Source organism: Tumidithrix helvetica PCC 7403, from assembly GCF_965232925.1.
Classification (GTDB): domain Bacteria; phylum Cyanobacteriota; class Cyanobacteriia; order Pseudanabaenales; family Pseudanabaenaceae; genus Tumidithrix; species Tumidithrix helvetica.
Map to the genome: position 1 here is coordinate 173,014 of NZ_CBDDRA010000006.1, position 47,553 is coordinate 220,566.

Below are 47,553 nucleotides of genomic sequence, written 5' to 3' on the forward strand. Positions count from 1 at the left end.
GTCCACAGATTTTCCTGTAACACAAACATCTCTGCCAAAATTCCAACAAACGATTGTGTAAACCGTCTGAGGCTGGTGGCGAGAATCATGGGTTGTAAGGTATACAAGGAAAACATGGCTTTTGGGCGCAGTTAGCGTTTAACGAAATGAATGAAGTGTTGAAAGCTGAAAACCTAAAATTACAAGTTGACGTGCTACAACCGTAGTATAAGCATAATCGCCTTATTTTGTAAACCATCGTTTTTGGTCAATTTAAAAGCGATCGCTTTTTCTTTGAGGGGCGATCGCATCTCACGCTTTCTATCAAAAAGTAGCGGATATTAAATTTGACCGCGAGTTTTAATGTTTTCTAGCAGTGTTGGCAGTGTGTCAGTGTCACATTCGGTGCAGTCTCTTTGTCCTAAAAGTGAAAGGAGTCTCAATTACTGCTTAGGCAGCTTATAGCGAGAGATAATGCGCTTGGCAAACTCGGGTACATGCGCTTCTAGTTTTTTGGGATAGTTACGCTTGACATAGAGATAATTGCGTACAAAGTGAGAGTCAATTGAAAAGCGACCGTATTCTAGTCCTTTGGGCCCAATTTTATTTACAAAGAAATTAATTAGGTAAGCCAACCACATCGGAATCGTTGTGGCATTGTCATAGGCGGCAATGCCCTGTTGGACTGCAGCGGTGCGATCGCCATTGGACATCACGGCTTGGGTTTCTAGCTGATCTTTGACCATCTCCAGCATTTCCTTACCCGTGTCATTGCGAACGACAATCCATTGCCAGCCAAAGGGGGCACCCATATAACCCACCACCAGATCGGCAAGCGCATTGACATAGTCAAAGCAAGTCATACAGGAAGGTGCGAATACATCCTTCAGTTCCTTCGTATTCAGTCCAAAAAATGGAACCTTCTCAATCGAACCATCGGAATGCTTGAAATGGACGTTAAAGTCCTGCATAAATTCGTAATGTACGACGGTTTCAGGCGATCGGCTCGTGGTTTCGAGAAATTTCTGCAAGCCAGCGCGGTTGACATTATCGACACAGGGCGTACCGAGGACATAGAGCTTTTCTAGACCCAACTGTTTTTCGACAGTTCGCAAGGCTTGAATTTGGCAACCAACGCCAATTACGAGCAAGCGCTTCATGCCAGACTGTTCAATTTGCTCTAGCACTGATAGGTTGGGCGAGAGCGTGGGTTTATTTACCCTTGCTGCCAGAATCTCGGCAGGGGTGCGGGCAATCACGGGTTGGGGTTTAAAGCGATCGCTTTCACTAGACTGGACGCAAACCACACCCTCTACCATACCTTTGGTCAGCATTTCAATGGCAATGCTACTGACAATGCCCGTCCACTGTGCGCCTTCGATTGGCTCAGTTTTACGCGCGGCGATCATGTCTTGATGCACGCCAAAATATAGCTCGCGATCGCTGTCAAGGTTGCGATCTCGTCCGTGAGACTGGGTTTCTAGTTCGCCAATATGCTGCGTGATGAAAGCACAGGCTTCTTTAACGTAGTGAATATAGTAGGTATCACACAAACCACATTCACTGCAGAGTTCTTTGGCAGGGCGACGCTTGACACTAGGCAAAGCCTTGGCTTTGTGATGAGCAGGTGTGATAGGCATGAAAAGTTTAGATCTAAAAAGTTGGACTGAATTTGATTTTGCTAACTTTAACTACCTTAAGATATTTTGACCAAGTTTATGATTCCCCTACACTATTGATTCTTTGGATTCTTTGGATTCTTTGGATTCCTTGCGATCGCAGATGCATCTTATGCCACTACGAAGCAACTGGTGGGAAACGCGATCGCGGGCTCATCGGGATTGTAGTAAATCGCCATTTTGACGTAAGTGTAAACGGATTGCTATAGATGCCTTTACAGCAATTCTCATTAAGGAAATTTAACTACTGTTAGGCGGGAGATCTAGCTCTAAGCCTTGAATCATAAAAGTCAGTAGACGATCCCAGCTATCAAAAAAGAGTTTTTGTAAACTACCTTGCCATCAAGTCTGGTTACAATTATACCAATTTCCTAAATGTTTGCGACAGATCGGGTTTTGGATTCCGCGCAGAGCGCGGTCTTTTCAAAAAGATGCGTTGTCATTTTTTGAAAATGGTATAAGTCAATTAATAGAGGTGCCCTTTAGGGATATGCATTCTTTCTTGAGAGGAATTACATAAGGAAGTTTCTACGGTTCTTATGGAACTCAACCACTGCCAATATCTCTGAAATTGAATTCAGTCAGTTTTATAAAGGTCTTGAATAGAGAACTTGTTCGGATTTTATTTGAAACGTAGGATCTAGCCAAACCAAGGATATTTGAGTCACTTGTCCTGCAGTTAGTTGTACGAGGGAGAAATTGCGGTGACATCCGTCCAGCTTTTGCACAATGCGGGGTACGCTGGCAGCATTGAGGAATACCGTACCACGATCGTTCACCGCGATCGCTTCGCGTAGGCGCGTGTTATTGCGCAGTTTGTGGTGCATATGTCCAAAAGTTGCAAAGGGAACTGCTTTGGGTAGTTCGTAGATAGCTGCGATCGCTTCGGCAAAATCAGGATCGCCATGATCGCCACCCACAGGTTGCCAGTCCTTACCGCAGGGATTGTAGTCGCGATCGCCCAAACCAGTGGGACCGTTGTGACTGAGCAAAAGCACTGTGTTATAGGCAGTTTGCTTCGCACTCTCGATAATCCGCTGAGTAGATTCGGCAAAGCCATGGATGCCATAGCGATCGCGTAAAAAATCGCCATTTTTCCATTCTTCTCCACCCCAGCTAAATGGACGTGCGCCCACGACTGATAAATTCAAGTCAGGAAAGTCCAAGTAGCCATAGCCAACATGGGTCTCTCCCAGTAGATCGAGTTGTTTCTGCACCCGATCTTCGGTCTTATGGTCGTAAGGACTTTTACTTTTGCCCCAATCAGAGGCACTGTACCAAGCGTCATGATTTCCCAGAATTACAGCTTTGGGGATATCTATCTTGGCGATCGCTCTCACAATTTCTACAGATTCATTGCCAAAGTCGCCCACAAACAATACCAAATCAACCCCTAGATGTTTAAGGGCTTGATGGTCTTCTTCTTGCCATTGATCGTGAACATCACCAATAACAGCGATCGTGAGAGTAGGCTTTGTCATTGCGGAGAGAATATCGTTTTTTAACTATTAACTGACCTTACGTGGAAGGAGCGGAAAGTCTCTGAAGCTCAGCAAAACTGGCTCTGATAGCATTCAAATATAACTTTTCCTTAATCGCAAAGTGATTCAGGAAAGTTTTTACCCGCAAAAACTCTAATACCAATTTCTTTTAAATTTGCAACAGATCGAATTTGGGGTTCCGCGCCGAGCGCGGTCTTTTCAAAAAGATGCGTTGCATCATTTTTTGAAAATGGTATAACTTCACAAAGGCATAGTAACAAGCAAAGATATGATTGCTTTGGGTGTTGACTATTCTAGTTGGAGACTTAGCGAGGGCAAGGAGACTGTAAATTAGATTGTGTAAATTGTAAAAGGTAGACAGAGACAACAATACATTACACAAGGAAAAAAGAAAATGCCGATTCGAAAGGAAATACTGGACGAACTGCTGAAAGACTACAAAACCCCACCAGGTTTATTTGGAGAAGCGGGGATTCTCAAGCAACTGACCACAGCTTTAGTAGAACGAGCGCTGGAAGCCGAACTATCAACACACCTGGGTTACGAGAAACACGAACGCAAACCTAAATCCAGAAAGTAACACCAGAAATGGCTACAGCCAGAAAACAATCCAAGGCGAATTTGGCAAAGCAGAAATTTCTGTCCCCCGCGATCGCCTCCATATCTAGATTTCAGAGTTTACACAATTTACTTGACACTCTCAATAGATGTTTCTTGGAACACCAGTGCGATCGCTCCTCAAGGTTATAAACCACTCGATTTACGCTTGGCAAGTTCCAAATATACAAGTAAAGCATTAATATCCGCAGGACTGACCCCACCAATGCGACTGGCTTGCCCCAGCGTCAGTGGTTGAATTTTATTCAATTTTTCTCGCGATTCCATGGAGAGCGTCTCAATTTGGCTGTAGTCGAGCTGAGATGGCAACTTGCGATCGCTCTGACGGGCAGTCGCCTCGATTTGCAACTGTTGCCGTTGAATGTATCCAGAATATTTGATTGTAATTTCGGCAGATTGCTGCTCGATCGCATCTAGTTTTTGATTGCCCAAGTCATAGCGGGTTAAGTCCAGATAGCGAATTCCTGGGCGGCGGAGCAAGTCGGCAAGCGTGATCGAGCCGTGAATCACCTCCCCTGTGGAAGCAGCGATCGCTTGCCCCACTTCTTCGTGTTCTTTAATCCGCGTATTTTGCAGCCGTTCTGCCTCTGCTTCAATATTTGCCTGCTTGGTGATAAATAGCTGCCAACGGCGATCGTCGATCAAGCCAATTTCACGCCCCAAGGGGGTGAGGCGTCGATCGGCATTATCAGAACGCAGGAGTAAGCGATATTCCGAGCGACTCGTGAGCATGCGGTAGGGTTCGCGCAGATCCTTGGTGCAGAGATCGTCAATCAAAGTCCCAATGTAGCTCTGATGGCGAGGGAAAGTCAGCATCTCTGTTTCGCTGGCATACCTAGCGGCATTAATACCTGCGACCAGACCTTGGGCAGCCGCTTCTTCGTAGCCCGTCGTGCCATTGATTTGACCTGCACAGAATAGACCTTCCACTTTTTTCGTCATCAGGGTAGGAAAGCATTGGGTGGCAGGAATAAAATCATATTCCACCGCATAGGCAGCCCGCAGCATTTGGCAGTTCTCTAGTCCGGGGAGCGTGCGCAACATCTGGAGTTGAATCGGTTCGGGCAACCCCGTAGAGAAGCCCTGAATATAGAGTTCTGGAATTTCTCGGCCTTCGGGTTCGATAAAAATCTGATGGCTTTCTTTATCGGCAAATCGCACGATTTTGTCCTCAATACTGGGGCAGTAGCGAGGACCTTTGGCATCAATAAAGCCACCGTATACAGGCGAAAGATGGAGGTTCTCTCGAATGATACGATGGGTTTCAGCCGTGGTGCGAGTGAGGTAGCAATTCATCTGTTCGCGTTCCACCCAAGCGGTCGGATCGAAACTGAACCAGTTCCGATCTTCATCGGGGGGCTGAGGTTCCATTTTACTGTAGTCCACCGTGCGTTTATCGACTCTTGCAGGGGTTCCAGTTTTTAATCTATCTGTGATAAAGCCCAATTCATTCAGGGTTTCCGTTAGACCTGTGACGGCAAATTCTCCCGCTCTGCCTGCGGACATGGAACGATTTCCCACCCAGATCTGACCGTTGAGAAAGGTTCCTGTGGTGAGAATCACTGCTTTACAGCCATAGCCGACGCCAAATTGGGTTTCTACCCCTAGAACCGATTTGCGATCGCCCCCCAAATTTTTAAGTACCAAGTTAACGACCGTTCCTTCGCGTATCTGTAAATTGGCTTGATTCTCTACCACCTTCTTCATTTCAGCCGCATATTCGCGCTTATCGGTCTGCGCTCGCAATGCCCACACCGCAGGTCCCCGCGATCGGTTGAGAATGCGCCGTTGCAGATAGGTGCGATCGGTGATCTTGCCAATTTCGCCACCGAGGGCATCGATTTCATGCACCAATTGCGATTTTGCGGGTCCCCCCACCGCAGGGTTGCAGGGCTGCCAAGCAATCCGATCTAGATTGAGCGTGAGTAGTAGGGTCTTTTTCCCCAGTCTTGCTGATGACAACGCCGCCTCACAGCCTGCATGACCTGCCCCTACGACAATGACTTCATATTCATCTAAAAACTCGACGTTGTTCATGGTTTTTGGTGGCTGTGAAATGTTGCTATGAAATGTGGCGATCGCGATCGCGGCAAAAGTTTCCGTATTTACAGATACTAGTTTACCGCAGCAAAAAAACGGCGATCTTGATTTTAAGGGACTTGCGACGCTGCTTTAAACCTTTGTGGCGATCTCCACAAAGGGATAGATCGAGAAAGTTTATAGAGTTTTCATAAAGAGAACTCTATATCTTGTTTGTGCTGCTGTAATCTCTTAACAGCCTTGCTTGCAGGGTTGCTGTCTCGAATAAACCCAATCACTAGAAGCTGGCTCCACATGACGCGCGATCGCTGAGAATCCCTGTAATGTGTTGTGAAACCTTTTAATTTGGGTAATGTTTAAGCCAGTTCGTTGCGGACAATTTTTCAGGTAATTTTCAATTTGAGTCCCTACAGGAAGACTTCATGCAATTTTTAAATCGGTATGTTTTTTGTGCTTTGTTAGTGGTTTTGAGTCTAGGTTTTGCTACGCCTAGCTTCGCTCAAGCTCTTAAGGTTGCGGACAGAGGTGCAGATTGTCTTGCCTTAGGTACGGCAATTCAAAAAATCACGCAGGTTGAGCCCAAAACTTCAGAGGAAGCCTTTACGTTTCTCAACACGATCGCCCAAGGTGTGCAAGAGGTGAAGCTATCGGAAGCTACTTTAAAGGAGTTACAAACTGGCTATGCCAAAGCGATCGTTAACCTCGCCCAAGCGATCAAAGTAATTGGCGATAAGAACCCTAAAGCCGAACCGTTTAAATCAGAAGTGTTTAAACCAGCCTTTGAAGCCTTCACTACGGAAATTACGCCTCTTTCCAAGCAGGGGCGAGCAGCTTGTACGCCCTCTTAAGGTAACAGCTAGATAATTGGTCGTTTTCACCCTTAAAAAACAGAACTGCGATCGGACGATCGCAGTTCTGTTTTTTTCAAGGCTACGTTTGTTGTGAAGGAGGTCTACTCTATTTTAGAGATACCTTAACCACGCGCAAGGTTGAGTAATTCCTTAGGAGATGCCAACAAATCGATCGCGACATAGAAAATCTTACCTTGAGGATTGAGGAGAAAGCGCCAAGCGATGTTCATGCCAACGCCGCCGCCAAACCAAGGAGTTTGAACCTTACCAGTGACTTTAATTTGGGTATAGCCATCTTCAATGGATTCGACTACACCGCGCTCAGGGAGCATTTTTAATCCCTGACATTCTTCGCCCATGTAGGTCAAAATCGCTTTTGGTCCCACAATTGGCTTTTGGAATGGCGGCTGTAATGCGCCTTCTTCGGCAAACAAACCCGCTGCCAGTGTAAATTCATAGGCATTCATGTAGTCGATATAGCTGAGAACGGTGTAGTTGGTAACGCCCTCGATTTTGGTTTGAACCCGCTCTGAAAGGGATGTTGGCACGCTTTTTGGGGCTTCGCGCTTGGCATATTCTTGCCCGACAGATGGGTTGTGACCCATATTGACAACCGTGTTACGCAGAACGGTGATTTGCTGACCTGGATCGAGATTTCTGATCGATGTCAGTACTGCCGAACCCTCTGGGCTGAGCTTATAGCCCACTGGGATAGGCGCGACTTGACCAAGTTTCATCATTTGACCAAGCTCGTACCAAAAGCCTAGTTTAGTATTGACTCTAAACGAAGAGTAAGTTCTTCCAATTTCTGTGTCAGCATTACTTGCAAGATCGAACATTACCTGAGATTGGTCTGCTGCAGACATTGTTTTGATTGCATTCAGGGTAGGCTCTGCCAAGATCATGCTTGCAGATCCAGTTGCAGCAGGGGTAATTGTCACACCCATTTCAGTGTAAGCAAACCAAAGTAAAGCCAATTGGTCTTCGACACTGAGTTTATTATATGCATCGGTAGTTTGAACTACCACATCAGCAATTTTTGTGCTTGAAAAGATTGACCGAGCTGACTCTAAAGTAACTGACATAATTTAGCTCCTTATATATTGAATTGAACGTAAGGTTTATCGTAATGACGAGTCGTTTGATCGACCTTAATAACCGTAAAGAAATATTAAAATTTATGAATGTATATTAAGGAATAGAAAATTAGAATTTGCGAATTTCATACCTAATGACGTAGTCCGAGAGGTATGGGGATATCAGTATCATATCTCTATAATGGGAGGGCAGATCTCAATCAGCCTTTTTTTTCATGACACGTAACCTTCGATCTTTTTTAAATTTGTTAGAGCAACGCCATCAACTTCATCGCGTTAAAGCACTGGTCGATCCCGATTTGGAAATTGCCGAGATTAGCAATCGACTCCTGCAATCTGGTGGACCAGCTCTACTATTTGAGAATGTCAAAGGTTCAAGTACGCCAGTCGTCGTGAATTTACTAGGCACAGTCGAGCGGGTGTGCTGGGCAATGGATATGGAAGACCAAATGGAACTGGAAGCATTGGGAGAAAAACTGGGAAAACTTCAAAGCCCTAAACCTCCAAAAAAAATCTCCCAAGCGATCGACTTTGGTAAGATTCTCTTTGATGTTGTTAAGTCTCGTCCACAGAAAGTTCTCTTTGGCAATGCCCCCTGTCAAGAAGTCGTATTACAAGGCGACCAGGTCGATCTGAATATCATCCCGATGATTCGGCCTTGGTGTCATGATGCGGGGAAGGTGATCACCTTGGGTTTAGTGATTACCAAAGACCCAGAAAATGGAATTCCGAATATCAGTGTCTATCGCTTGCAGCAGCAGTCAAAGGATACGATGACCGTGCATTGGCTGTCTGTACGTGGGGGAGCCAGACATTTACGCAAAGCTGCCGAGATGGGCAAGAAGCTAGAGATTGCGATCGCTTTGGGGGTCGATCCTTTATTAATCATGGCAGCCGCAACACCCATTCCAGTGGATTTATCGGAATGGATCTTTGCTGGACTCTATGGCGGCGAGGGCGTACAGCTTACCAAGTGCAAAACCATTGACTTGGAAGTTCCCGCTCAAGCTGAGTTTATTCTAGAAGGAACGATTACCCCAGGGGAAGTTTTGCCTGATGGGCCATTTGGCGACCACATGGGCTATTACGGCGGCGTGGAAGATTCGCCCTTGGTGAGATTTCAAGCCATTACCCACCGCCAAGATCCCATCTATCTCACCACCTTTAGTGGCAGACCGCCGAAAGAGGAAGCGATGATGGCGATCTCGCTCAATCGCATCTACACCCCGATTTTGCGGCAGCAGGTTACAGAAATTACTGACTTCTTTTTGCCGATGGAAGCCCTGAGTTATAAGGCAGCCATTATTTCGATCAAAAAATCATACCCAGGTCAAGCGCGACGGGCGGCCTTGGCATTCTGGAGCGCGTTACCCCAGTTCACCTATACCAAGTTTGTGATTGTCGTAGATGAAACGATCAATATTCGCGATCCGCGTCAAGTGGTTTGGGCATTAAGTTCTAAGGTCGATCCCGTGCGGGATGTGTTTATTTTGCCCCAGACACCCTTTGATACATTAGATTTTGCCAGCGAGCAAATTGGTTTGGGCGGTCGCATGGGAATTGATGCCACCACTAAGGTTCCCCCCGAAACCGATCATGAATGGGGAGAAGCGTTAGAAAGCGATCCTGATGTCGCGGCTATGGTCGATCTCCGCTGGGCTGAGTATGGTTTAGCCGATCTCAAACTGGATGAGGTGGACGCTAATTTATTTGGGTACGATATTCGCTAACTCATTCTGCCTCGCCAATTAGCGTAAAAGCCGCCCAATTAACGGGGTCAGGAAATTTAGCCTTGGTTGCTAACATCGCTTGGCGTAGGGCTTGAGCCTTATCGGGCTTGAGCTTTAAGGTCTGATAAAACTCTGCCATTAACGTTGCTGTGGGAGCATCAGGAATTGACCACAGCGATACGATCACGCTGGGAATCCCTGAGGTAATTAGAGAACGAGACAAGCCTATGACGCCATCGCCTGTAACCCTTCCCTGTCCAGTGTTACAGGCGCTCAGTACCACCAGTTCTGCATTTAAGCGCAGCTTTAAAATGTCACCCGAGGTGAGCAGTCCCCGTTTGTTTCGATCGTTCCGATCTTTCTGGTCTGGAGCTAAGGCGATCGCCCCAGGAATGTCAGCACCCTCCTTATCCCGATCGTCCCTCTTAAACTCATCTAGCAATCCATGCGTTGCCATATGCACGATCCTTGCCGAGCCCATAAGTTTTTCCACATTTGCGATCGTGGCGTCATTACCTGTGAGTAAATCGGTATGGAAAGAGCTATCTTTTTTGAACAAGTTCGCGATCGCTTCGGCTTCGGCTTTTGCACCTGGCAGATCGGGAAGTTGACGAGGCGGGATGCCAATACTGGGCATTGTCGGGTTGCCGACAATTAGGATATCTTGCAGGTTCGCCAATTTTACCTGTTGTCTGACTTGGTGGGTGAGATCGAGAACTTGAATAGCAGGAGCCGTAAGAATCGTGTGTTTTTCGATCAGATGTTTGCCCGAAGCATCCAAGAGGGCAGGGAATGGAATTAGAAATAATTCCCCTTGAGGGATGAAAATAATTCGTGCCGAGGGGTCAGTGGGAAGTAGCTCTACGATCGGTTGAATTAGGATCCCATTGAGATCGCGCAACCAAGGATAGGCTTTAAGTACGGGGTTTTTACTAGAAATAGGTGCCACATTCCTAGAATTAATCACCCCACGTAAATCGCTGATGACATCCACAAGAGGATTTTCTAAAGGGGTGAGATCGACCTGTTTAAAGGCTACTTCACCAGTGGGTTTAACAACCCAAATAAACAGCTTGTGATAGGTTCCCTTAAGTTTCCCTTGCACGAGATAGCTATCGTCGGGCATGAGGGCATATTCCACGAGAGTGGCATTTTGGGCTTTGGCGATCGCTTTGATTTGCGCGATCGTCGGTGATTTAATCGTTGCTAGTGAATTTTGGACTGAATTTTGAGCTTGATTTTTAGTCTGATCTTTGCTAGTTAAGCGGCGCGACAAAAGTTCGGCAAAGGCGCGCGATCGCCCCCTCTCGGCAATTTCCAGCGCTTCATCATATTGATTTTGAGCGACGAGAATCTGTTGCAAGAGGTTATAGGTATGAATCTGAGTATCAAAAATGGAAACCTTATCGCTATCCCCCAAATTATCGCGTAAGGATTCGAGAATCTCTAAAACCCTGCGAAACTTCTGCTCGGCTTCTGGATATTTTTTGAGTTTCCAAAGACTATAGCCCCAATTATTTAACGTCGATGCCTCCAGTTGCCGATCGCCGATTTGATGGGCAATTTGCCAGCTTTTTTCTTGGAAATCTAATGCCTTGGCGTAGTCCTTGAGACTGACATAAGCAAGCCCAATTCCACCGTTAGCACCAGCTTCTAGACGAAGGTTTTGCTTTGTTTTCGCGATCGCCAAGGCTTTTTGATAGTACTCAATCGCTTTTTGGAAGTCGCCGTTAACATGATAGATACCGCCCAAATTATTTAGAGCGTTTCCTTCTGCTTCTATAAAACCTATTTTTTGGGCTTCGATTTGACTCTGTTCGTAATGTTTTCTTGCCTCTTTGTAGTCCTCTTGAGCGCTGGAAATCGCGCCTAGGGTTGCTCGCGCAAGCACAACGCCAATTTTATTCTTAACCTCTTCAGCAATTTGCAAACTCTGTTCCAGATATTCCGTTGCCTTATTATAGTTACCTAAATTGAAATAGATATTTCCCAAGCTAGAGAGAACGATCCCTTCACCAGCCCGATCCTTGATGGCTTGGCGCACGAGTAACCCCTGTTGGTGGGATTCGATCGCTTTGCCATAGTCACCCAAGGAACGAAAGCTGTTACCAAGATTTCCGAGGGCATTGGCTTCTGCGACGCGATCGCCAAGTTTACGAGCTATCACCAATTGCTTTTGACAATAAACGATCGCTTGCTTATGATTCCCTAGCGATCGATAGGCTAATCCGATCGCATCTAAAACCGAGAGTTCGCCTTTGGCATCGTTTTGTTGTTGGTAGAGTTGGAGTGCTTTTTGCCATGTCTGAATCGCCGCTTCAAACTGACTGGCTTTATACTGTTCTGCGCCTTGGTTGAATAGCGTTTCTGCGGGAGATTTTGGGGTAGAACTTGGTTGCAGTGGTGTTGGTGACAAGGAAGCCGCGATCGCAGGTTTCACAAACAAGGTAATGGGAGAGAGTGCGGCAATATAAATTCCAGCCAAGAGCGATCCGATTGAAATTTTTGTTTGGTTTGCGATCGCCATAGCTCTATCCTCTCAAGATTTCAATAAACCGTTCTAGGCATTCGCGCAGCCAATAGGTGTAGTGCTGGGGATTTTGTTGAATGTCTGTTTGTAAAGCTTTTAAGCCCATCCATTGCCAATCTTCCACTTCTTCAGGATTGGGCATCGGCGATCCTTCGTAGCTACCCAAAAAGACGTGATCGTACTCATGTTCGATCAGACCGCGATCGAGTTTGGCGTGATAGACAAAGCTAAATAATTCTTTAAGCTCGCAAGAGAAGCCCATTTCTTCTTGCAAACGGCGATCGCAGGCAGACTCCAGCGTTTCATTCGGTCGTGGATGACTGCAACAGGTATTTGTCCATAAACCTCCCGAATGGTACTTGGCTTTGGCGCGTTTCTGTAGAAGCAATTCACCCTTAGCATTCATCACAAAAATTGAGAAGGCTCTGTGCAATTTGCCGTCAAGATGGGCTTGTAGTTTTTCAGCAACACCCACTTGGCGATCGCTTTGATCAACCAAAATCACAAATTCTTCTGTAGCTAGTGCTTGCGTCATCAATTCAAAATTCGCTATGTTAAATGACCTCAATAGAAATATTTTTTCATGTTTACTGACAGTTTTTAGAGCGATCGGAAGTTTCACTTTTATAAGCCTTCAGGTAAATTTGCTTATCTATTGTGGATAAAGCTTGTGGAGCAAGGCTTTTGAAAAAGCTGATAGCTAATCGCCGAATGCTAATGACTATAAAAACCCCTCTTTTTGAAGTCGCTGATTTCTGGGAAGCAATGTTATTCTCCCTCAGTAACCAAGATCACACCCACTTGTTGCTCACATTGGTTACCCTAGTAGATGTTGCAAACAAATTACAAACATAAAATCTAACTTTTTGAGTAGGAGACAAACAAATGCTCGCCCAAAGAGGCAATGAGCCTCACCCTAATGCTACCTCACCTGAAGACGATAGCCGATTAATGACAAACCAGATTACGATGCGGGTTCCTAGGAACTATCACCAAGAACCGATTATCTCTCGTCTCGTCATCGATCATGGCTTATTGGTCAATATTACTGCTGCCATTCTCGGCGAAAACTCGCAGGAAGATGGTTGGTTTACCCTAGAGTTAACTGGTACGAGCCACCAACTGCAAAGTGCCATTGTCTATTTAGAAGAACTAGATTTGGAACTTTGGGAAAAAACGAGTAATGAGGAAGAGAATTGGTAGGGTTCGATCTAAAGGGGTTGCTTTGAAGCAATCCCTTTAGATCTTTTGAAAATTTTACTACCTGTAAATTTCTCGGTTACACCGAACATTCTGTAGGGGGATTGCCCCTACGCTTAGACATCTGGGCAACCACAGGGGGATTGCCCTTACAGTGTGTAATTCAGGTTTTCTGATTTTCTGGAATACAACCTACATTCCTATTACTTATTAGGTTGAGGCGTCATACGCAGGTAGGGCTTAATTGGGGTAAAGCCTTTAGGAAATTTCGTCTTTGCCTCTTCATTAGATACCGAAGGAACAATCACGCAGTCCTGTCCATCTTTCCAGTTGGCAGGTGTAGCGACACTGTAATCATCCGTCAATTGCAAGGAGTCAATCACGCGCAAAAGCTCGTCAAAGTTACGTCCCGTGCTAGCTGGGTAAGTTAAGGTTAGACGCAGTTTTTTGTTGGGGTCGATGATAAATACTGAACGCACGGTCAAGGTGTTACCAGTACTAGAGTTGGGGTGAATCATCCCATAGAGCTCAGATACCTTTTTATCCGCATCGGCAAGAATTGGGTAATTGAGCTTTGCGTTTTGAGTTTCTTCGATATCACCCACCCAACCATTATGGGAGGCAACATCATCGACGCTCAAAGCAATGGGTTTAACATTGCGCTTTTCGAATTCTGGCTTAAGTTTAGCCACTTCACCTAGTTCGGTCGTGCAAACAGGGGTAAAGTCCTTGGGGTGTGAGAACAAAATTGCCCATGAATCGCCAATCCACTCATGAAAGCTGATCGAGCCATCGGTTGAATCTTGGGTAAAATCAGGTACTGTGTCGCCTAAACGTAGTGTCATAGATCGGTATTCCTATAGTCATTGTGTAGATTATTACATTATCACTGTGAACATTTTAAAAACTTAGCTCTAATTTAAAGATTGCTCTTTTACGCTTGTCTGTAGGGATCCTAGCGTTATTGCCACCAACTCTGCTCGCGAGGAAACTTCAAGTTTGCGGAACATCCGCTTCAAAGCCTGCTTTACAGAGTTCTCCGTAATCCAAAGTTCCCTGCCGATTTCTAAATTTGTGCGACCTAAAGCCACCAATTCGGCAATTTGTAGTTCGCGTGGGGTTAAGCGATCGCTTCGACAAGGTTGCTGCTGTGGACTGGCTGCACTCGTAGAAGCGCTTTGCGATCGCAGGGTTGCGACCCAAACCGACAGGTGCAAACAGATCGCGCTTAAATCCGATAGATTTTGCGTATCAAAGGCAGGGCTTGACTTTTCACGGGTACAAGCGACTGCACCCACCAATTGACCGCGATGGACGATCGGGCCGACCATCACATGCCAATGATCGGGACGGGGACAGACGATCGCCCATGCCTTGGGCGAACTGACTAATGCTTCATGGACGGGAGCATGACGCTCGACTAAATAACGCACCACGGGATTATATTCGACCGATAGCCCCAATCTTAGGATTTTCTCAAGCTTGCGATCTAATAAAGGAAATCGTTTTCGCAGCAGATCTTCCAGCGAATCAAAGAAAAAGATCCCCCATCTTGTCGCAGCAAAATATTCACCAATTTTTGGCACGATCTGCGATCGCAAGTCTTGTTCGCTCTGGGTTTGGTTGATGGCTTCAAACAGAAGACCCAAAGAACTTGTCATAGATAATGGCGTTTAAAGTGTACCCGATCGAGGTCTAGAAGCATTGAAGCGCTTAGCCTATAGTAGCTTTAATCTTAAAAATAACTCGATATGGTCACAAATTCTGATAGCGATCGCACTCCCATCGATTGGATGCAGATGGGCTTTTATGTTGCTGCGGTAGCGTTCAACCTCTGTTTAATTACTCAACTATTCACGGTTGGGGTTGCCTATTTTCAGAATCCTGCATGGTGGGATATTCACGTTTGGTTTGTACGAGGATATAGCGGGTTGTCTCTCGTTTTATTGGGATGGGTATTCGCTATACCCTACCCACGCAAGATCCGACAGCTCACAGCAAGCCTGCCAATACTACTGGGACTGCAATTTCTCAGCATTCACCTCCAGACTTCTTTTCACCTTGAGGTACTCCATCCTCTGATTGGATTTATACTGGTCTATGTTTCTGCAAGTCTCGTCCATAGTGTGTGGCGAAATTTAGCGCCGAGCGATCGTCAGAACGGTTTAGTTTAAGAGGCAACCATGAAACAAGAAGATATTTTCAGTCCCTTCTTTGCAACCATATTTCTGACACTTGTGGTTTGGGTATATATGTACGTCCGTCGGATTGGTTTCATCACCAGTCGCAAGATCTCACCCCAAGACCTTGCCCAGCCGAGCAAATTTGCAGAGACTTCGCCGCCCAGTATATCCAATCCATCGGATAACCTCAAGAATCTGTTTGAGATGCCAGTAGTTTTCTATGCGATCGCACTATACCTCTTTGTGACGCAGCAGGTGGATGCAGTGTATGTCAACGCTGCGTGGTTATTCGTAATATTTCGGGTACTGCATAGCGCCGTCCATTGTACGTTCAATCTAGTGATACTTCGGTTCTACCTCTACCTCTTCTCAAGCCTCACGGTATGGTTTGTCGTAATTCGTGCAGCCCTGACCCACTTTGGCATATAACGCCAAGAGAATTTGGAGGTAGGGGCAATTCATGAATTGCCCCTACTTCACTAACAGTTCACCAATGGAAGTTCCTGTTTGGGCATATCCTCTATCACCTGAACCATTTCAGACTCAAAATTTACTTGGGCTCGGTTGGTCTTACCACCCATATAGAGCGTATTCCCAACCTGTAAAGCCCATACCTGTGAATGGCTGACATAGCTGGCGATTACACCCAACATCAAGAGTCCAAATCCAGTGTAAACGACGGGAATTCCAGGATCTGCCTTGATTTGCAAGCCCGTACTTCCGACGACATCCTTTATGGTTAGCGTGACACCATTCACTTCGGTGCTGCCATTTAAGCGTAGCGTGGAAAGCAGATCTCCTTTCTCATCGTAGATCAAGAACGTACCTTGCAAATCAGGCGTGAGCAGGGTTACACCTGCGCTGAGATCTGTCTTTGTCGGAATCCAAGTTCCCCATACTTGACCACCGTTCGTTTTAGATTTGAGCTTTGTTAGAGGTAGCTGTAAAACGGGACTGCGATTGAGGGTAAACCGCACGGAACTAATATCCCAGTTTGCTTGATAGAGGGTTACGCCTCGATAACGCAAGGGCTTATTCACATGAATGGTTTGGCGATCGACTTCTTGCCCAGCCAAATCTAGGACAGAGAGATCGGAATAGAATTGATCGATCGCACCGTTAGGGGTGTAATCAATCCAAAAACGATTCACTCGCACCGACCAGTCTTTTGGAAGCTGCGGCTTTGACCATGCTCCAGATTCGGTAATATTTTTGATTTGAAAGGTCTCACCGCTAGGAACCATTTCTTGCGCGGTAAAACCTGTTAATGCGCCTAAGATTGCCCCAGCCAAAACTAGCAGCATACTGGCATGCACAAAGATGGGACCGACCTTGCCGATTAATCCTTTGCGGGCATAGAGGCGATCGTCAGCTTGAAAAACTTTATAGCCTTTTTGAATGAGCGCTTGAGACAGATCGTTGAGCGATCGTCCTGTGAGTTCTGTGGCGATCGGTAATTTGGCGAAGCTTTGCGGTTTGGTGTAGTAAAACCAACGCTTTGCCACCTTGAGCATCGGTAGCTGACGATTAAACGTACAGGCAGCGAGACTGGAACCAAACAAGATCAATAGCGAGAGAAACCACCAACTGCCATAAACCCGATCTAACCCCACGGTCAGGATGACTTGATAGGTCAGAAATCCGAATAAGGCAGGATGGTCGGGATAGTTGAGTTTGTAAAATTCCTGAGATTGCCCCTGCTCGATCACCGTGCCCGTAATGCTAAAGAGGGCAATCAAAAGCAAGAGCGCGATCGCTAGCTTTAGGTTTGCCAGCATCGGTATGAGTTCGTGTCGCCACAGTCGTTCGATCGTTTGCAATGCGTTCGTCATAAATCAAGCATGGAGCTTAAAGCTCTTTATCCCTATAGATATAAAAGTTTAGGTGTCAAAGTTAAATCTTTTCATAGATTCTAACTTTTCAGCTTATGACTTTAATGGAGAGTTTTAGAGCATATTTTCGCCTTAGACCCTATGTTTATTTTTTGAGAGGGAAGGGAGTATGACCATTGGGTTTTAAACAACTGGTTTTAGTGCAAAGAAAGTTTCCCCTACCTTGTTGCTAATGTCATTAAGGCGGGTTTGGAAGTGATCGAGGCATTCATGTAGACCTGATTGAATGATTTCCTCAATCGTGATGTAGTCTAGTTCTGCTCTCAACTGTCCAAGCGATCGCTCTAGGGGATTTGTCCAAATTCCTGGAGGGGTTCCATTAATCTGATAGACCGAACGTTCTGCTTGCAAAACGCAAAACTGCACGGAACGAGGAAATTCTCGCTCTAAAAGCAAAAACTCGGCAACTTGGTGAGGTGTGATTCGATGCAATCCTCGCTTGCGATACATCTCATAGGCACTTGCCGACTTGAGCAATGCCATCCATTCAATTTCATCAATTGTTGTACCGACATGGGTAATCGAAGGTAAAAGGATAAAGTATTTAACGTCTAAAATACGCGAAGTCTTGTCTGCTCGTTCTAAAAATCTTCCCACTTGACCAAAGTGCCAACCTTCATTGTGGGTCATCGTTGCATCCATTACCCCTGCAAACAGATGACTAGATAACTTCACTTTATTAAAAAATTCATGTAGCCCCGATAAAGGCTGTCCAGGAGAAGCATCTTTTACAAACAGATAGAAGTCATTGACCTGCTCCCACATCTCCGAGGAAATGATTTCTCGCACAGACCTTGCATTTTCTCTGGCAGCTTGCAAACATGAAAGAATTGAATTAGGATATTCGCGATCGAAGCTAAGAAATTGAATTACATTCTCTGAGGTCGAGGAACCATATTTCTCTTTGAACAGGGATAAATCACCTGTAGTCATCACAAGAGGTTCCCATTGTTGCGGTACGCTGGAAGGCAAATCTAACATTAACTGTAAATTAACATCTACAAAACGTGCTACGTTTTCTGCCCGTTCGATATAGCGGTTTAACCAGTAAATTGAGTCAGCAACTCGACTAAGCATATTGCGGTTTGATGGTATTAAGACCTTGCAATAATAGTTTTAACCTAATTGTCTGCAATTCACAAATTGCGATCGCTTTTAAAGGCTCCTGTCATTGCTAAAAAACACAAGCGAGCGAGATCTAGATCACAAATCTCTAATCTTCTTTAACCTTAATATTGGCTATATAAATTAAGTCGATACATTGATTCAGTGAGGTTTTTATGGTGCGGAAATTTTGTAGTTCTCTGGCGATCGCTGCTGCTGCTGTTCTTCCTCTCGTGGTTGCTGGTGGTATGGAGGCTTATGCCCAAAGTTTTGGGGCGATCGCCCACTCTCGATCTACGGGTGACAAAGGCTATGCATGGAACTATAGTACCCGTGCAGCCGCTGAGCGCAGTGCGCTGTCTCAGTGTACGAGTATTTCTGGTGCAGGAGATTGTAGAGTGTTGATATGGGTACGCAATGCCTGTATGTCAATTTCGGAAGGTTCAAATGGCGCAGTAGGGACTGGTTGGGCGACAGATACAAGTACTGCTGAAGATCAAGCTGACAATGTATGCAGAAATTACGGTGGTAGAAATTGTGCCCCCATTCGCACGATTTGCACACCAGATTAATTGAGGCTTATATCTGTCGTCCTAACTTCAGTTCTCATACCTAGCCCACAAGCAGACGGGGTATGAGAATTGAGAAGAGGGGTACTGTTCTCAGTAGGGACATGGACGACTTTTCCCGAACGGCAAGTCAATCAGCCGCAATCGCAAGCAACAAGCCGAATGCTAGATGTAGTTTGTACTTTTGATTCTCAAAGTGTGACGGGGCAATCTAGATTTTGCGAACTTGCTGCGCGATCGCAGGCAGTACCTGCAACCGTGAGGGCAATGTGGCAAAGAGGCGATCGACCGTAACCACTGTTCCCAGTGCGATCGCTACGTTTTTAGGATCGCCCAATAGATTCCCCGCATGGTCGTAACGAACTTGCCAGCCTGCATTGTCGGTATGCTTGCGACTGCAAATTTGCAGATCGGCAAGTTGGGCAAGGCTATGTAGCGCTTCGCCTCTAAAGCCCAAACTATCGATCTGTTGTAAATCTTGTTTGTAATGAATTTTGCTGGTGGTGTGGGGAATAGCGGCTTGCTTGAGGTCGGCTAAGTCCATACCGCAGCCATTGTCGCTCACTTGAATGCTGAGCGTATCGGTCCAAATTGAAATTGCCAAACGGGTAGCTCGGGCATCGATCGCATTTTCTGCCAACTCACGTACCACCGCCGCCAAAGAGTCAATTACTTCTCCTGCCGCAATTAAATGGACGACTTCTGTGGGTAAAGTTTGAATCAATTGCATTAAGTTGTGTGTCTTGGCTGTTCGGACTTAAATTAGGGTGCGATCGTATCTTCTATTTACCTTTATACTCTTACTTAAATTTTACATCTTGCTTGATAACTTGCGCCAAAAATCGCATCTTCTTTCTCGATCGGCGATCGCTTTGCTAATTTCTGTACCGTACTTTATAGGCGATCGCAAAAAAATCTAGGTAATTGCTCAACTTAGAGGGAATAAGGCTTCGAGAGGGTTCAAAGCCGCAAGAATCGACTGAAAAGCAGATAAACCTTGTCGCTTTCCAGTATTGACAATAGAACGAACAGCCGCAAATAGATCTTTTCCCCAATCAGAACGAAAGCCATTCGTGATTTTTCTAAATATGACACTCCAACGGAGTGCTTGTTCGCTTGCGTTATTTGTGGGTGGAATCGTGGGGTCATCTAAAAACAGAAATAAGTTTTCCCGTAACTCCAGATAACGTTTCTTTAATGAGCGCCGCTAGTATCGGTAGACTTCACCTTCTTAAAAAACAAAATTGCTACACCACTCAATAACAAGGCAAAACCGACGAAATAAAAGCAATCATTAAAAGCCATTATGTAGGATTCGCGGCTAACTGTATTGGCGATCGCTTGATATGCCTGAGACTTTGCCGCGATCAAATCCGAGCCTTTACTGACAAACAACTGGGTCAGCTCATCTACGCGCTGCTGCGTTGCGAGATTATACAAAGACACCGCATCCCCCAAACGATTGGAGTGGAACTTCTCTCGCTGGGTTAACAAAGTCGCCAAAGCGGCAATTCCAAAGGAACCGCCCAAATTTCGCATCATGTTAAATAAACCACTTGCCGAACCTGCTTGAGCCTTTGAGAGCCCTGCCGTAGCTACTGCCGATAGCGGCACGATAATTAACGGCTGACCCATGGCTCTGACCAATTGCGACCAGCGCAACTGATCGATGCCACTGAGATTCGTCAGATCGGAATTCATAAAACAGCTAATCGAAAATAGACTTACGCCCACACCAATCACCAAGCGCAAATCCACAAGCTGAATCAGTTTCGGCACAAAAGGAATTAGAAATAATTGTGGTAATCCCGCCCACATTAACACCTCACCAATCTGGAGTGCGTTGTATTTCTGAATTTGCACGAGATACAAAGGTAAAAGATAAATGGAACCATATAAGCCCACTCCCAGTGAAATATTGACGATACTAGCCAGCCCAAAATTGCGATCGCGTAACAGCCGCAAATTAATAAATGGTTGTTTGCGCGTTAATTCGATCCAGAAAAATATGGATAGGAAAATTGCCGCGATCGCGCCCAGCGTCACAATCAAGGACGAACTAAACCAATCCTTGCGAGACCCTTCTTCTAACACCACCTGTAACGATGCTAGCCCAATCGCCATGGAGATGATTCCCCACCAATCGCCTTGTTTTAGCAATTCTGGTTTCGCTGGTTGCGGCTTGATGCCATACCACACGCCCGCTAGGAGTAATACCCCAGGAACGATATTGAGATAAAAGATATAGTGCCAACTCAAATTATTCGTCAACCATCCGCCCAAGGTGGGGCCAATCGAAGGGGCAAATGTGGCAGTAATTCCAAATAACGCCATGCCTATGGGTTGTTTAGATGGGGGCAAAGTGACCAACATATTGGTAAATGCCATCGGGATTAATATCCCCCCTGTTGCTCCTTGACAGGCGCGAAAGACAATCATGGAGGACAAGTCCCAAGCAGAGGCGCAGCAGATAGAAAAGAAGATAAATAGCGCCGCATTGACTAAGATGTAACGTTTAATCGAGAAGACTTGGGATAACCAACCTGTCAAGGGAATTACCACAATCTCAGCGACGAGATAGGCTGTGGAAATCCAAGAACCTTCCTCTAGGGTTGCACCTAGGGCGGCTTGGATATCTTGGAGGGAGGAATTCGTGATTTGAATATCCAGTACTGCCATAAATGCGCCCAGCATACTAGCAGCGACCCCAATCCAGATTCTTAGAGGGACATCATCGGGTGGACGAGTAGAAAGTTGGCGTTGGTTACGAATTGCTCTGGTATTCGCCACGGTTTTGACACGGTATAGTTTTTGTTTCTGGTTGCTCGATTCGTAACTAAGCCTGTTTTCTATTCTTTAATGGGTAAGGGGATAACAATTCCTTATCAGAGATACTCCCTGTTCGGCAAAAAACAGCCGATAGTTTCTCGATCGCAGCGCAGGTAGGAAGAATTTAGGCTCATTTGCTTGCATAGGGTTGGCGGAATATTACTTAATCTCAACCGTAACTTCCGCAGACATACCTGCCGTAATCCGCGATTCATATCCTTTGAGGCTTTGGGGGTCTAGGGTGATTTTGACGGAAATACGTTGGACGATTTTGGTGAAGTTACCCGTCGCATTATCGGGGGGTAAAAGTGCGAATTGAGCGCCAGAGGCTGGAGCAATGCTCTCTACCCGACCCATAAAAACTCGGTCGGGAAAGGCATCTAGCTTAACTTCTACGGACTGTCCAGCTTTAATGCGATTCAGTTGGGTTTCTTTGAAATTAGCCACGATCCAGTAATTGTTCTCTACCACTGCCATGAGTGGCGAGCCCACTTGGATGCGGTTGCCAACTTCAACGCTTTTCTTACCAATACGTCCGGCGCTGGGTGCGAAGATATCGATGTAGGCAAGCTGCAATTGTGCGTCCTTGAGAACCGCTCCTGACTTCGCGATCGCGGATTGAGCAGCTTCGTATTCACTGCGATTAACGGTTGTTTGTTGACCGCTGGCGACGGCCTGTGCCAACTCACCCCTAGATCCTGAAAGCTTGGCTTGAGCGCTGGTGATTCCTTCCTGTGCTTGGGCTAATCTTGCTTGAGCCTGTTGCACGGATTGGATTGCCGAATTTCTCTGAGCTAGCGCCACCTCGTAGGCGGTTTTAACGGTACCTAATTGTTGACTAGAAATTGCACCTTCCTTATACAGTATGTTATTACGGTTGTAGTCAGTTTGGGCATTTTCTAAGCTGGCGTTAGCCTGTTCTACCTGTGCTTGAGCAAGGGAAATTCCCGCTTGGGCTTCTTGGGCGATCGCCTGGGCATTCGCAATGGAGGCTTGCGCAATGCCGACATTTCCCTGAGCTTGGGATGTCCTACCGCTGGTGGTTTCAGAGGCTAGTTCTATATTGGCTTGCGCGGCATTCGCCGTTCTCTTTGCCGATTCTAGCGCGGCTTCTGCTTCTTGGACTTTATTCTCATAGTCCTTAGGATCGAGCTTCACTAATAGCTGCCCTGACTGCACCTGTTGATTATCGCTCACGAGAACGTAGGTGACGGTTCCCGCAATTTTGCTACTAACTTGGTGAATATGCCCGACCACGGAAGCGTTATCGGTCGATTGATGGGTGGAGGCATACTGCCAATAACGATAGCCAAACGCGATCGCCACAACTGCCCCAACGCCCAATCCTGTCAGAATATAGGCGATCGGTTTAATCCGCTTTGGTGCTGGTTTTTCTGGTTCCTCGGGTAAAGATAGTGCGATCGCTTCTTTTTCTGTATTAGCTGCTGGTACGAATAGAGGTGGCGGAGTTATTGATGGATTCTTTAGTTCTTCAAATTTATCTTTGTTGGTAATCACATCTTTCTCCTGTTAAATTAAGGACTTGATAGACTATTCCTGTGATGGTTGTTAACAAAAGAGGTAACACCATTCGAAAATATTGGATGCGATTCTTGCTGGAAGTTGTCATAGGTAATTTCCTTAAAGCACTTTATAGATACCCCAATCTTGAACGCCTTGGGTCTTCAAAATTGCTTCGGCACAATGGATCTCGTTATCTGTTCCCTCTATCACAACTAAATATTTGCCTTGAAGTAAACTGTCGGTGTAAATGCTGGACTGCTTGGGAGACATACTGTTACCAAACGCGCCTCCAAGCAAACTGCCGCCGACTGCTCCATAGAAACTGCCAACCGCCATGCCCAGAAGGGCAACTCCTCTAGCACCTGCGAATACAATCGTTCCCACACCAGGCAGGATAACACTTGCCAATCCAAGGAGTAACCCACTGGCAGCGCCTAATATTCCACCACTCAACGCGCCTATTTCCAACTGCTCAATCGTTTGATGCCGAGAGAACTCACTTTCAGATATTGCCACATCATCAGGCGCTACAGTCTGCGCGACCAATGTGATCTTGTTTAAGGGAATTCCAGCCTCTTTAAGGCGATCGAGGGTAGACTCTGCGACATATCGATCGGACAACACACCCACAGCACTTTTATGTTCTAGATCCATCTTTTTCTCACTGTATGTATTGAAGTCTCGATCTAAATGGAATCGTGGGCATCAAAAGCAAACTAGCCTTTATTCGCATAATTACTATGACAAGCGATCGTTCTATTCCATGAATGAATAGATTGAATATGATACAAAACGTAACTGGCTGTTAGTTTTTTGGTAAGCATTGCGATCGCAGATGCAGGATTTTGAATGTACGATACTGATTTGAGAATTGCTATAAGCATTGTAAAGTTTAAATGCATTTCGATGAAACTCATGCAATTCAACCACTCCCATCAACACGATTTCAAACATCTCTGGTTCACAATTAAGTAGAATTCCACACACTAAGCTAGGAAAAGAATGATGAGTGAAAAGATTGACAGCTTTACCAATATCTTTCGAGGCAAATTAAACGATATCGACGATCGCTTGTCCTCCGTCAAGGCAACCATAGAATCTGCCGCTGAGGAAACCCAAGCAACGATTGAATCTAAGCTGAATGAGGTTAAAGCCAAACTAGAGAAGAAGAAAGACGAATTCGCAACCTACAGAACCAAACTTGCTGAGCTAGCTACAGAAAAGCAAGCTGAGGTCAAATCAAAGGTTGAGGAATGGAAAACGAAACAGGAATTTGAAGAACTTAACCGTCGCGCCGATCGCGCCGAACACTATGCCGCTAGTGGAATTATCGTTGCTATGGCAACCATCGATGAGGCAGAAGAGGCAATTTTAGAAGCGATCGCTGCCCGATTAGACGCAGATAACGCCGTGAAGGTTAAGTAAGCCCATACATTCACCCGTTCTGAATTGGGCTAAACTCAACAAGTAAGCTAAATTCAACGAGAATGAGATGAGTCTAACCCTGTATTTTCTGCGCCATGGAGAGACGACTTACAGCCAGACTGGGGGCTATTGCGGGACGCTCGATCCAGACTTGACGGATGAGGGGCATCGCATGGCGCAGGCGTTTGCAGCGACCTATCAAGAGATCGCTTGGACTGCGATCTATGTCAGCCCGATGAAGCGAACCATTGCCACAGCCAAACCCCTCTGTGAGGCAGTGGGAATGGAGATGCAACTGCGCGATGGACTCAAGGAGCTTCACTATGGTGAGTGGGAAGGCAAAACCCCAGAGTACGTTAAGGCAACCCATCTCGATGACTACATCAAGTGGTTAACTGAACCAGCTTGGAATCCCCCTACGGGTGGTGAGACCGCAGTAGAAGTAGCCAGCCGAGCTACTCCTACGATTAGCAAAATTGAGTCGGAGCATTCCGAGGGAAATGTGTTGGTGGTTTCCCACAAGGGAACCATTCGGATTCTCCTATGCAGTCTGTTGGGAATCGATCTAGGACGCTATCGCGATCGCATCGATATGCCTGCTGCCTCTGTAAGTGTAGTGAAGTTTGATACCCATGGGCCCTTGCTACAACGTCTCGGCGATCGCGCTTATCTTCCTGACGACCTACGCGAGCGATCGGGAACTTAGTCTGTAAGTGTTTCAACTCTATAGCACCCAAAATCCCGCAATTCTGGGGCTTTAAGAGATTGCTCACTTCTAGAATTGGCGACTGAGGGGAGCTGAATCCTATTGGCTTCAATACAATTTATCTCGTAATCAACCAATTCATGTAGCAAATCAAACGTTGGTCGCTCAGAGTGATGGTAGTGACTCCCGCGATCGCGCTCTTCTCGCCCCCTAATTCCTATGAATAAACTGATTCAAGCCGTCTTAAGTAGCGATGAGAAAACGGCTCTACATCAGCTCATTACCGCATTGAGCCGCTCAGGTAAGCGCTATTTCCTGAGAAATGAGATACTGCAAGCGTTTACGGAACATTGCGATCGCCCTGAGCAAATCGGTCATTCCTATCACGGATCTTCTCTGAGCCAACTGATTCACTACACCCATGAAATCATCTTGGATGAGAACTATATCTGGTTGTTGCTGCGCCCTTGGATTGCCAGTCAGCAAGCTTGGCGATTAACCGTAGACCTATCTGAGGGGATAGAGATGACACCGCAAGCATTATTGAATGCCCGCGATCGCCAGGTTAATCGCAGCCAACCCCACATCTTGACCCTAGATTTCTCAGCGTTTGACCCAGCATTTCCCGCGATCGACGACCCCAGAAATATCGGTCAGGGGCTAGACTTTCTCAACCGTTATCTCTGCAACAAGCTGCTCACCGAACCTCAATACTGGGTAGAAGCACTGTTTAATGCCCTCCACGTACTCGAACATGATGGCAGGCAACTGTTAATCAACGAGCGAATTCATTCAGGAGTTGAACTCTCACAACAGGTCAAGCAAACGCTCAAATTTTTGGGTGAGTCTGCTGCTGATGCCCCCTATGCCAGCATCCATCCTGACCTGCAAGCTCAGGGCTTTGAGCCCGGTTGGGGCAATACGATCGCCCGAGTCCGCGAAACGCTGGAACTGCTGAATCGCCTGATTGATGACCCCGAACCTGCCATTTTAGAAGCGTTTGTTTCCCGCATTCCCGCCGTCTTTCGGGTGGTACTTATTTCCATTCATGGCTGGATGGGGCAAGAAAGCGTGCTAGGCAGACCAGAAACCCGAAGTCAGGTTGCCTATGTCCTAGAGCAAGCAACTAGTCTAGAACATCAACTGCGCCTAGAGGTGCAGCAAGCTGGTTTGGATCTACTGGGTATCTGTCCTCAAGTAATCGTTCTGACGCGATTGATTCCTAACTGTACGGGAACGCAATGCGGTCTTCCCTTCGAGCCCATTGAAGGCACTGAAAACGCTTGGATCCTGCGAGTGCCGTTTCGGGAATTTAACCCCAAGGTGACCCAGAACTGGATTTCTAAATTTGAGATTTGGCCCTATTTGGAAAGCTTTACGGATGATGCTGAACGGGAACTATTAGCAAAACTAGGTGGGCGACCAGATTTAATCATTGGAAACTACAGTGATGGCAATCTGGTGGCGTCACTGCTGGCACGTCGCTTTGGATCCACCCAATGCAATATTGCCCATTCTCTCGAAAAGCCCAAATACCTGTTTAGTAATCTCTATTGGCAAGATATGGAGGCGCAGTACCACTTCTCTGCCCAATTTACCGCCGATCTGATCGGCATGAATGCCGCAGACTTCATCATTACGGCATCCAATCAAGAGATTGTAGGCACACCAGAGAGTATGGGGCAGTACGAGTCTTACAAGTGCTTTACGATGCCAAATCTCTATCACGTCATCGATGGCATTAACCTGTTTAATCCCAAATTTAACCGCGTTCCACCCAGCGTGAACGAACAGATTTTCTTTCCTTACAGCCAGCGCGATCGCCGAGATGTAGAAACCTCTTCTCGGATTGAGGAATTGATTTTTAGCGGTGAAGATCCGCGAATTTTTGGGCACTTGGACAACCCGAACAAACGCCCAATTCTGGCTGTTGACCCGATCAGCCTGAGCAAAAATTTGGCAGGGTTGGCAGAATGCTTTGGACAAAGTACAGACCTGCAAGCCCAATGTAACCTCATCTTTTTGACGAATGTGATGTTTGAGGCAGAGGATGTCAACCCTGAGGAAGCCCAAGCGATCGCTCAACTCAAGGATGCGATCGATCGCTATCATCTGCATGGCAAGATTCGCTGGTTAGGACTCTTTCTGCCCAATCGCGACGTGGGAGAAATGTATCGGATTATTGCCGATCGCAGGGGCATTTTCGTACACTTCGCCTTGTTTGAAGCTTTTGGACGCACGATTCTGGAAGCTATGAGTTCTGGGTTGCCGACCTTCGCCACCCAATTTGGCGGAGCCTTAGAAATCATTGAGGAAGGCAAGCATGGGTTTCACATCAACCCCACCGACCTAGAGGGAACATCTGAGAAAATTCTGCACTTTCTCGATCGATGTGACGCGCAGCCTCAAGTCTGGCAGGATATTTCCGACCAAGCGATTCAGCGAATTCACGAGCAGTACAACTGGCAGAAGCACACCCAACGTCTGCTCCAACTGACCAAGATTTACAGCTTTTGGAATTGTACGAACAGCGATCGGCGGGAAGTCCTGCACCACTATCTGGAAGTTCTTTTCTATTTACTCTATAAACCCCGAGCCGATGGAATTTTGGCAGAGCACATGCAACGATGACCCACTGTCCTTCTCAACCCAATCCCCATGAATACCCTAGCTTCTGGCAACTTGATTTACACGGACTGGACGCTGATCGAACCTCAGTTTGATGTGCAGCAGTTGCATGCCAGAGAAACCGTATTTACGATCGGCAACGGTTATTTGGGCACGCGGGGCAGCTTTGAAGAGGGCTATCCCCATGCCATACCTGCTACCTTAATCCATGGGGTTTACGATGATGTGCCTGTCGTTTATACCGAGCTTGCCAATTGCCCAGACTGGCTGTCCTTAGCGGTGATTGTCAATGGCGAAAGGTTTCGGCTCGATCGCGGTGAAATCCTTCAGTACGAGCGCCAGTTGGATTTGCGCTACGGTATCCTCACTCGCTCGGTGCGCTGGCGAAGCCCCATTGGGCAGATTTTAGATTTACGGTTTGAGCGTTTTGCCAGCTTGGCAGATGAGCATGTGCTAGGGCTTCGCTGTCATCTCACGCCCGTCGATTTTGACGGTGCGATCGAGCTGCAGTCCAGCATCAATGGCTATCCTGAGAATGAAGGCTACAATCACTGGGAACGACTCGACCAAGGTAAAACGGAGCAGGGAATTTGGTTGCAGATGCGCACCCGTAGCTCCCGCATTGAATTGGGAATAGCGACGAGTCTATCCTTGGTTGGCGCAGATGCCGAGATCCAATTTACGAATATGCCCGGTTATCCCACCTTGGCAACCACCTACCGAGCAACGGCGGGGCAGACCGTGACGGTGGAAAAAGTGGTGACGGTGTTTACTTCCCAAGAGGTGGAACAGCCTCTGCCAGCGGCTCAAGCCAAACTGGCGACTAAACCCACCTATATCGCCTTGCTCGAAGCAAATCAGCAGGCTTGGGAAATGGTTTGGCAGCACAGCGATATTGCGATTGAGGGCGATCGCACGGCTCAATTGGCAGTACGCTACAACCTGTTTCAACTGTTGATTGGGGCTTCACTGCACAACGATCGCGTGAGCGTACCTGCCAAAACCCTATCAGGCTTTGGTTATCGGGGGCATGTTTTTTGGGATACCGAAATTTTTATCCTGCCCTTTTTTATTTTTACCCAGCCAGATCGGGCGCGTAACCTGCTCTCCTATCGCTATCACACCCTAAATGGAGCGCGGCGTAAAGCCAGCCATAGCAGCTATCGGGGAGCGATGTTTTCTTGGGAAAGCGCAGCAACTGGGGATGAGGTCACGCCTCGGTGGTCTTTGCCGAACGATCCCTATGCCGCAGATGTGAGGATTTGGTGCCGCGATCGCGAGATTCATATTAGTGCTGATATTGCCTATGCGATCTGGAACTACTGGCAGGCAACGGGTGACGATGCATGGATGCGAGATTACGGAGCTGAGATCGTCTTGGATACGGCGATTTTCTGGGAGAGTCGGGTTGAGTGGAATGCCAGCCAATCGCGATATGAACTGTGCAATGTCATTGGTACCGATGAATATCACGAACAGGTGAATAACAATGCCTTTACCAATCGGATGGTGCAGTGGCATCTGCAAAAAGCATTGTCCGTTCAAGCATGGCTGAGTCAGACCTTTCCCGATCGCGCAGCGGAGCTTGCCCAGATCCTGCAACTCACAACCGAGCAGCTATTACATTGGCGCACCATCATCGCGGGTTTGTATATTCCTAAGGATACTGCCACAGGATTAATCGAGCAATTTGAGGGTTTTTTCAAGTTGGAGGATATTACCTTGAGCGATTATGAACCTCGCGATCGCTCCATTCAAGCTGTTTTGGGCATTGATGCCACAAATAAGCGACAGGTGCTGAAACAACCCGATATCCTCATGCTGCTTTATCTGTTGCGCAGTACCCGAGAACTGCCCTACAGCTATGACGTTTTGCAAAAAAACTGGGATTACTACGCTCCCCGTACGGACATCACCTATGGTTCGTCCCTCGGTCCTGCCATTCACGCGATCTTGGCGGCAGATGTGGATCGCGCCGCAGAAGGCTACCAGTTGTTTATTCAAGCTGCCATGGTCGATCTCGAAGATACCCGCAACAATACTAAGGATGGCATTCATGCCGCTTCCGCTGGTGGTGTTTGGCAAGCGGTCGTTTTTGGCTTTGGGGGCATTCAACTCACCGATCGCGGGCCGATTGCAACCTCTCAGCTCCCACCCACTTGGACGCGGCTCCAGTTCAAGCTGCACTGGCATGGAACTTGGCATAGTTTCGATCTATCCCCCGATCGCCCGCGATTCCTTGATATTCGTGGCTTTATCTTTGACCTCGATGGCGTTTTGACCGACACCGCAGAACTACACTATCTCGCTTGGCAAAGGCTTGCGGATGAGTCGGGTCTAACCTTTAGTCGGCAGGCCAATCAAGCCTTAAGGGGGGTGTCGCGACGAGAATCGCTCTTGCTGATCGTCGGCGATCGCCAATATCCAGAAACCCAGCTACAGGAGATGATGGATCGCAAAAACCGCTACTATGTGGAATCGATCGCAACGATTTCCGCCAAGGATGTATTGCCAGGAGCGGTGGATCTATTGGCGGAACTTCGCCAAGCGGGGATAAAGATCGCGATCGGCTCTGCCAGTAAGAATGCCCGTAGCGTAATTGAAAAATTGAACTTGATCGATGCTGTGGATGCGATCGCGGACGGGAATAGCGTCCAACGGTCTAAACCCGCTCCCGATTTGTTCCTTCATGCTGCGACGTTACTAGGGCTTAAGCCTGTCCAATGTGTGGTGGTTGAAGACGCTGCGGTTGGAATTGAGTCGGCGATCGCTGCGGGGATGTGGACGGTTGGGCTTGGATCTGTCGATCTCCTGAAAACGGCTCACATTATTCTCCCCAGCCTGATGAATGTTCGCTGGAGCGATCTAAAAGCGAAATTAAACGCAATGATTCGAGCGGGATAATCGAATTCCCAAACCATTTTTCATTCAATCCATCACAAAAGCAGTAATGACGGAGCCAACATTCCCATGATGAATCATCAATCTCAAGCAACCATTTCCGTCACCCCACAAAATAAAGACCGCGTTGCCGTTTTGCTTGCAGGATATGGAGAAGTGCAATCTTACCGCGATCTGAGTCGTTACAATCAGGCGGCAAGTAAGTACATTGCAGCTCAGTTTGTGCCAATCCCAGACTGGCTATACCCCTTGGCTGGCAAGATTCTCGCCCTGCAAGATTTGTACAATTTTGGAGTCAAGCATCATCAATTCCATTCACCTGAAAATGAGATTTTTGAAAAACAGCGTCTCGGCATCGAAGCTCTGTTGCAAGAGCGTTGGGGCGATCGCGTACAGGTATTTAAGGGATTCTATTTCTGTCCGCCCTTTGTACAGCAGGTTGTGTCAGACATTATTCAGCAGGGGTTTGAGAACTTACTAATCTATCCTCTGCTGGTGGTCGCTTCTGCCTTTACTGGTGCAATTGCGATCGAACAAGTCAATGAAGTGATTGCCGCCAAAGCACCGCTAAATCACCCTCAACGGGCTCCATTTAAATCAGTTCGCTACATTCCCTCCTTTGCAACGGAGCCTACTTATATCGATCTGATGGTGCGTCAACTCAAGGAAGCCCTAACGAAGTCCTTAGCAAGTGGCTTTTTTGAGTCTCAAATTGGCATTGTCCTCACCGTTCACGGGGGACCCGACAAAGCCCAAGGCCTTTTGACGGGAACGATCGACGGGCAAGCCCTTTATGATGGCGTGCGATCGCAAGTACAACAGCAATATCCGCTAATCTCGATTGGCTGGGTCAATCATGATATCCCCTTCACCAAGTGGTCGCAACCCGATCTAAAGCAAGCTGCCAAAAGTTTGATTAATGCGGGTGCGCAAGCCATTCTATTTAAGCCCCTCGGTTGGGTGACTGAGAATTTTGAAACCCTTCTCGATGTGGAGGATGCCATTCAAGCTCTACGGCGTCAGTATCCCAAGGTAACCTATGTGCGGCTAGAGTGCGTCAACGACGATCCTGATTTTTTAAAAATCGCCGTAGCATGGGCAAATCCTCAGATTGAATCCATGTTGACCGCACAGCCAATCCTGATGGGGGCGATTGGTTCTACCCTTGATGACCGTTGAAAGGTAAAATAAAATGAACTTTATCCGAACCTGTCGATTCATGACACTGATGTTGACTTCCTTAAGTCTCAGCCTGTCCATGACACATTTGCTGGAGTTACCGCAAAGAATGCAGTTTGAACAGCAACTTTGGGTTAAAGTGACGGTTTTGGAAAATGTTTATCGGTTGTTTGGCTCCGTCGGCGCAGTTTTTGAAATCACAGCGATTCTGACGGCAATTGTGCTGGTATTTCTTATTCGTCGGCAAGGTTCAACCTTGTACTGGACTTTGGGTGGTGCAATTCTCTTGGTATTGGCGTTCGTGAGTTGGATCGTGTTTATCGCACCCATGAATGCTGAATTCGCGAGATGGTTGACCAATCCTATTCCATCGGACTGGACGCGGTATCGCGATCGATGGGAGTATGCACATGCAGCAAACGCCTTGATTAAAATCATTGGGCTTGGGTTGCTCATCATTTCTGTGCTCGTTGAAACGCCAAAAAAAAGCGCGATCTATTCTGAGCAGGAGTAAGAAAACTGCAACCAACAGGTCATAAGAAAGAGCTTCTCACTGTTGAAGATCGTCTAGCAGTTTCAATAAGATTCATCTCGTAATTCATCAATTCATGCGGTAAGTCAAATAGCGATCGCTCAAAGTAGTGATTAAGCACAATCGTGTATTCAATATCGATTGGATGACGGTCTTGTAAAGTGCCTTTGCGAATTCCCCCTATTAAATCAAGGACAAAGACTATGACTGCGATCCACACCATCAAGAGAACCGATGCAGAACTTAAAGCTGATATCCTTTCTGAACTCGAGTACGAACCCAGCGTAAAGGTCACAGATATCGGTGTCTTGGTGAATAATGGCACGGTGACACTCAATGGCTATGCAACCAGCTATGACGAAAAATGGAAAGCTGTACGTGCCGTGAAACGGATTGTTGGGGTGAAGGCGATCGCGGACGATATCGAAATCAAATTTCTGAATCCTCAGCATCACATAGATGGAGATATTGCTGCTGCCGCCGTAAATCACATCGAGTGGTGCAAGTCAATTCCAAAAGACAGTGTCAAGGTGACAGTTAGTAAAGGCTGGATCACGCTAGATGGCGAAGTGGAATGGGGCTATCAGAAAAACGATGCCGAAGACGTCGTGCAACTCTTATCGGGTGTCCAAGGAGTATCGAATCTGATCTCGATCAAGCCCAAACTAACAGCAACGGCAGTCGAAACGGCGATTAAATCGGCATTCAAGCGTAACGCTTTGGTTGATGCAACCATGATTCATGTGAAGACTGACGGTGGCAAGATTACACTCAGTGGCAACGTTCGGAACTTTACCGAGCTAGAGGAAGCCGAACGAGTTGCTTGGGCTGCGCCGGGAGTACTTCATGTGGACAATCAACTCACGATGATGGAGTTTACGGATTCGCACTAGATTCAGCCGTTCTCTAAACCCGTGGAATGGTAACGACTAAAATTGGCATAACCAGACAGTTCATGCAGACATTTATTTTTGCGTTAATCCTGTCAGCCTTACCCGTTGTCAGTAACTTCATCGGTGCCACGATCGCTGAAGCGTTACCATTATCCAAACATACCCTAGGACTGGCATTACATGCTGCGACGGGTGTGCTACTCGCGATCGCTTCCACCGAACTGCTGCCCAAAGTTATTTCAGCAAAACCAGTCTGGGCAACAACTCTGGCAATGTTTATGGGCGGAGCTTTTTACGTGTGGGTCAATCAACTTCTCAACTTGAGCAAAAATCGCCTGCGGGGGATTGATGGCAATAAGGTCGCTTGGGCGATCTTTCTCAGTATTGCGATCGATTTGTTTGGCGATGGCTTAATGATTGGCACTAGTCTCACCATCTCCACCCATTTAGGCGTGACGCTGGCATCGGCGCGAGTTGTCGCTCACATTCCAGAGGGATTTGTCACCAATGCCGAGTTTAGAAGTCAAAATATGCCACGCAAACAGCGATTTTGGATGCTTGCTGCTTTTATTATCCCCGTTTGGTTGGGGGCAACCCTAGGGTATTGGGGATTGCGCGGACAATCCGAGCTTCCTAAGTTGGTTGTGCTGGCGTTTACAACGGGTACTTTAATCACAGCGATCGTCGAAGAAATTATTCCAGAAGCGCATCAGGCTCAAGACACAAACTGGTCTACCTTGACATTTATTGGAAGCTTTGCACTTTCGATTCTATTTTCTACCTACCTTGAGTAACGTGAATTCGGGTTAAGGACTTAAGCTCAAAGCAAGCCAACTTGTTGGAACCGAGGGGTTTGATCCCCCTGCCCTATCGGGCATCCCCCTTAAAAAAGGGAAGTATATTCTCCCCCCTTTTTCAAGGGGGGGATCTTTGGGATGTATAGCGTTGCAGGTTCTCTTATCTCGAACTGACGTTGAGTAATACCCATTTCAATTAAAATTGCAACAGATCGGGATTTGAAAATGGTGTAATGCACCTTTGACTATAGACGGGATTGGATATCTTTTCGCAATGCGGCAATTTCAGCTTGGATGGTTTGCAGGGATTGCTCACGGGCAATATCAGCGTCATTGTGGTTGACATCTTGACCCACAAAAAACGTAGCAAGGATGGCAGTCGCATAGCCAAATATTGCAAAGGAATATACGGCTAACAGAAAGCAAAGCACTCGACCTTCCGATGTTTTGGGAAAGTAATCCGATCCCATCGTCGTCATGACCATGGCTGTCCACCAGATCGCATTGCCGTAGCTCGTGAGCGTACTTCCAGTTTCGTTGCGCTCAAACTCATACATGCCTGCGGCTCCCATCAAAGCCACGAACAGGGTTAGCGCCACAACATAACCAAACCCTCGACGGCTAGCATTGCCAGAGAGCGACTTCATGCCTCGATTGATCCGAGCCAGAACGCGCAACAATTGCAGCCCTTGCAACCCAGGTGCGATTCCTAACACCCGAATGATGCGTGTAACGCGAAATATCCACAATGCTGGGAGCAGAAGCGCAAATGCAGTTAACCAATTGTGCTTTAAATAGTTGAGTTTCTGGGGGGTAAGCCACAATCGCAGCATGAAATCCAAGATAAACACAATCCAGATCGTTATGCTTGCTGTGTTTAAAAGTGGAAAGAGTCCCCAAACGAATTCAACGATCAGCAAGGCTGTCCATGCAAAACTCAAGACGAGCATGGGAATTTCTAGCCATTCCTCGACCTGTTGTAAGATTTCTCGCCGTTCGCGATCGATCGATGCTCTGTTAGCTAGATTTGAATCGCTCATAACATTGACTCAAAGTTGTCCGTTCCCATTTATTGAAAATTCCAAAATTCTAAAGCAATGGATCGCCATGGGAAAGGGACAGGTATTCAAAATCACACTAGCACACTAAACCCAATCGCCCCAAGGCTTTTATCGGTTCTCAAGGTTATTATGATTTTTGATAAAAATTTATATCGTAATCAATCAATTCATTCAGTAAATCAAACAGCGAAGCCCTACTGCGATGGAGACACTTGAAAGATCGGTGCAGAACGTCCAAAATTAGCCAGTAAGAAACATAGTTCTTCTATTCTTACCTTGCAAACGTGCCGTCTCTAAACAGACAATGGAAAGCAAGAAGCCCTTTTAGCGAATCGCATTTTTCATATAGTCGCCCCAAACCTGAGCCGCTAGAAAACTGCTACCTGATGTCACACCCTCATCATTGCCGAGCCACACGGCTGCTACCACCTGACGGCTGGGCACAATGCCAATAAACCAAAGATCTCTGCCTTCGTCGGTTGTACCGGTTTTTCCCACCACTCTCGCTTGTGGAATCGCTGCAGCGCGACCTGTACCGTACTGTACCGTACCCGTCATCAGATCGATCATCGTATTGGCGAGATTCGCATCGACGGCTTGACGTGGTGGGAAGTCTTGAGCAGCATCGAAAATTACGCGACAGGTTTTTGTGTCTTTAGGATTTTTGCAATCGCGACTGTCGAGAATCCGTTTGATCGCATGGGGTTGATTGTAAACGCCTTGATTGGCGATCGCACCGTAAGCCCCCACCATTTCGAGCATGGATACTTCAAAACCACCCAAGACTAGGTTTGAGGTCGGTTCCATCTTGGACTTTACGCCCAACCTCCGCGCCATTTTGATCACATTCTCTAATCCCGCAGACTCAGCCACCCGTAAGGCTACAACATTCTCAGAAAGTGCAAAGCCACGATACATATTGATGCTACCCGATCCGCCATTGTGACAACCTGCGATTCCCTGTGTAGAACTACAGGAGAAGACTGTATTGGGTGAAATTCCTCGATCGATCGCTGCGGCATAGTCAAAGAGCTTAAAGGTGGAACCTGGCTGACGCCGTGCTTGTGCGGCTCGATTGAACTGACTGGTTTTAAAATCGACACCACCCGTCATCGCTAAGATCGAACCATCTTTGGCATCGATGGTGACGATCGCACCTTGATTGAATCCATAACCAGCACCATCGCGAGCCACACCTTCTTTCAACGCAGCATCTGAAGCTTTTTGCATCTCCACATTCAGATTAGTCTCTACGATCAGATTGCCTTCTCTGGCAAAATTCTCGCCCAAAATTTCTTGCATCTCATCAAACACATAGCCGTAAAAGTAGGGTGCGATCGTGCCCTGCACCTTGCTCTTTGCCTCTAAGTTCAGTCGCAAAATCGAACGCCTAGCCCGTTCTGCATCTTCTTCTTTGACAACGCCTAGCTCAGCCATGCGATTGAGAATGCGATCGCGATATTCAATGGCGAGTTGTTTATTCTTAAATGGATTGATTACTTCAGGCGCGGGTAAAATTCCTGCGAGGGTAGCAGCTTCTGACAGGTCGAGTTCCGAAGCAGATTTGTTGAAATATAACTTTGCCGCATCTTGAAAGCCATAGACCCCATTTCCGAGGTAAACGCGATTGAGATAAATCGTTAATAGATCGTCTTTGCTGTAGTTTAAGGTCAGCTTAATTGCCGCTGCGGCTTCGCGCCACTTGCGTCCGGCTGAGTCATCTTTTCCCACATAGGTGCGACCCAACAAATTGCGAGCTAACTGTTGTGTGATCGTACTAGCTCCTTCTCGCAGGGAACCACTACGCACATTCGTTACCAAGGCGCGTAAAACCCCAATCGGATCGACACCGATATTCCAGTAAAAGGAAGTATCCTCAGAGGCAATTACAGCTTTAGGCAGAAGTTGCCCAAATTCGTTGAGATGGGTTAGCTCTGTATGCTTAGCAATATCCTCAGGCCCAATGGATGTGGTTCCATCACCTGATAAGACCTCAACGGGGCCTTGTTGGCTGACAGGTAAGGGGCGCACATCGGGAACTTTACTGACTTCCAGCGCGATCGCTAAAACCAATAAACCCACAGCACTGGCAATGCCGATACCCGTATATTGCAAAGTGCGAATATACCAAGGCGGGGGATCGATAAAGCGCAGGGTAACGGCAGCTTCTAGCTCGGGTGGGCCTAACGTGATCGCCATATTGTGACGCAAGGGCGAAGATTTCAGGCGTTGGCGGCGACGATAAATGCCGTTGGTTGAATTTAGATCGGTAATTACAAATTGCGATTTTTTTTGCTTGCTGTCTCGCACCAACTGGGCGTGTACTTGGCTGACCAATGGGGTCTGCACCACAATGTCACATTTACTACTGCTGCGTCCCAAGGTGTAGCGATCGCCGATCAATTCGTAAACCTCAGGCTTTTGTTTTGCCGATAGCCGCACTTCTAGTTTTGGGACTCTGGCTTTAGGCTTAAGTTTCAGGGCAGCGCCAAGCTTACTAAATGCTGGATTGACTACCTTAGTAATACTGGTCAGCAACTTAGACTTGGGTTGTGTCATAGCAACAGTTGGGTGGAATAAATGATAATCGCTAAGTCTAGGATAATACGGATCGCTTTATCTGTCTTGACTAAGACTTATGCAGCCCTGTAACAAATTGCGGACTAAAAGCTTAAACCTGTTGATACAGATTGACCTCAGATCCTTCCCAGTCAGTTTTAACTGACTTTCTTCTTGAAGCCAAGAATTTTAAGTTTTAGGCAATCGTTACTAACTTTACCTAGACAGAAAAGCTTATCCCACAGTTCCCAAAAGATCTGAAACGGGTGAGGGAAGCGATCGCCGCCTTACTCTTTAAAAATGGGATAAATCGCTTTGGCTTGGTAAAAACTAAAGCTTAATCATAAATCCCCACAGCAAGACGGCTATAGACTGTGGCAAGCGCATCGGCATCGCCAACATTCCCAGGGAAGAGAACCACAGGTAAATCGGGAAAGCGAGGATGATCGGAAGGCGTGCGAACTACCGAGCAGCCTGCGAGAATTTGACCCAGCAAACGTGCAGTTGGTAGTGCTAAGCCAGTACTGAGAACATCGTTAGAGGTAATTCCGCCTTTACTAATTAAGAACCCAATATCCGCAGGCAAACCTTGCACGATCGCCATCAGTAAAGCCGAAACAGACTGGCCAAAGGCTTGGCGGGTAGTGACATCAGCAAAAGAGAGTTCCTTACGACTGGTAAAGATTGCCACCGTTTTGCCAGAGGCATGGATTTGGTCAACGCGATCGCTGACTTCTTTTAGCAAAATCTGGGATTCTTTTTCTACATCCGTTAGCAATCTCGATACATCGATTTCTACGGGAACGATATTTGCTGCTTGCAGAAGCTTCTCTAGTTGTTCCGTGGTTTTTTTGACATGGGAGCCAACGATCACAGCACCAGGCTTTGGCGATCGCATGTATTTTGACATCTCTTCGGCTGGGATTGGCTGTGGCGGCAACTGTGCCAAGGCAGTTAACAGACTAGCGGCGCTGCGAAACAGAAATCGCTTTCCTTGGGAAGCCGCGATCAGAATATCGCTAGCGAAGCGATCGAGGTCGGCTTGGGTTTCGCCATCCACGACACCGCACTGATTTCCCTTGAGCTGCATCAGCCGTTCTAGACTGCCCGCACGAATATCTGAGAGTAAAAATCTCTCCACGCGATCGCTCTTGATGCGACCGTTCGTTTTCTCTTCAACATAGTCGGGTAGATAGCTATACTTATAGGCAAATACGGAATCCTTGGCAAATTCCGTCTCATGCACGGGTGTGGGAATTCCATTCACAACGAGATAATGGATGCTATCGCGGGTAAAACGACCTCCCTCAAAGAAAGCAGGCACGAGGAAGTGGGCATCAAAACCACCTAATTCTTCCGCGATCGCATCGGTCTCAATGGGATAATGCCCCCGTAGCGTTGAATCAGAACGACTGACGACCAGAAATTCGGCGATCGCTTCGGCTTCGATTGCCAGTTTCAAATTGTGACAAACCTCACGGGTAACCGTGGCGGCATCGCTCGGTGTCAAGGCTCTAGTATTCGTTAACACAAACATAATGGGCGAGCGATCGGCTAGACCAGTTCTGAGAGTATCCACATCCCACTGCGTCAAAAGCAAACAGCTATGAACGGTTTGCGAACCTGTAGGATCGTCATCAAGGACAACTATTTTCGGTGATTTCAGTGGTGAGATTTCAGGAGAAGAACTTGGGGATGTGCTGGTCATTGAGAATTATGTCAAAAAAATAGGAAGAGAATTTAGGTAAGGACTTTGCAACCAGGAGGAAAATCATAGCTTGAAATCTATTTGTTATGATTGCAATTAAACAAGTTTTGCGAATAAACTTACATTGAAATCATTCCAAGGAGAAAAACGAATGAAGATTTACCTCACAGGTTTACCAGTAGTTGCTTCCTGTATTTTAGCCCTCTCTGCTCCCTGGGGCAATTCGCTCTCAGCCGAGGTAGTCTCATCGAAACTAAAAGACAGCGCTTTTAAGACTGAGCTTGTAACGAGTTGCGTGCGCGAGGCAACAAAACAAAGCGTGAGCGAAGAACAAGCAAAATCTTATTGTCAATGTTTTGCTGATAATCTCGAAAAACAAGATCCAGCCGTAACCCAAGAATTTTATACATCAATTCTCGCCAAGCAAAGACCCTCAGCCAAGGTAATTAATATGATTGAGGGGATTGTCAAGGCCTGTGCGCCCAAGTAAACATTTAGTAATTAGCTGTTGGCTATTAGCTTTTTTGAGTATCAGCAATTCTCATTTAGACTTTTACTAAGCTGTCAAATCCTGGACGAAGACATAGGCTTTTCAAGAGTTACCATTGTGGCTATTCTCAATAGCTGAGTGAGGTTAAGCCAAAATTGCCATAATGAGAATTGCTGTTTATGCATACTTCGCGCTCAATTCATCCTGTGTTGATGTTAAACTCGTTAAGCGCTAAAATGCAGTCCATTGGAGAGGTGGCAGAGCGGTTGAATGCGGCGGTCTCGAAAACCGTTATGGCGAAAGCCATCGGGGGTTCGAATCCCCCCCTCTCCGTAGATATCTTTGCCTCAGCAATACTAGATTTTGCTGAGGCAATTTCGGTCAAAAATCATGTTTTTTGCATCCTCATGCGATCGCTTAAAACGATATTTTGAGAGATCTGGCAGCTATTGTTCTCTCAAGAATTTTTTGAGGGGTTGAAAACCCTAAAAAACCCCAAAAACTTTCTAGCTTCCGTTTACCCATCAACTAAGCGTTGACAGACCACCAGATCGAGAAGTCCTATGCATGAAAGATTGACCCAAAAAATTCAGAATGATTTCGATCGCATTGCTCAGTTTGACCGAGAAGGTTGGAATCGCAGCAATAGATTGCAATAAATCTCACCCGTTCCTACACCATTCTTTTCATGAGATTCGCGATCGCTGCCACAAGTTCAAAAATCTCAACGGGCTCGCTTAGATGAATGCTATATCCGCTTGAGAAAGCAAGATCGCGATCGAGATCGTTTTCGGTCAACGCGATCGTCGGAATGGGATTTGCCAATTGACTAATTAGATTGCGGAGGTCACTAAAGTCATCTTTTATTTCAAAATTGACGATCGCAAGATCGGGGCGAATTCGTTCTAAATCTTGAAGAGATAACATCCTTGAGGCGGTAACTACATTTGCTCCTCGCAGTTCGCCCAACTCCCCTTCCATTCTCTGATTGAATATCTCGTTCCCGATCGCCAAAATCGTTAACCCATCCAAGAATCTGGCTTCTAACTGATATTCCTTAGAATTAGCTTTCCCCCATTCACACATTAATTCGGCAATCGGGCGTAAAGTCTCGCCATAGGCAGTTAGTGAATATTCCACTCGCGGCGGTGACTCAGCAAAAACTTGACGTGCGATGAGGGCATCTGCCTCTAGCTCCCGCAGTTGAGCCGTTAATACCTTTTGGCTAATTTCTGGCATCAATTGCATGAGTTCGCCAAATCGCTTACTTCCTCTCCTGAGCCACCAGAGAATCACACATTTCCATTTGCCGCCAATTCGATCTAGCGTGAACTCAACAGGACAGTGATATTTTTTTTCAGCCATGCTTGTAAAATCCTGACAGTAACCATTTGGTAACTTTTAATTGCCTGTGTTAAAAAGCTCGTAAGTTCTATTGCAATTCTAAAGGTATTTATACAAAACAACTCGGTAGCTTTGAATACATTTGAATATAAAGGAAAAGTTTAAGACTCACTTAGACTTTGTCTGTACGCATCATGTAAGTCCATAAATATCCATCAACCAAGATAATTTTGAAGTGAATCTGGGTAAAAAATGCATCAACCGATATGTGCGATCGCTGGATTTGGAGCAGGAGTCAGTATGGGAGTAGCCAGAGTCTTTGCCAAAGAGGGCTTCGGTTTAGCGTTGATCGCTCGCAATCTAGAAAAGCTAGAAGCAAATGCTGTAGAACTACGTCAAGCCGGATATACAGTGCATACATTTTCTGCGGATGCTGGGAACGAAGATTCCTTAATTCAAGCATTTGCTGAAATTCGCAGCCAATTAGTCGCCCCTGATGTACTAATTTACAATGCCGCAGTGATGACGATGACTAAGCCCAGCGAACTTCCAACCGAGAAATTAATCTCTGAGTTTAACGTGAACGTAGTTGGTGCTTTAGTCTCAGCACAGCAAGTTATCCCAGCGATGAAAGCTAAGGGAAAAGGCACAATCCTATTTACTGGAGGTGGACTTGCCCTATATCCCTTTTCAGATTTGGTGTCATTAGCAATCGGGAAGTCAGGAATGCGAAGTTTGGCATTTTGTCTGGCTCAAGAATTGCAGGAATTTGGAATTCATGTAGGCACTGTGACTATCTGCGGCACGGTAGAAGTTGGAACTCATTTCGATCCCGATGCGATCGCGCAATCCTATATGACTTTACACAAACAATCTTTTGCACAATTTGAGACTGAAATAATTTACAACTAACCCAAAGGAGTATCTATGTCCGCAAATAATCGAATCCACGAATTGTTGGAATTTTTCAAGACTAATCCACCACCCGAAGTAATCTACGAGAGTTATTACGACGAGAATGTTGTGGTGCAGGAAAATCTACAGCCGCCGCGTGTCGGACGCGCCATGAGCATCGAACGGCAGAAGTTGATGAATGCCAATATTAAGGAAATCCATGATTTCAAAATTGCAGCGGTACTAGTGGACGGCGATCGCACGGCAGTTGAAATGCACATAGAAGCCACCACGTTGGACGGCTATCATTTTCGTCTTGAAGAAGTCGGATTGCAAACTTGGAAAGATGGCAAAATTATCCGCGAACGCTACTTCTACGATCCCGCTAGCTTTGAAGGCAAGGCTAAAGAATACAACCAAATTCATTAATTTAAGGCGTAAAATTATGGACTTTCCCAGCGCGATCGCTTCTGCACAGACCATTACAGAATTTCCCGTTAATACTTTTCTAGAAAGTATTGTTGTTGGTGCGGATAATACTTTATTTATCACCAGTCATTATGAAGGTAAAGTTTTTCGGATCGGTTCGGATGGAGTGCCTGAAATCCATGCAACCATTCAGGGCAAGGCAACTGGATTGGCTTTAACCCCTGACGGAGAAATTTTGCTGTCGGGTTGGGACGAACAGGAAACTTCAGTAGTATGGTGCATTTCTGCTAATGGAACGGTCGAGCTTCTCGCAAAAATGCCAGAAGCCTTGTTTTTGAATGGTTTGACTAGACTGAGTGGGAATCGCTATTTAATTGCTGATTCTTATCGCGGCGCAATTTGGGAGTTAGATCTCTCTACAAAAACGGTTGGTATTTGGCTGGAACATCCATTTCTGGCTCGAAGTTCACCCGAAGAAGTCTTTCCTGCTGTGAACGGCTTAAAGATTTATGAAAATTTTCTCTACGCCTCCAATACACAAAAGCAACAAATTGTGAAAATATCAATTCTTGCAAACGATCGCCCAGGCGAACCAGAAATATTTCTAACTGGGATGAATATGGATGATTTTGCTTTTGACAAAATGGGGAATCTCTATGGGACGACTCATGTGTTTAATAGCGTGGTGAAAATCAGATGCGATTCCCAGAGGGATGCGAACCGCCCCACCGTAACTACGATCGCTCAATTAGAACAGGGAATGGCAGGCAGTACGGCGGTGGCTTTTGGGAAGACCGAAGGGAATCTGACTCATCTTTATGTCACAACAAACGGTGGTATGTCATTTCCGCCACCCACTGGGATTGAATCTGCTAAGGTTGTCTGTCTAGATGTGGGAATTGAAGGTTTACCCCTATAAAAGCCTATGAATCCTGCAAATTCTCAGCAAGATCCCCCCGTGACGGTGGATATCGTTCAAGTAGTCAAAATAGGTTCTGAAGAAGCTTTTGAGGCAGTACTTACAAAGCTTATACAAGCTTCAGAATCTTTTGAAGGACATTTAGGCTCAAATGTTTTTCGTTCGTCCAATCCAGAAAATCAATCTGAGTATCGAATTATCTTCAAATTCGATTCCCTAAGCAATTTGAGGAATTGGGAGAATTCTGAAGTTCGACATAGATTAATAGAAAGTGTCAAACCTTTCATCGTCGGAGTTGTGAACTGGCAAATTGTGACTGGTTTAGAGACTTGGTTTACGCTTTCAAGCAAAGGGGCGATCGTGCCTCCTCCTCGTTATAAAATGTTAGTCATTACTTTTCTAGCAGCTTATCCGACTAGCAATTTGATTAATTTACTATTGCAGCTTTTCACTTGGATTCCCTCAATCTTACGAACGTTAATCAGCGTGCTTGTTCTCTTATCATCAATGACATATATCATCATGCCGCGACTGACTAAACTCTTTGCAAGGTGGTTGTATCCTAAAGTCAAATCATAGTTTCAATTTCACTTATTGGTTTAGGTTGCGCGATGAATAAAGATCGATAGGTAAGATTATCTGCCCTTGTTAATGTGGCTAACGAATTGACTATCTGTCATCGGGGTGAAGGCAATTTGAGCATTTTATGTAACCATATAAGGTCGTGAATGCCGTACTTGACACCCCCTAGTTGTTTGCATGATGCCCCCCGATCGCCTGTTAGTTGTAGATGATGTCCCTGATAACCTGTTTCTGATTCGTACCATCTTAGAAGAGGAAGGGTATGAGGTACTAACAGCATCGAATGGCGAGAAGTGCTTAGCCCTAGTCCAGTCAGAGCTGCCCGATCTCGTGCTACTGGATGTGATGATGCCTGGGATCGATGGCTATGAGGTCACCCGCCGCATGCGCAGCCAAAAAGATTTACCCTTTATCCCGATTTTGCTGATTACTGCCTATGACCAGTCGAGTGCAGTCAAGGGGCTAGATTTAGGCGCAGATGAATTTATTCGCAAACCCGTTGAGGCAGATGAGTTACTCGCAAGAGTCCGATCGCTGTTGCGACTCAAACACAGCATCGAAGAACGCGATCGCATTGCCCAACAACGTCAAGATTTTGTGTCTCGACTCACCCACGATCTGCGCACTCCCCTAGTTGCCGCAGATCGGATGCTCGGTTTGTTGCAAGATGGGGCATTAGGACATATCTCCCCCGATGTTATAGAAGCGTTGGAGATTATGTCTCGCAGCAATCGCAATTTGCTGGAAATGGTCAATAAGTTGCTGGATGTATATCGTTACGAAGCAGGCAGCAAAACCCTTAACCTTCAGCCTTTAGATTTGGCGGAACTGGTTACTGAGGTCGTGCAGGAACTCGGCGCGATCGCCAAGTCCAAGGATCTAGCATTAACCATTGAGATTCAAGAGCATTTACCCACGATTAAGGGCGATCGGCTGGAATTGCTACGGGTTTTTAACAATTTAATCGGCAATGCGCTCAAATTTACCGAAGCGGGTAAAGTTCATGTTAGCCTAGAGAAAATTGGTGCAGAGATCCTGGTGACGATTACCGATTCGGGTATTGGTATTCCAGAGGCAGATCAACCTTTTCTGTTTCAAAGATTTCAACAAGGCAGTCACCAAAAACAAGGCAGTGGGCTAGGTTTATATCTGTCGAATTACATTGTTGCCGCCCATGGTGGCAGAGTTACGCTCCAGTCTGCACAAGATCGAGGCTCTAGCTTCTCTGTACATTTACCTTTATGAATACGCACCAGCACCAATACGACACCCTACTGTGTCACTACAGCAACCAATTAGAAGCGATCGCACTTTTACGGCAATATCGCCCCTATTTTGAGCTAATTCCCAGTCTCAGACGACCGACAGATAGCGTGATTAGCTTGCCCCTACCTGTAATTAAGCTTGCGATCGCCCAAGATAATCAAAATCACATTCAGTTAAATTGCGATCTTGCCTTAATCATGTGCGATCCAGATTGGAAGGTGAAAACTGGACGCGAGGTGTTTATTTTTATTCATCGTCCTGGGGAAGACTTTTCATCGCTCCTACGGCGGTGGCGACAGGTAGAAGTTGTCTTGGGCGATGAGTATTACTGGCTCATGCCTTGGAAGCATCGCAACCTCATGGGGGATAAGGGTGAGTTTCACTATCCGCTATTTGTGACCCTTGACTACACACCGCCTCGAATTAAACGGGGTCTAGAAGGGGCTTCCCTGCCATTTGTCGAAGCAGAAGTACCAGAGATCGATACACCGCCTGACATGGAAGAGGCTGAAAGCGCGATCGCCGATCAAAACTAATTCTTCCTATGCAAAACTCTGAACAGCATCCAGCCCCAATCACGTTAGTCATCTCAGAGATCGTCGAACCAGACCGCATACAGGAATACGAAGCTTGGACAAAAGGAATCAATCAATCTGCCCAGCAATTTGAAGGATTTCTCGGTGTTGAAGTCATTTGCCCGCGCGACCATGATTATCCTGAGTATGTGGTTATTGTTAAATTTGATAATTACATTCACTATAAAAACTGGCTAAACTCACCCACCTATCAAAAGTGGATGGAGCGATCGCAAGACTTTATCTCAAGGCGATCGCACCAGCAGTTACCGACAGGATTAGAGCTATGGTTCTCGCTACCAAGAGATAGAAGCTATAACCCACCCCAACCGGCATATTACAAGCAAGTAATCCTTGGTGTCGTGACTGTGTATCCATTGATTTTGCTCGCGAATGCCCTTCTGAATCCCTTCCTTCAAGGACTCCCACCCTTATTAGGTTTATTGATATCCGTGATCTTCGTATCCGCCTTACTGACCTATCCAGTCATGCCTTGGTTGACAAAATTTCTCAGTTTCTGGCTTTATCCCTCATCTCGACGCAAGCGGTCTGGAAGTTGACGCAGAAGCATTCCCAACAAAATCATCGATAGGAATCAGGGAAGCTCGTACTGTTTAAGATCGGGAATATTCGCGCCTTCTCACGGTAAGACCGTAGGTTGAGATCGCTTCCAAAGGGAGATCGGGAAGATCCTGCAATAGTTCATCCCACGTACGCTGCGTTTGTAAAGCTCGAACCACGACGGGAAGAGGTTCCGCCAGAATTTCTTGAAAATCGGCTTCTTCGGGAAATTGCAGGCGATAAGCCAATTTCTCTTGGGGCGGAGCGAACTGGGCATCCACATCTTGGCGGTTGCCCCTCGCATCTACGCGATACCAGCCAAAATCCTTTAGATACAAAGCATTGAACCCGTGCAAACTATAGGGTGCGCCGTTATCAAAAACGCTCAATCGTTGATAACAAAAACCCGTAGGAATATGATTGGCTCTAAGCAGTGCAGCCAGTAAATGACTTTTAGCAAAGCAATAACCTGTCTGATATTTGAGTACATCGGAAGCCCGACAGGTTAGAGGATTCATCTTGCAGTCAGAGCTGTGATGAATGCGATCGCGTACCCACTCAAAACTTGTCCTTGCGACTTCCAATTCAGTTGGATTTTGCGAGGCAATCTGTTTTGCCAGTTCCAAAATCGTAGGATGCTGCCAATCAACGATCTCATACCAATTTAAAGGCGTAGGATAACAGATAGACTAAACTAGAGAAAAAAGTATAAAGGCAGAAGTAAGATGGCAGGGAAAACAGCGATCGTCATCAAAGAAACAGAACAAGAACTAGCAG

Annotated in this window: 42 protein-coding genes, 1 tRNA gene and 3 pseudogenes (1 of these 46 only partly in view); 24 read left to right on the forward strand and 22 right to left on the reverse strand. The window is 46.4% G+C overall.

Annotation, left to right across the window (positions count from 1 at the left end):
* From ACP2WE_RS07980 to ACP2WE_RS07995, 4 genes and pseudogenes are all read right to left on the reverse strand, one after another.
* Positions 1-116, reverse strand: the 5' end (the start) of a protein-coding gene (locus ACP2WE_RS07980) for a hypothetical protein (protein ID WP_425215024.1). 262 nt of this gene lie to the left of the window's left edge; only the first 116 of its 378 coding nucleotides appear in the window; it begins with the start codon at positions 114-116; its stop codon lies off the left edge, out of view.
* Between the two features lie 306 nt (positions 117-422).
* The gene (locus ACP2WE_RS07985) at positions 423-1,619 is read right to left on the reverse strand and encodes a Coenzyme F420 hydrogenase/dehydrogenase, beta subunit C-terminal domain (RefSeq protein WP_425215025.1); all 1,197 of its coding nucleotides are present in this window, start codon (positions 1,617-1,619) and stop codon (positions 423-425) included.
* Positions 1,620-2,245: 626 nt separating this feature from the next.
* Positions 2,246-3,139, reverse strand: coding sequence for a TIGR04168 family protein (locus tag ACP2WE_RS07990; RefSeq protein ID WP_425215026.1), 894 nt, complete (start codon positions 3,137-3,139; stop codon positions 2,246-2,248).
* Between the two features lie 37 nt (positions 3,140-3,176).
* A pseudogene (locus tag ACP2WE_RS07995) lies at positions 3,177-3,296 on the reverse strand (IS701 family transposase); the annotation flags it as partial.
* Positions 3,297-3,554: 258 nt separating this feature from the next.
* Between ACP2WE_RS07995 and ACP2WE_RS08000 the strand changes: the two are divergent.
* Positions 3,555-3,816 (forward strand): annotated as a pseudogene (locus ACP2WE_RS08000) (transposase); the annotation flags it as partial.
* A gap of 88 nt (positions 3,817-3,904) precedes the next feature.
* Here ACP2WE_RS08000 and mnmG read toward each other — a convergent pair.
* A complete protein-coding gene (gene mnmG, locus ACP2WE_RS08005) occupies positions 3,905-5,815 on the reverse strand; it encodes a tRNA uridine-5-carboxymethylaminomethyl(34) synthesis enzyme MnmG (protein ID WP_425215027.1) in 1,911 nt (636 codons plus the stop codon).
* A 425-nt stretch (positions 5,816-6,240) separates the two neighbouring features.
* Here mnmG and ACP2WE_RS08010 point away from each other — a divergent pair, with 425 nt between their 5' ends.
* Entirely contained in the window at positions 6,241-6,666 is a 426-nt protein-coding gene (locus ACP2WE_RS08010; protein ID WP_425215028.1) for a beta/alpha barrel domain-containing protein, read from the forward strand.
* Between the two features lie 125 nt (positions 6,667-6,791).
* Here ACP2WE_RS08010 and ACP2WE_RS08015 read toward each other — a convergent pair whose 3' ends face one another.
* Complete coding sequence (locus ACP2WE_RS08015; RefSeq protein WP_425215029.1) at positions 6,792-7,754, reverse strand: orange carotenoid protein N-terminal domain-containing protein; 963 nt, start codon at positions 7,752-7,754, stop codon at positions 6,792-6,794.
* Between the two features lie 227 nt (positions 7,755-7,981).
* On the opposite strand from ACP2WE_RS08015, the gene ACP2WE_RS08020 reads away from it, so the two are divergent.
* Entirely contained in the window at positions 7,982-9,496 is a 1,515-nt protein-coding gene (locus ACP2WE_RS08020) for a UbiD family decarboxylase (RefSeq protein WP_425215030.1), read from the forward strand.
* A 1-nt stretch (position 9,497) separates the two neighbouring features.
* On the opposite strand, the gene ACP2WE_RS08025 is transcribed toward ACP2WE_RS08020, so the two are convergent.
* Positions 9,498-12,023, reverse strand: coding sequence for a CHAT domain-containing protein (locus ACP2WE_RS08025; protein ID WP_425215031.1), 2,526 nt, complete (start codon positions 12,021-12,023; stop codon positions 9,498-9,500).
* A gap of 4 nt (positions 12,024-12,027) precedes the next feature.
* On the reverse strand, positions 12,028-12,561 hold the full coding sequence (gene idi / locus ACP2WE_RS08030; protein ID WP_425215032.1) for an isopentenyl-diphosphate Delta-isomerase: 534 nt from the start codon (positions 12,559-12,561) through the stop codon (positions 12,028-12,030).
* Between the two features lie 350 nt (positions 12,562-12,911).
* On the opposite strand from idi, the gene ACP2WE_RS08035 reads away from it, so the two are divergent.
* Positions 12,912-13,229 (forward strand): NIL domain-containing protein, encoded by a 318-nt coding sequence (locus tag ACP2WE_RS08035; protein ID WP_425215033.1) that lies wholly within the window; start codon positions 12,912-12,914, stop codon positions 13,227-13,229.
* 200 nt (positions 13,230-13,429) lie between these two features.
* Here the strand turns inward: ACP2WE_RS08035 and ACP2WE_RS08040 are convergent, their stop codons facing one another.
* Together ACP2WE_RS08040 and ACP2WE_RS08045 are read right to left on the reverse strand one after the other, a co-directional pair.
* Positions 13,430-14,071, reverse strand: coding sequence for a peroxiredoxin (locus ACP2WE_RS08040; protein ID WP_425215034.1), 642 nt, complete (start codon positions 14,069-14,071; stop codon positions 13,430-13,432).
* Positions 14,072-14,140: 69 nt separating this feature from the next.
* Positions 14,141-14,887 carry a helix-turn-helix transcriptional regulator gene (locus tag ACP2WE_RS08045; protein WP_425215035.1) on the reverse strand — a complete coding sequence of 249 codons (747 nt, stop codon included), beginning with the start codon at positions 14,885-14,887 and terminating at the stop codon, positions 14,141-14,143.
* 90 nt (positions 14,888-14,977) lie between these two features.
* Between ACP2WE_RS08045 and ACP2WE_RS08050 the strand changes: the two genes are divergently transcribed.
* Together ACP2WE_RS08050 and ACP2WE_RS08055 are read left to right on the forward strand one after the other, a co-directional pair.
* The gene (locus ACP2WE_RS08050; protein ID WP_425215036.1) at positions 14,978-15,400 is read left to right on the forward strand and encodes a DUF6220 domain-containing protein; all 423 of its coding nucleotides are present in this window, start codon (positions 14,978-14,980) and stop codon (positions 15,398-15,400) included.
* A gap of 9 nt (positions 15,401-15,409) precedes the next feature.
* The gene (locus tag ACP2WE_RS08055) at positions 15,410-15,838 is read left to right on the forward strand and encodes an MAPEG family protein (RefSeq protein ID WP_425215037.1); all 429 of its coding nucleotides are present in this window, start codon (positions 15,410-15,412) and stop codon (positions 15,836-15,838) included.
* A 50-nt stretch (positions 15,839-15,888) separates the two neighbouring features.
* On the opposite strand, the gene ACP2WE_RS08060 is transcribed toward ACP2WE_RS08055, so the two are convergent.
* Together ACP2WE_RS08060 and ACP2WE_RS08065 are read right to left on the reverse strand one after the other, a co-directional pair.
* On the reverse strand, positions 15,889-17,241 hold the full coding sequence (locus ACP2WE_RS08060; protein ID WP_425215038.1) for a cytochrome c biogenesis protein: 1,353 nt from the start codon (positions 17,239-17,241) through the stop codon (positions 15,889-15,891).
* A gap of 183 nt (positions 17,242-17,424) precedes the next feature.
* Positions 17,425-18,378 carry an alpha-E domain-containing protein gene (locus ACP2WE_RS08065; RefSeq protein ID WP_425215039.1) on the reverse strand — a complete coding sequence of 318 codons (954 nt, stop codon included), beginning with the start codon at positions 18,376-18,378 and terminating at the stop codon, positions 17,425-17,427.
* Positions 18,379-18,581: 203 nt separating this feature from the next.
* Between ACP2WE_RS08065 and ACP2WE_RS08070 the strand changes: the two genes are divergently transcribed.
* Positions 18,582-18,977 (forward strand): DUF4189 domain-containing protein, encoded by a 396-nt coding sequence (locus ACP2WE_RS08070; protein ID WP_425215040.1) that lies wholly within the window; start codon positions 18,582-18,584, stop codon positions 18,975-18,977.
* Positions 18,978-19,185: 208 nt separating this feature from the next.
* Here ACP2WE_RS08070 and mutL read toward each other — a convergent pair whose 3' ends face one another.
* The 5 genes from mutL to ACP2WE_RS08095 all read right to left on the reverse strand — a co-directional run bounded on the left by mutL (position 19,186) and on the right by ACP2WE_RS08095 (position 23,981).
* The gene (gene mutL / locus ACP2WE_RS08075; protein ID WP_425215041.1) at positions 19,186-19,704 is read right to left on the reverse strand and encodes a DNA mismatch repair endonuclease MutL; all 519 of its coding nucleotides are present in this window, start codon (positions 19,702-19,704) and stop codon (positions 19,186-19,188) included.
* Positions 19,705-19,902: 198 nt separating this feature from the next.
* Positions 19,903-20,157 (reverse strand): IS66 family transposase, encoded by a 255-nt coding sequence (locus tag ACP2WE_RS08080; RefSeq protein WP_425215071.1) that lies wholly within the window; start codon positions 20,155-20,157, stop codon positions 19,903-19,905.
* 11 nt (positions 20,158-20,168) lie between these two features.
* Positions 20,169-21,764: an MDR family MFS transporter gene (locus ACP2WE_RS08085; protein WP_425215042.1), complete on the reverse strand. Its 1,596-nt coding sequence runs from the start codon at positions 21,762-21,764 to the stop codon at positions 20,169-20,171.
* 198 nt (positions 21,765-21,962) lie between these two features.
* Positions 21,963-23,321 (reverse strand): HlyD family secretion protein, encoded by a 1,359-nt coding sequence (locus ACP2WE_RS08090; protein ID WP_425215043.1) that lies wholly within the window; start codon positions 23,319-23,321, stop codon positions 21,963-21,965.
* A 123-nt stretch (positions 23,322-23,444) separates the two neighbouring features.
* Positions 23,445-23,981, reverse strand: coding sequence for a DUF1269 domain-containing protein (locus ACP2WE_RS08095; RefSeq protein WP_425215044.1), 537 nt, complete (start codon positions 23,979-23,981; stop codon positions 23,445-23,447).
* A gap of 348 nt (positions 23,982-24,329) precedes the next feature.
* Here ACP2WE_RS08095 and ACP2WE_RS08100 point away from each other — a divergent pair, with 348 nt between their 5' ends.
* The 8 genes from ACP2WE_RS08100 (at position 24,330) to ACP2WE_RS08135 (ending at position 34,385) form a co-directional block, all read left to right on the forward strand.
* Positions 24,330-24,752 carry a hypothetical protein gene (locus ACP2WE_RS08100; RefSeq protein WP_425215045.1) on the forward strand — a complete coding sequence of 141 codons (423 nt, stop codon included), beginning with the start codon at positions 24,330-24,332 and terminating at the stop codon, positions 24,750-24,752.
* A gap of 67 nt (positions 24,753-24,819) precedes the next feature.
* Positions 24,820-25,458, forward strand: coding sequence for a histidine phosphatase family protein (locus ACP2WE_RS08105; protein ID WP_425215046.1), 639 nt, complete (start codon positions 24,820-24,822; stop codon positions 25,456-25,458).
* A 219-nt stretch (positions 25,459-25,677) separates the two neighbouring features.
* Positions 25,678-28,089 (forward strand): sucrose synthase, encoded by a 2,412-nt coding sequence (locus tag ACP2WE_RS08110; RefSeq protein WP_425215047.1) that lies wholly within the window; start codon positions 25,678-25,680, stop codon positions 28,087-28,089.
* A 27-nt stretch (positions 28,090-28,116) separates the two neighbouring features.
* Positions 28,117-30,990 (forward strand): beta-phosphoglucomutase, encoded by a 2,874-nt coding sequence (pgmB, locus tag ACP2WE_RS08115; protein WP_425215048.1) that lies wholly within the window; start codon positions 28,117-28,119, stop codon positions 30,988-30,990.
* Between the two features lie 66 nt (positions 30,991-31,056).
* Positions 31,057-32,166 (forward strand): ferrochelatase, encoded by a 1,110-nt coding sequence (locus ACP2WE_RS08120; RefSeq protein WP_425215049.1) that lies wholly within the window; start codon positions 31,057-31,059, stop codon positions 32,164-32,166.
* Positions 32,167-32,179: 13 nt separating this feature from the next.
* Positions 32,180-32,680: an anthrone oxygenase family protein gene (locus ACP2WE_RS08125; protein ID WP_425215050.1), complete on the forward strand. Its 501-nt coding sequence runs from the start codon at positions 32,180-32,182 to the stop codon at positions 32,678-32,680.
* A gap of 221 nt (positions 32,681-32,901) precedes the next feature.
* Positions 32,902-33,591 (forward strand): BON domain-containing protein, encoded by a 690-nt coding sequence (locus tag ACP2WE_RS08130; protein WP_425215051.1) that lies wholly within the window; start codon positions 32,902-32,904, stop codon positions 33,589-33,591.
* Positions 33,592-33,617: 26 nt separating this feature from the next.
* On the forward strand, positions 33,618-34,385 hold the full coding sequence (locus ACP2WE_RS08135; RefSeq protein ID WP_425215052.1) for a ZIP family metal transporter: 768 nt from the start codon (positions 33,618-33,620) through the stop codon (positions 34,383-34,385).
* A gap of 248 nt (positions 34,386-34,633) precedes the next feature.
* Here the strand turns inward: ACP2WE_RS08135 and ACP2WE_RS08140 are convergent, their stop codons facing one another.
* From ACP2WE_RS08140 to ACP2WE_RS08150, 3 genes are all read right to left on the reverse strand, one after another.
* Positions 34,634-35,428, reverse strand: a complete 795-nt coding sequence (locus ACP2WE_RS08140; protein ID WP_425215053.1) for a potassium channel family protein — start codon at positions 35,426-35,428, stop codon at positions 34,634-34,636.
* Positions 35,429-35,773: 345 nt separating this feature from the next.
* Entirely contained in the window at positions 35,774-38,008 is a 2,235-nt protein-coding gene (locus tag ACP2WE_RS08145; RefSeq protein WP_425215054.1) for a transglycosylase domain-containing protein, read from the reverse strand.
* A 337-nt stretch (positions 38,009-38,345) separates the two neighbouring features.
* Positions 38,346-39,716: a four-carbon acid sugar kinase family protein gene (locus ACP2WE_RS08150; protein WP_425215055.1), complete on the reverse strand. Its 1,371-nt coding sequence runs from the start codon at positions 39,714-39,716 to the stop codon at positions 38,346-38,348.
* A 151-nt stretch (positions 39,717-39,867) separates the two neighbouring features.
* Here ACP2WE_RS08150 and ACP2WE_RS08155 point away from each other — a divergent pair, with 151 nt between their 5' ends.
* The gene (locus ACP2WE_RS08155) at positions 39,868-40,206 is read left to right on the forward strand and encodes a hypothetical protein (RefSeq protein ID WP_425215056.1); all 339 of its coding nucleotides are present in this window, start codon (positions 39,868-39,870) and stop codon (positions 40,204-40,206) included.
* Positions 40,207-40,454: 248 nt separating this feature from the next.
* Positions 40,455-40,539 (forward strand) — tRNA-Ser (locus ACP2WE_RS08160).
* A 702-nt stretch (positions 40,540-41,241) separates the two neighbouring features.
* Here the strand turns inward: ACP2WE_RS08160 and ACP2WE_RS08165 are convergent.
* Positions 41,242-41,571: pseudogene (locus ACP2WE_RS08165) on the reverse strand (winged helix-turn-helix transcriptional regulator); the annotation flags it as partial.
* 231 nt (positions 41,572-41,802) lie between these two features.
* On the opposite strand from ACP2WE_RS08165, the gene ACP2WE_RS08170 reads away from it, so the two are divergent.
* The 7 genes from ACP2WE_RS08170 (at position 41,803) to ACP2WE_RS08200 (ending at position 46,775) form a co-directional block, all read left to right on the forward strand.
* A complete protein-coding gene (locus ACP2WE_RS08170; RefSeq protein ID WP_425215057.1) occupies positions 41,803-42,462 on the forward strand; it encodes an SDR family NAD(P)-dependent oxidoreductase in 660 nt (219 codons plus the stop codon).
* A gap of 15 nt (positions 42,463-42,477) precedes the next feature.
* A complete protein-coding gene (locus tag ACP2WE_RS08175) occupies positions 42,478-42,873 on the forward strand; it encodes a nuclear transport factor 2 family protein (protein WP_425215058.1) in 396 nt (131 codons plus the stop codon).
* Positions 42,874-42,889: 16 nt separating this feature from the next.
* Positions 42,890-43,792 (forward strand): SMP-30/gluconolactonase/LRE family protein, encoded by a 903-nt coding sequence (locus ACP2WE_RS08180; protein WP_425215059.1) that lies wholly within the window; start codon positions 42,890-42,892, stop codon positions 43,790-43,792.
* A 6-nt stretch (positions 43,793-43,798) separates the two neighbouring features.
* Positions 43,799-44,371 (forward strand): antibiotic biosynthesis monooxygenase, encoded by a 573-nt coding sequence (locus ACP2WE_RS08185; RefSeq protein WP_425215060.1) that lies wholly within the window; start codon positions 43,799-43,801, stop codon positions 44,369-44,371.
* A gap of 180 nt (positions 44,372-44,551) precedes the next feature.
* Positions 44,552-45,619: a hybrid sensor histidine kinase/response regulator gene (locus ACP2WE_RS08190; RefSeq protein ID WP_425215061.1), complete on the forward strand. Its 1,068-nt coding sequence runs from the start codon at positions 44,552-44,554 to the stop codon at positions 45,617-45,619.
* The gene (locus ACP2WE_RS08195) at positions 45,616-46,176 is read left to right on the forward strand and encodes a hypothetical protein (protein WP_425215062.1); all 561 of its coding nucleotides are present in this window, start codon (positions 45,616-45,618) and stop codon (positions 46,174-46,176) included. The genes ACP2WE_RS08190 and ACP2WE_RS08195 overlap by 4 nt, the downstream gene beginning before the upstream one ends.
* A gap of 8 nt (positions 46,177-46,184) precedes the next feature.
* Positions 46,185-46,775: an antibiotic biosynthesis monooxygenase gene (locus ACP2WE_RS08200; protein WP_425215063.1), complete on the forward strand. Its 591-nt coding sequence runs from the start codon at positions 46,185-46,187 to the stop codon at positions 46,773-46,775.
* Positions 46,776-46,829: 54 nt separating this feature from the next.
* Here ACP2WE_RS08200 and ACP2WE_RS08205 read toward each other — a convergent pair whose 3' ends face one another.
* Positions 46,830-47,402 (reverse strand): transglutaminase-like domain-containing protein, encoded by a 573-nt coding sequence (locus tag ACP2WE_RS08205; protein ID WP_425215064.1) that lies wholly within the window; start codon positions 47,400-47,402, stop codon positions 46,830-46,832.
* Positions 47,403-47,553 lie beyond the last annotated feature (151 nt).

Excerpts from the sequence above, each read along its gene's own strand:
- ACP2WE_RS07985 (WP_425215025.1), bottom strand. The coding sequence starts at position 1,619 with ATGCCTATCACACCTGCTCATCACAAAGCCAAGGCTTTGCCTAGTGTC.
- pgmB (WP_425215048.1), top strand. The coding sequence starts at position 28,117 with ATGAATACCCTAGCTTCTGGCAACTTGATTTACACGGACTGGACGCTG.
- ACP2WE_RS08195 (WP_425215062.1), top strand. The coding sequence starts at position 45,616 with ATGAATACGCACCAGCACCAATACGACACCCTACTGTGTCACTACAGC.
- ACP2WE_RS08175 (WP_425215058.1), top strand. The coding sequence starts at position 42,478 with ATGTCCGCAAATAATCGAATCCACGAATTGTTGGAATTTTTCAAGACT.
- ACP2WE_RS08010 (WP_425215028.1), top strand. The coding sequence starts at position 6,241 with ATGCAATTTTTAAATCGGTATGTTTTTTGTGCTTTGTTAGTGGTTTTG.
- ACP2WE_RS08070 (WP_425215040.1), top strand. The coding sequence starts at position 18,582 with ATGGTGCGGAAATTTTGTAGTTCTCTGGCGATCGCTGCTGCTGCTGTT.
- ACP2WE_RS08020 (WP_425215030.1), top strand. The coding sequence starts at position 7,982 with ATGACACGTAACCTTCGATCTTTTTTAAATTTGTTAGAGCAACGCCAT.
- ACP2WE_RS08130 (WP_425215051.1), top strand. The coding sequence starts at position 32,902 with ATGACTGCGATCCACACCATCAAGAGAACCGATGCAGAACTTAAAGCT.
- ACP2WE_RS08105 (WP_425215046.1), top strand. The coding sequence starts at position 24,820 with ATGAGTCTAACCCTGTATTTTCTGCGCCATGGAGAGACGACTTACAGC.
- ACP2WE_RS08155 (WP_425215056.1), top strand. The coding sequence starts at position 39,868 with ATGAAGATTTACCTCACAGGTTTACCAGTAGTTGCTTCCTGTATTTTA.
- ACP2WE_RS08045 (WP_425215035.1), bottom strand. The coding sequence starts at position 14,887 with ATGACAAGTTCTTTGGGTCTTCTGTTTGAAGCCATCAACCAAACCCAG.
- ACP2WE_RS08190 (WP_425215061.1), top strand. The coding sequence starts at position 44,552 with ATGATGCCCCCCGATCGCCTGTTAGTTGTAGATGATGTCCCTGATAAC.
- ACP2WE_RS08095 (WP_425215044.1), bottom strand. The coding sequence starts at position 23,981 with ATGGATCTAGAACATAAAAGTGCTGTGGGTGTGTTGTCCGATCGATAT.
- ACP2WE_RS08145 (WP_425215054.1), bottom strand. The coding sequence starts at position 38,008 with ATGACACAACCCAAGTCTAAGTTGCTGACCAGTATTACTAAGGTAGTC.
- mutL (WP_425215041.1), bottom strand. The coding sequence starts at position 19,704 with ATGCAATTGATTCAAACTTTACCCACAGAAGTCGTCCATTTAATTGCG.
- ACP2WE_RS08180 (WP_425215059.1), top strand. The coding sequence starts at position 42,890 with ATGGACTTTCCCAGCGCGATCGCTTCTGCACAGACCATTACAGAATTT.
- mnmG (WP_425215027.1), bottom strand. The coding sequence starts at position 5,815 with ATGAACAACGTCGAGTTTTTAGATGAATATGAAGTCATTGTCGTAGGG.
- ACP2WE_RS08035 (WP_425215033.1), top strand. The coding sequence starts at position 12,912 with ATGCTCGCCCAAAGAGGCAATGAGCCTCACCCTAATGCTACCTCACCT.
- ACP2WE_RS08125 (WP_425215050.1), top strand. The coding sequence starts at position 32,180 with ATGAACTTTATCCGAACCTGTCGATTCATGACACTGATGTTGACTTCC.
- ACP2WE_RS08100 (WP_425215045.1), top strand. The coding sequence starts at position 24,330 with ATGATGAGTGAAAAGATTGACAGCTTTACCAATATCTTTCGAGGCAAA.
- ACP2WE_RS08055 (WP_425215037.1), top strand. The coding sequence starts at position 15,410 with ATGAAACAAGAAGATATTTTCAGTCCCTTCTTTGCAACCATATTTCTG.
- ACP2WE_RS08140 (WP_425215053.1), bottom strand. The coding sequence starts at position 35,428 with ATGAGCGATTCAAATCTAGCTAACAGAGCATCGATCGATCGCGAACGG.
- ACP2WE_RS08040 (WP_425215034.1), bottom strand. The coding sequence starts at position 14,071 with ATGACACTACGTTTAGGCGACACAGTACCTGATTTTACCCAAGATTCA.
- ACP2WE_RS08200 (WP_425215063.1), top strand. The coding sequence starts at position 46,185 with ATGCAAAACTCTGAACAGCATCCAGCCCCAATCACGTTAGTCATCTCA.
- ACP2WE_RS08185 (WP_425215060.1), top strand. The coding sequence starts at position 43,799 with ATGAATCCTGCAAATTCTCAGCAAGATCCCCCCGTGACGGTGGATATC.
- ACP2WE_RS08015 (WP_425215029.1), bottom strand. The coding sequence starts at position 7,754 with ATGTCAGTTACTTTAGAGTCAGCTCGGTCAATCTTTTCAAGCACAAAA.
- ACP2WE_RS08135 (WP_425215052.1), top strand. The coding sequence starts at position 33,618 with ATGGTAACGACTAAAATTGGCATAACCAGACAGTTCATGCAGACATTT.
- ACP2WE_RS08110 (WP_425215047.1), top strand. The coding sequence starts at position 25,678 with ATGAATAAACTGATTCAAGCCGTCTTAAGTAGCGATGAGAAAACGGCT.
- ACP2WE_RS08120 (WP_425215049.1), top strand. The coding sequence starts at position 31,057 with ATGATGAATCATCAATCTCAAGCAACCATTTCCGTCACCCCACAAAAT.
- ACP2WE_RS08060 (WP_425215038.1), bottom strand. The coding sequence starts at position 17,241 with ATGACGAACGCATTGCAAACGATCGAACGACTGTGGCGACACGAACTC.
- idi (WP_425215032.1), bottom strand. The coding sequence starts at position 12,561 with ATGACGCAAGCACTAGCTACAGAAGAATTTGTGATTTTGGTTGATCAA.
- ACP2WE_RS08050 (WP_425215036.1), top strand. The coding sequence starts at position 14,978 with ATGGTCACAAATTCTGATAGCGATCGCACTCCCATCGATTGGATGCAG.
- ACP2WE_RS08150 (WP_425215055.1), bottom strand. The coding sequence starts at position 39,716 with ATGACCAGCACATCCCCAAGTTCTTCTCCTGAAATCTCACCACTGAAA.
- ACP2WE_RS08025 (WP_425215031.1), bottom strand. The coding sequence starts at position 12,023 with ATGGCGATCGCAAACCAAACAAAAATTTCAATCGGATCGCTCTTGGCT.
- ACP2WE_RS08065 (WP_425215039.1), bottom strand. The coding sequence starts at position 18,378 with ATGCTTAGTCGAGTTGCTGACTCAATTTACTGGTTAAACCGCTATATC.
- ACP2WE_RS08170 (WP_425215057.1), top strand. The coding sequence starts at position 41,803 with ATGCATCAACCGATATGTGCGATCGCTGGATTTGGAGCAGGAGTCAGT.
- ACP2WE_RS07990 (WP_425215026.1), bottom strand. The coding sequence starts at position 3,139 with ATGACAAAGCCTACTCTCACGATCGCTGTTATTGGTGATGTTCACGAT.